Raw genomic sequence first — 56061 nt, 5'->3', positions numbered from 1 at the left:
TACACCACCTGGATTGGCCGCCAGCCTGTCGTGATAACGCGCGACAAAAGCGGCGAACTGCACGCGGTCATCAACGCCTGCGCGCACAAGGGCGCGATGCTGTGCCGTAAAAAGCACGGCAACAAAGGCACTTTCACGTGCCCTTTCCACGGCTGGAGCTTCGCCAACACCGGCAAGCTGCTAAAAGTGAAAGATGTGAAGACCACCGAATACCCGGTGCAATTCAATACCAACGGCTCGCATGACCTGAAAAAAGTCGCACGCTTCCAGAGCTATCGTGGCTTCCTGTTCGGCAGCCTCAACGCGGATGCGATTCCACTGGAGGATTACCTCGGCGAGACCAAGGTCATCATCGATCAGATCGTTGACCAGGCCCCGGACGGGCTGGAAGTGTTGCGCGGCAATTCATCGTACATCTACGACGGTAACTGGAAGATGCAGATGGAGAACGGCTGCGACGGCTACCACGTCAGCACCGTGCACTGGAACTACGCTGCGACGATGGACCGGCGCAAGGTCGAGGGCACCAAGGCCGTGGATGCGAACAGCTGGAGCAAGTCGGTAGCCGGAGTGTACGGGTTCGACCACGGCCACATCCTGCTGTGGACCAGGACGATGAACCCGGAAGTCCGGCCGGTCTATCAATACCGCGACGAAATCAAGGCACGCGTTGGCGACGTGAAGGCGGACTTCATCGTCAACCAGACTCGAAATCTTTGTCTATATCCGAACGTGTTCCTGATGGACCAGTTCAGCACCCAGATTCGCGTCGTGCGTCCAGTCAGCGTGGACAAGACCGAAGTCAGCATCTTCTGTTTCGCTCCGAAGGGCGAGAGCGCCGCCGACCGAGCTACCCGCATCCGTCAGTACGAAGACTTCTTTAACGTCTCGGGTATGGGCACCGCAGATGACCTCGAAGAGTTTCGCGCCTGCCAGGCCGGCTATGCCGGTACCACTGCGTTGTGGAACGACCTTTCGCGCGGGGCGCCGTTGTGGGTTGAAGGTCCCGACGCAAATGCGAAAAGTATGGGGCTGAAGCCGCTCATCTCAGGCGAGCGAAGCGAAGATGAAGGCCTGTTTGTGTGTCAACACGAATATTGGGTGCACCGGATGCGCGACGCACTCAGGAAGGAACACGGGGAGGCCCTGGCATGAGCTTCGATTACCAGAAAATTTGCGCCGTGCTGTTCCGCGAAGCGCGCCTGCTCGACGACCGTCAATGGGACGACTGGCTTGCCTGCTATACCGGGGACGTCACGTACTGGATGCCGGCGTGGGATGACGACGACCGGCTCACCGACGATCACGAGAGTCAGATTTCGCTGATGTATTACCCGGACCGCGGTGGCCTGGAAGACCGTGTGTTCCGCATCAAGACCGAACGCAGTAGTGCCTCGATGCCTGAACCGCGAACCAGTCACAACGTTACCAATGTGGAAGTGCTGGCCGAGCGCGAGAACGAAGCGGACGTGCGTTACAACTTCAACACGCTCAGCCACCGTTACAAAACCACTGACCAGTTTTTCGGCACGATGTTCGTCACTCTGCGCAAAGTCAACGATGAACTGTTGATTTGCTACAAGCGCATCGTGTTGAAGGACGACTACATCCGCCAGGTGCTCGACGTTTATCACGTCTGAGCGCAAACATCCGCGGAAATGAGAAGTACAGGAGGCAAGATGTCCAGCTACAACGTTGCACTGAATTTTGAAGACGGCGTGACCCGCTTCGTGACATGCAAGGCGGGCGAGAAGGTGCTCGATGCCGCCTTTCGCGCAAAAATCAACCTGCCGATGGATTGCTCCGATGGCGTGTGCGGTACCTGCAAGTGCCGAGCCGAGAGCGGAAGCTACGACCTTGGCGACGATTACATCGAAGATGCGCTGACCGAGGATGAGAAGGAAGGCGGTCTCGTACTCACCTGCCAGATGGTGCCGGAAAGCGATTGTGTCATTGCGGTGCCGGCATCTTCCACTACATGCAAGACTGAGCAAAGCAAGTTCGCCGCGACGGTATCAAAGATCGAAGCGCACAACGATGCGGCCATCGTGCTCGAACTGGACGTGGATGCGACCGCACCGGTATTCCTGCCGGGCCAGTATGTCAACATTGATGTTCCTGGCAGCGGTCAGCACCGTTCATATTCTTTTTCGTCAGCACCGGGCGAATCGAAAATCAGTTTTCTGATCAAGAAAATTTCTGGTGGCGTGATGAGCACCTGGCTCGAATCCGCGCAGGCAGGCAACAAGGTGGAGCTGACCGGACCGCTTGGCAGCTTCTATCTGCGCGCTGTTGAGCGGCCCGTGCTGTTCCTCGCTGGCGGCACAGGCCTGGCACCGTTCCTGTCGATGCTTGAAGTGCTGGCTCGTGCGAATTCGCAGCAAAAAGTTCATCTGATTTACGGCGTAACGCGAGACCTCGACCTCGTGCAGGTCGATGCAATCGAAGCCTACGTGGCGAAGTTGCCGTATTTCACTTACAGCACCGTCGTGGCCGATACGGATTCGACCCATCCTCGCAAGGGTTGGGTGACGCAGCACATGCCGGCGGAGGCCGTCAATGATGGTGACGTGGACGTGTACCTGTGCGGGCCGCCGCCGATGGTCGATGCAGTGCGTAAGCATTTCGACGACAACGGCGTGAAGCCGAACAGCTTCCACTACGAGAAGTTCACTGCTAACGCAGCACCGAGGACCGCATGAACACGCAACGATTCGCTGGCAAGGTCATGGTGGTCACCGGTGCCGCGCAGGGCATCGGTCGCGCGGTAGCGCTTCGCGCAGCCGCCGAAGGCGGCAAGGTGCTGTTCGTCGACCGCGCCGACTTCGTGTCGGAAGTCGCCGCCGAAGCGCACGGCGCGGACACAGCAGGGTTTGTCGCTGACCTCGAGACGTACGATGGCGCCGCGTCGGCGATGGCTTTCGCCGCGCGCACCTTTGGCGGCATCGACATTCTGATCAATGGCGTGGGTGGCGCGATTCGCATGCGCCCCTTCGCCGAGTTCGAGCCTGCACAGATCGATGCGGAAATCCGTCGCTCCCTGATGCCGACGCTGTACGCCTGCCATGCAGTCTTGCCATACCTGCTTGAGCGCGGAGGCGGGGCTATCGTGAATGTGTCCTCGAATGCCACTCGCGGTATCCGCCGCGTTCCGTATTCGGCGGCGAAGGGCGGTGTCAACGCGATTACGCAGTCGTTGGCGATGGAATACGCAGAGCACAACATCCGCGTGGTCGCCACCGCGCCGGGTGGGACTGATGCGCCGCCGCGACGTGTGCCGCGCAACTCTGTTGGCGACAGCGAGCAGGAAAAAGTCTGGATGGGCGAAGCGGTGAAGCAGGTCACTGAATCGACCTTCTTGAAGCGCTACGGTAGCATCGACGAGCAGGCCGCGCCGATTCTGTTTCTCGCTTCGGACGAGGCAGGTTATATCACCGGCACTGTGTTGCCAGTAGCAGGCGGGGACACGGGCTGATTCGGCATTCTCTCCAGCCAACGTCAACAGTCAGTGTGAACGGAGGACCCGCAGCGGATGAATTTACGACGTTATCCAAAACTGCGACCCGGCAGCATCGTTGGGCACCCAATGTTTGAATAACGCGACCGGTGCCCCCATCGCCTGGGGGCATGTCGACTACGACTTGAACTCTACAGTTCGCCTGGCACGCTCGTCGACGGACAGCGAGAACACGTCGGGCCGCGAGTAATGGCCCACAACGTCGAAGTCATATCGTGCGCGAACGAGCTCATCGGTGTCGATTTCAGCGACCACCAATCCGGTCTCGCCGTGGAGCGGACCTGCCAGAACTTCGCCCAATGGGCCCACGACGAGGCTGCCACCGTTGATGAGTGGCCGGTTTTCATCCCATCCCGGCACTTCTATGCCGAGTTGTGCCGGTGAAGGTTGTACCTGACATGCGCTGATAACGAAGCACCTGCCTTCGTGAGCGATATGGCGCATCGAACACTGCCAGATGTCCCGCTCGTCCACCGTTGGCGCACACCAAACCTGCACACCCTTGGCGTACATCGCCGTGCGCAGGAGCGGCATGTGATTTTCCCAGCAGATTGCCGTGCCGGCCACGCCGGCTTCGGTCTTCACGACAGGCAAGGTCGACCCGTCGCCTTGTCCCCAGATGAGTCGCTCCGTGCCCGTCGGCATCAGCTTGCGGTGTTTTGCCACCAGCCCGTCGTCAGGGTTGAAGAACAACGCCGTGCAGTAGAGGGTGTTGCCCCCTCGTTCGATAACGCCGATGACGATCGAAGCGCCGCACCTGGCCGAAAGATCGGCGAGCGCCTGGGTTTCCTCGCCCGGCACGTCAATGGCATTGTCGTAGTACCGCGCGAAAGCCTCGCGGCCTTCCGGCAACCGATAGCCAAGACGGGTGCCGAATATTTCACCCTTAGGATAGCCGCCCAACAACGCCTCAGGCATGACCACGAGCTTGGCGCCGGATGCGCGAATCTGCTCTTCGAAAGCGAGGATGTGCTGCAGGGTCTGGGCTTTTCCCGCTGCGGAGGAACCGATTTGCAGCGCGGCGACTTTTGACTTGGACATGACGTTTTCCTCGAGGAGTGTTTGTGCCTGCATCTTTACCCGGATGTAAAATCGTGTGAACGCATATCGCCACTATCTGATATGAACAAAATTGATATCGATGCTGTCGACCTGAACCTCTTCAAGGTCTTTGAAGCTTTGTTCGAAGAAGGGGGCGCAAGCCGGGCTGCCATTCGGCTCAATCTGACCCAATCTGCAGTGAGCGCGGCGCTCGGCCGGCTGCGCGAAGTGTTTTCCGACACCCTGTTTGTCCGCACCGGACGGGGCCTTGCGCCGACATCCCGCGCAAAAGAGCTGAAACCGCTGGTGAGCGAAGCGCTCGGCAAGTGCCGTCAGACCGTCGCTATCGCTTGGCCCGATGCGACCTCGTTTCACGGACGCTCGGTTTCGGTTGGGCTGTCCGATGACTTTGAGATTGCTGTGGGACGACAGTTGATTGAGCGCCTGGCGCAGAGCGCGCCGGGACTGAGGCTCATATTCCGCCAAACCCATAGTCAGATTGTCGGCGACGCGCTGGCAAATCGCGAAATGGAACTCGCATTGTTTGCGGGTGCATCGTTCGGCCGAGGGCTCAACCATCGGGTTGTGGGTGAAGGAGACTACGCATGTCTCCTGGATGAGAAGCGCCGCGCGGCGTCTACTCTGACGCTTGATGAATACGTGTCTAGAGGACACATTCTCGTCTCATCGGGCGGAGTAGTAGGGATAGTGGATGAGGGACTGTCGGCACTCGGTCAACGGCGTAACGTCATAGCCTCAACAACACATTTTGCTTCCCTGCCGCATCTGTTGAAGGGCTCCCGTGCAGTCGCGACTATTCCGAGGCATGCGGCGCTGACGATTTCCAGACTGACCGGGCTGATGCTTCTCGAGTGCCCAGTAAAACTCCCGATTTACCCCATCGTCCTTGCATGGCGGACTAGCTCAATGCGCGATTCTGCGGTGGTCAGGGTCCAGTCCGCGATTCAGGAAAGCTTTCCTCTCATCATGTGATGGCAAGACGCGGCTAGGGTGTTCGTCGGAGCCTGTGTCTATCGAGCGAGGGCGCGGCCGCGTTTGCCGGGCTGCAGGATGCCGGACCTTCCAGATTAACCGGCGATCAGAGAGCGAGCGCCAATGGTTTCTGGAAGGTGAGTTGAGCAAACCCTCGCCTGTATGCGGCGTTGACAGCATGTGAACGCGGGCGTTGATCGGGGCCGCCCGTACCATGAGAATCGATTCTCCCTATGGCCGCATGCCGTTGCGATAAACCGCGTTCAAGCGCGTCTGATGGTTCCAACGTCATAAGCGCATCCGTCGGGCTAACGTGCCTCGTGAGACGAGGCCTCCTCGGGGCTCTCATAAATATACGTGGCGACACTGCGCCGCTGCAGCGCGTCCCCCAATTTCATTCGAAGGAAGCTGCTTGTCGTGTATCGAGTCACATCCGAGTAATATCGGGCGACCAGGCCGGTCACCATTTCGGAATAGGCATCGATGACTTCGGGCGCGATCGAGAAATTGTCGTAGTTGACGATTGCGTGGGGCCGGACGGTGAGGCCGGACACCGCCCGTTCGACCTCCGCTCTGACTGCTTCAACGTCGTCAACAGTCGTGACCTTGTGGCCTTCGAAGTTGATGAACAACATGTTTTTATCGGCGTCGTAGCTGAACCGTTCACTGAGTGTCAGCCTCAGCAGCATTGCTCGCAATCCCATCGGCTTATTGTCGAAAATGCGGGCGTCCATCAATCGCGGTGGCGACTTGATGATAGGAGCGAAACCCATCTGGGAAACGATGTCTCGCTGGAGATCGACCCCCGGTGCAATCTCGACGAGTTCGAGTCCGTCGGGCGTCAGGGTAAAGACGCACCGCTCCGTAATGTAGAGCACGGGCTGCTGCCGTTCGTTGGCATAGCGACCGCCGAAGGTTCGATGTTCCACTGCGTCCACGAACTTTTGACAGAGGCCATCCTGAAGAATTTGCAGGCGCCCATCTTTGATATCCACTTCCAGCTTGCCGGCGTTGAACGTTCCGACAAACACAACCTTCTTCGCCGCCTGTGAGATGTTGATAAACCCACCCGCGCCCGCAAGCTTTGGCCCGAACTTGCTCACATTGAGATTGCCTTCCCGGTCGACCTGCGCGAGCCCGAGAAACGCAATGTCGAGACCACCGCCGTCGTAGAAGTCGAACTGGTAGGGCTGGTCGATGATGGCATCGGTATTGGTCGCGGCGCCGAAATTCAAGCCCCCGGCAGGGATACCGCCAATGACGCCCGGCTCGGTTGTCATCGTAAAGAGGTCGCAGACATTTTCTTCGTTCGCGACGCTAGCAATCCCTTCCGGCATGCCAATCCCCAGGTTGACGACGCTATTGGCCATCAGCTCGAACGAAGCGCGCCGTGCGATGACTTTCCGCTCAGTCAATGCCATGGTCGGAATCGAACTTGCCGCAATGCGAAGCTCGCTCGAAAAACCGGGGCTGTACGACTCGGCGAAGGTTTGCCAGTGGTTTTCCTGTTTTGCGACCACAACGCAATCGACCAGAATCCCAGGTATTTTGACCTGTCGTGGATTCAAGGTCCCCGACTCGGCAATGCGCTCGACCTGAACGATCACGATGCCACCAGAGTTGCGTGCGGCCATTGCAATGGCAAGGGACTCAAGAGTCAGCGCTTCCTTTTCCATCGTCACATTACCGTTTGCATCGGCAGTGGTACCGCGCACGATGGCCACGTCGACCGGAAATGTCTTGTACAGAAGGCAGTCCGCGCCGTTGACCGATATCAGGCTAACCAGGTCCTCTGTCGTGCGGGCGTTGAGCTTGCCGCCACCGTTGCGCGGGTCGACGAACGTGTCGAGTCCGACCGTGGACAAATGACCAGGCCGATGAGCTGCGATGTCGCGAAACAGCTGGGAGATGACGCCTTGGGGGAGGTTATACGCCTCGATGTGGCCATCGACGGCCAGGCGTTGAAGCCCCGGAACGAGCCCCCAGTGGCCGCCGATGACCCGCCGAACCAGACCTTGGTGGGCAAAGTGATTCAGGCCCTTGCGGGCGCCGTCGCCCTGACCGCCCGCGTAGACTAGCGTCAGATCTCGAGGCGCGTCGCTATCGCCAGCGGCTGAGTCGAGGAACAGCTGTTCAAGCGCGACGGCGATTTCTTCTGCAAAGCCAATGCCGACGAATCCGCCCGTTGCCACCGTGTTGCCCGGACGAATCAGTCTGACGGCCTGCTGGGCACTGACGATTTTGCCTCGCCCGACGCTGTTTGCAGTGGCGAGAAACGGGTGTTGAAAGCCTGCGCTCATGATGTCTCCAAACCGCACCGTGGAGCCGCGCTCCGGCGCTATGTAGTTGTTCGGACCTGCTGCAACTCGACCACGGTTTCTATGCGGCCCAATCGTAAGAGTACACGCCTCGCGCCGTCTCTTTCGAACATTGACGGAGTGTGCTGCGGGATGTACGCGTCAATCATTGCCATCAAAGTCGACGATATCAAACCTATCGTTTTTCGAGTCAGCAAAAGCGCTGGCGCAGGGCGTTACCGAAACGGTGAACGAATCCTTTCATGATTCAGGCAAACAAACCTCGTGTTCGCTCATCGTCACACGCGTATTGAATATCTAGTTTGATGTGTGAGGTCATTGTGTTGCACTTACGGCCGGCGTCGGTCTCCACCGTGCGGTTCCGCATCACGATTTAACGACAATCGCGCGATTTCCCCCGGCGCGCTGCCCAGCACAGAACGGGTGCCCGTGTTGTTCACTTTCGTGCATCCGACAGGCGCGATTGCCCTCGAACAGCGCCAATAGCAAATGCAAACTGGGTAAAAGCTCGGTTATCGGGCGTTTGCTCCGATCGGCATGCAACTTGCCTCTCAGTACCCAGTGTCATCAGTAACCCTGGTCTTCGTCGCCGATTCGACGGGTTGATGCAAACGCCTGAGCCAGGTTCGTTTTCTTTGGGGAGCTAGTACACGAGCATCCACTTTTAGCAGCCAGAAACCGCAGGAGAGCGTCATGTTTCGGTCCGCGCCAGTTGTTGCCAGCAAAACCGTCGGCGGCGAAAAGATTCACGCTGAATTCCTCAGCGATACGGGAAGACTGCGAATTATCGGCGGCGTAACGGTGCGAGCAGAATGGTTTCCGCCGCATTCCTGGTTTGCCATTGCATCCGTTGCGGGATACAGCCGATGGGGCACGCGGCCGGACGAGACCGACTTGCTGCGGCTGATCGAAAACTTCATGCGGTTGCCAGGACGGTCGGCTCTATGAACAGAGTTGTGAGCGCAACCGGCGATTGCGCCTTCCGACCGGGCTTAGGTACGGTTCTTCTGGCAGCGGCGTTGCCGCGAGATTCCGGTGTAGGAAGCAGACAAGGGGCCGCGGCCCTCGGTACCTGACGTAGCGAGTCGTTGCGAACATGTTGCCGGGCGCGCAGACCAGAAGCCTTCTGGCGCCGGCAAACTTTCAAGCATTTACTGCCCGGTTTTTTTAGCCATACTGTTGTCGTCGGGAGTCATGCCGGGCATATCCCTATGAGCGGTGTCCGCGCTTTTGCTCATGTCGCCAGGAACCCGGTTCCAGGGGCTCGAGACGGGCTCGCTGTGATACGTCATCCCTGCGGTTGCCGCACCGTGAGCGCCGCCGCTGCCATTTCCGCCGTTGCCATTCCCGCCGGCCTGCGCAAACGTCGCGGCGCACGCGCAGAGTGACGCGACGGCGACACGCGCGAACAGAACTTTCATCGTCAACGTTTCCATGGTATTTCTCCTTCGATGCAGGCGCGTTCGTCAGCCACGCCTAAGTCTTGTATGCCGCTAAAGGCTGACTGGTTGCGCAGCGGCAAATCGCAAGCAGCCACTCCAATGCAAACAGGGCAGACATTTGCTGCGTCCAGATGCGAGGCATGTGAGTGAGTCGGAGCGCGGCACCGAAAATGACAGCGTTGCGCTGAATTCGAGGCGCCTGAGCCTGAGCGCTTGTCCTGTTACTTCGGCATCAGAACCTTGTCTGCGACCATGATCGCGTTGTCTGCGATGTCTTTGCTCGGGTACATGGCCTGACCACCGACCGTGACCGCGTCGCTGGCAGCAAAGACGCCTGATGCCGCTGCAGACAGCGCGACAGCGACGAACATAGCCCTGTATTTCGCGGTGTACTCCCTCAGAGTTGCCACGCGTAATTGCGTGGGTCTGATCGCATATACGGAGAATATTCGCGACTGGATTCGAAAACCGAATGCTCACGATGACGCAGCCTTGATGCTGTCAGTAGGTCATGTCTCCGGCGTTCTCGCGTGTTTTGTGGCTGGTAGTTCAATCCATGGTTGCGACACGCTTCACATAAGCGTCAAGCTGCATGTCAATTAACGGCGTCACAGTCACCGCGACGGCTACATTACCTGACGCGGGCAATAAGCCAGCGAATGCTGCGATGCCGGTCCCGCAGACCACCGCAACACAGATAGCAGCGACGGCGAAAAGTGAAGACGCACGCGTTGGAATGGAATTAGCGAAACCCTGCAAGACGCTCATGATGGCAACCTCCCGTTGGCGCAGCCAGAGTTGCAATGACCGTGCCGACGGAGTGAATAGGTTCTGGACTGCCCTTGAGCCGGGGCGCCTGCCTTGTTGATGCCCGGCATGAGCGGACAAAAGGACGACTCGATGTTGGGTTCAGGCAAACATTTCAGCTTATATGCTGCCTTCAAAGCCAACACTTACGCGAAGCGCCGGGCTAGGAGCCTTCACAGGCCATGTGTCCGCCAGCGCTCATCGCCCAGCGATGGAATGTGCGCTTTCGCCCTGACAAGAAGCGCGGCCCGTTCAGAGTTCAAGGGTGCGTCCTCGTGCGCGTGCGCTGAAGTGCCTTGCGAGCGCGCCATTTCGTGCGACCGTTGGTCCAGACCCGCGCAGTGGCCAGGCAGCCACATGGCCACTACGCGAACCGCCGCGCGACTCCCAGTCGTATGCGTGGGTTCCCTTCGACGCAGAACACCGTCCTGCAACAATGTATTGCGAAGTTGGAACAGGTGGCATCCAGGCAAGCTTAAACACAGCACAAACCCAGGCGGGATGGGCACTTGACGCTTGACACGTCAGTCATGGAATCGCCGTCCGCCATGTGCGTTTCACTGAAACCCACTGTGACTTGCCTCTATGATGCTGCCTTCGCTATCCAACGGAAGAATTGTTGTGACACTCGATGAAATCCGCAAAAATGCCTTTGCAATGCCTGTGCACAACCCAGCCTATCCGCGTCCGCCATTTCGATTCCTCAACCGCGAATACTTCATCATTTCGTACGAGACCGACATCGATGCGGTTCGCGCGGTCGTGCCGGAGCCTTTGACGGTCGACAATGGTCTGGTCCACTACGAGTTCATCCGGATGCCAGATTCATCCGGCTTTGGCGACTACACAGAGAGTGGCCAGGTTATCTCGGTCCTGGATGAAACCGGACAGAAGGCCAGCTATACGCACGCGATGTACCTCGATGACGAAGGTCCAATCGCCGGCGGCCGCGAAATTTGGGGTTTCCCGAAAAAGCTCGCTTCACCCCGTTTATCCGTTGACGGAAAAGATACGTTGCTCGGCACACTCGACTATGGGACGCAACGGGTCGCTGCTGGCACGATGGGCTACAAGTACCGCCCGCTCGATATCGAATCTGAACGCAAGAAACTCGCGGACACACCCAATTACCTGTTGAAGGTCATCCCCCATGTGGATGGCTCGCCGCGGATTTGTGAACTCGTACGGTTCTACTTGCGCGACGTTTCTGTGCTCGGTGCATGGGAAGGCCCCGCTGCGCTCGAGCTGCACGCACATGCGTTGGCGCCAGTCGCTGATCTGCCGGTCAAAAGGGTAGTGGCCGCCAGACACGTCATTGCAAATCTCACCCTCGATGTGGGCGAAGTCGCTTACGACTACCTCGCCCCAGCGGAAGCACTGAAGCTTGCCGTGAACCAGTAATTCAGCAAGGAAGAACTCTATGTCGTTGCAAGGAAAAGTCGCGCTCGTGACGGGCGCCGCAAGCGGTATCGGTGAACAATGCGCACGCAAACTGGCTTCGGACGGCGCGGCCGTCGTCATTGCGGATCTGAATCTGGCCAACGCGCAGCAGGTCGCGGACAGTATCATCGCCGCGGGTGGGAAAGCACTTGCCGTGTCGATGGACGTCACAAGCGAAGAAGCGGTCAACGCTGGCATCGAAGAAGCAGTCGGCAAACTTGGCAGTATCGACGTGCTGGTGTCGAACGCCGGTATTCAGATTGTCAACCCGATTGAAGACTACGCATATTCCGACTGGAAGAAGATGCTCGCCATTCACCTGGACGGCGCATTTCTGACCACGAAGGCTGCTATCAGGCACATGTACGCGTCGGGAAAGGGAGGCGCCATCATCTACATGGGCTCGGTTCATTCACACGAAGCGTCGAAGCTGAAGTCGGCTTACGTGACCGCCAAACACGGTCTGCTGGGCCTTGCTCGCGTCGTCGCGAAGGAAGGTGGCTCGCGCGGCGTGAGAGCGAATGTTGTATGTCCGGGCTTCGTCCGTACTCCATTGGTTGACAGGCAGATTCCGGAGCAGGCGAAAGCGCTCGGCATTTCAGAGGCTCAGGTTGTGAAGGACGTGATGCTCAAGGAAACCGTCGACGGCGAATTTACCACCGTAGCCGACGTTGCCAACACGGTCGCGTTTCTGGCGGGGTTTGAATCGGCAGCACTGACCGGGCAATCGATTGTGGTCAGCCACGGTTGGTTCATGCAATAAGGAGCCGACAATGCGCCGCAGTCAACGCAATACATTAAAGCAACCGAATCAACTTGAGCTGCCTTCCTACGACGAAATCGGTTTGGTCTTGCAGGGCGGTGGCGCATTGGGCTCTTATCAGGCCGGCGTCTACGAGGGGCTTGCTGAAGTGGGTGTCGAACCCACCTGGATTTCGGGCATCTCGATTGGCGCCCTGAACACCGCCATCATCGCTGGCAACGCGCCAGAGGACCGGGTAGCGGCATTACGCGGCTTCTGGAACACCATCTGTCAACCGGCGGACTTGCTGGGACATGTTGGCGCTTTGGTGCCGACAGCGTTCGGGTTTCCAGACGTTGCCCGAAAGTGGTCGAGCATGTGGGCCGCCGCTCGCGCTTTGACTGAAGGTCAAAAGGGCTTTTTCGCACCGCGCTTCTCCGCACCCATCGCCGGCGTTGCAAAGAAACTGCCGAGTGAAGTGAGCTTTTACGATACGACGGCGTTGCGTGCGACGCTCCTCAAGTACGCCAATTTCGACCGTATTAACGACGGTGACGTTCGCGTCTCCGTTGGGGCGGTCAATGTTCGCACGGGCAATCTGGTGTACTTCGATAACACGCAAACGCGTCTCGAGCCAGAGCACTTTATGGCGTCTGGCGCGTTGCCGCCGGGCTTTCCCGCGGTGGAAATCGACGGAGAATATTACTGGGACGGAGGTCTGGTCTCAAATACGCCGCTTACGGAAATCGTTAGGGAATGCCAGCACAAGGATGCGCTGGTCTTCCAGGTTGACCTATGGAGCGCAGGAGGAACGCAGCCTGGCGATTTCCTCGATGTTGCCGAGAGGGCCAAGGACATTCAATACTCAAGCCGGACCCGCGCCATCACGGCCTTCGTATCGCAGAGCCAGAAGCACGCTCGCCTGATTAAGGAGCTGCTTGAACACATTCCAGAGAAAGTGCGGCGGACACACCCACTAGTCAGGCAGGCACAGAAAGTGGCAGATGGTGGTGCGGTCAATGTCGTGCACCTCATCTACAAGAACAAGTTTTTTGAAGGTCACTACAAGGACTACGAGTTCAGCAACGACACCATGGGTGAACATTGGGCGAGCGGCCTTGAGGACATTCGCCGCTCGTTCGGTAACCCGGACTGGTTCGAGATTCCAAGTCATGACCTTGGCTTTGTCACACATGACGTCCATCGTCACGAGACTGGCCCAGCTTCGGTTTCCGATACGTCCGAGTCCGTGCCAAAGACGCCAGGGCTAGTTGACGCGGTGGCGAAAGCGCCGTTAGACGCGCATTGGATAGAGTCGACAAATGAACGTCACGGGTGAGGATGCAGCCGGGTCCGAGACTCTCGACGCGCACGGAGACGCTGGCCGCGGGCGCCGTCGGGCGGGACGCAGTTGCGCAGATTCTTGCTGATACCGCGAGTGTTGCGCCGCGCGGCATCGCGCCTGGCATGCCACACGAGGTCCAGAACCAGCGAACGCCGGTCCAACTCGCCTGGACTGACGCAGCTTCGCTCGCCACTGCCAACACGCATTTCTTGTACGCTTCGACCAACTGCATATTTGCGGGCGACCGGGCATGGCAAAAATGGAAGTAACTCGAGATTGTCGTTTTGAACGGCCGAATGTCGAGGCGGTCGGCCTATGTTTACGACGCATAGCGGGCGCGTCAATGCAGCGCCTGGTCCAGCGGATATGAATTCGCAGAGTGTAGGTATCTTATGAGGTAAGTGCCATGGACCGTTCTGAATTCCTGCTGATCACGCGACAACTAGCAGCAGCGGCGCAAATTCTTGCCACGGCGGGTCCGCAGGACCGGCGGCCAGACGCGCTCCAGATGCTCGAACTCTTCCGTCGGTACGAACATCCTGATACCGCTTCGCATGTGGTTGCGCCATCCAACGACGAGCTGTTCGCGCGCACAGGCCACGCCGCCCTCACAATGGCCGGACGCAATGAGTTTGCCGCTTCGCACGCCCTACTTGAACAGGCCAGGTCTCTTCTAACCGTGGCATAAAATCAGCGGCGGCGAACTGGAAGCGGCCACCTACCCCTAGCTTGTCGCGGCAAGGCGCGGCATCCTTGGAATCGACTACTGATTGCAGCGTTTTCGACAGATTTAAAACATCATCGAATGGCACCGGGATAAGTGCGCTTCGCTGAAGGTACGGGAACTATGGAATCGCAACGAGCTGTAGCTGGAATTGACATTGGCGGAGAGCGCAAGGGACATCATCTCGTCATCCTGCGTGGCTCAGAGATTGTGTGCAACCTTGGCAAGCAGACGCCGGAATATATGCTCGAAAAGTGCCTCCAATTTGAGGTCGCTGCGGTGGGTATTGACGCGCCCTGTCTGTGGCGAGCCGGTGAGGCCGGAAGGCAAGCAGAGAAGGAGCTTGCACAGCGGCGAATCTTTTCGTTCGCCACACCGACTCGTGAACTCGCCGTGGCCAGTAAAAGCGGATTCTACGGCTGGATGTTCAACGGCGAGCGTGTCTATCAGGCGTTCGTACCACATTTCCCTCTATTTAATAACGAGGGGGAAATGGGCGACCGGGTCTGCTTTGAGACGTTTCCCCACGCCATCACCAGCGCCCTTCTTAGGACAGAAGTTGCATCTGCGAAGCAAAAGCGAACCCAGCGTCGAGAAATTCTCGAAGATGCCGGAATTGAAACAACCTCGCTGAAGTCTATTGACGAAGTGGATGCGGCAGTCTGTGCCTTGACAGCAAATTTCTTGCTCAAAGGACGAGTCGTGGCGTACGGCGATGAACTCGGTGGATTCATTGTCGTGCCTGCTCCCTCTGGCCACAGCAAAAACATCTAGGTCAGACCGTTTGCGATCGAGGTGGCACGTCTCGTGCGGCAGCACTGTCGGCGGTCTCGTGACCCCGTCGCGGGCACATAGGATTTCGCTCACGAACGACCGCAGTCTTGGCAAAGCAACGACGTTCAAGGAGGGCTGGTGTTTCTAAAGCGATTTTGGGCAGTGCTGCTGTCAATGACAGCTCTTGGTTCGACCGGTGCATGGGCGAGCGACATTCAATGCGCGACAACCCGGCAGCCAGCTGAACGCGTCATATGTGACCACGCCATTCTGGACAACCAGTACGACGATATCGTCGCCCAGCAGCAAACTTTGCTGAGTGCAGGGAAGCTATCGTCCGGGCAACTCGCCCAATGGAGGCAATCCCGGAACGCCTGCTCCGACGTCCACTGCATTGACACGGTGTTCGCGCAATGGAAAGCGATGGCCAAGTCAGCCGAAGCCAATACCGCCGCTGTACCGGCTCCGGTTATCGCCTCGGCAACGGCTTTGGCTCCTGTCGGACCTGCTTCTGATGCAGACGCTCTTGCTTCTGATGCGGGCGCTCTTCCTGCGTCGCAAGCATCGCCAACATCCGAAGCATCTCTGGTGCGTCAAGGGAGTGCGGCCGGTATCGCGCTCCCGCAACCTGTCGCGAGCCAGGCCTCTTCGCCAACTGTCGCTTCCGCTGCATCCGGCGCAAATGAATCGCACAGCGGGACCGGATTGGCCGTTGGATTGATTGGGCTCGTCGTCATCGCGATTGCGTCAGGCGCATTCGTCATTCGTCGAAAGAAGAGCGTCCGGCGCAGTTGAGAATCACACTGATGAGGAGGCCACGTGGCGTGATTTACCGTGAGCGGGCCCGCAATGCGTCCAGACGCGCGGCGCATTTTGGGTTCGAACCACCACGCTTGTAGGCCTGTGCCGCCTTGGTGCTGTCGGGGACGACGTCGCCGGGAGCACTCGTATCCCAGCGCCCCTCCCAATACAAGCCCAGGTTATACGCGGCCGACCGGTGTCCAAGCTCCAGGGCGGTGGCGTACATGTCCTTGGCCATCTCAAGGTCGGCGTTCATGCCACGACCAAGCCGCGCACTGTCGGCAATAGCCGCTGCCGCCATGCCACGCAGCGGGTCGCTCGCCGTCTCGTCCTTCAGTACGTCACCCAGAATGACGTGTCCGCCCTCGTAATCCGCGGGCCCGCCTGTCTCCGTGACAAGAGACAGTGCAAGCGCGACCCGAAGGGAGGGATGCCGGCCAGGGCCAACCCGTTCAAGCAGTCGCCGGCCGAGATAAGGCGCGCCCGACAACGGGCTTGTGAGCAGGCCATTCGCAATGGCCGCGATAGATTCAAGTGAAAGAAATCCGACCTTGTTTGCTGATACAACGTGCCGGAAGAACCTTTCCACGTCGAGTGACGGGTCGTTCTGTCGAAGTAGTGACCACTCGCGTTCAATCTGGCCCAACCAGCTGGAATCTACCGACATCAGATTTCGCGTCCTGTGGTGAGTGATGAGGACGATGATACCTCACCGCTCTTGTCGCCTGATGTCCCATGCATGGCGAGGCCGCATTCGCCGCGCCTTGAGTCGACGGCTTCCGTTAGTGCGAATAGCGATGGACCAAGCGCCTGCACGGGCACGCGGCGGAGACGGAGGAGGCGTTCATCGAGAGGTAGGTGGTAAGTTGTGTGAGCGAGAATTGAGTTTGGCTCAAAGATTATTCGATGAAAATGACGTGGTATTGGAAAGAAAAATTGTGAGTGCGCGCAACACGCGGACAAAACTTGAGCTAAACTCAGAAAACATCGAAAGCGCAGCACATGAAGGAGACACCCGAATGCCCGCAGCTTCGTCGAGTACGTCACCGCCGTCAAACGGCTACCGTTCAGTTTTCCGCGCAGGTCTTTTCGCCGGCAAGGTGGTCATCGTCACCGGCGCGGGGAGCGGGCTTGGCCGATGCACGGCTCACGAACTCGCGTCCTTAGGGGCGACCCTGGCGCTGGTCGGCCGAAGCGAAGACAAGCTGAAAACGGTGCAAGCCGAACTGGCCGAGGATCACCCGGCCTTCGCCAACGGCCATAAGCTTTACTCCTGCGACATCCGCAACGAGCAACAGGTCCGCGAAACGATCGCCTCGATCATCACGGATCTGGGCCGCGTGGACGGTCTGTTCAATTGCGCAGGCGGCCAGTTCCCAGCCAGGCTCGAAAACATATCGTTGAACGGCTGGGACGCGGTCGTGCGCAACAATCTGCACGGCACGTTTCTGATGTCCCGCGAGTGCTATACGCAATGGATGCAAATGCACGGCGGCGCGATCGTCAACATGCTGGCCGATATCTGGGGCGGCATGCCCGGCATGGGTCATTCGGGCGCGGCGCGGGCCGGCGTATGGAATTTCACCGAAACGGCCGCCTGCGAATGGGGCCATGCGGGCGTCAGAGTCAACGCGGTCGCGCCCGGCTGGATTGCGTCCGCGGGCATGGACAGCTACAACGAAGAGTATCAGGCGCTGCTGCGCACGCTGAAACACAGGGTCCCATTGCAGCGCTTCGGCACCGAATCCGAACTCGCCAGCGCGGCGGTCTTTCTGTTGTCCGAGGCGTCCGCGTTCATCAACGGCACGGTGATCCGCGTCGACGGCGGCGTGCCGAACGCGCGCCATTCGTGGCCGCTCGCTGAAGCGCAGCGTACGATCGAATATAACGGCTTCCCGCGCTATCAACCGCCGACGGGCTTGCAGGAGCAGACACGATGAATCTCGACGGCCAGACCTACGAATCGCTCGCGGCAAACTTCGCGTGGAACGTCCCGGCGCGCTACAACATCGGCGTCGACGTATGCGACAAATGGGCCGACGGTTCGGGCCGCCTCGCGCTGATCTACGAAGACGCCGAGGGCAACGCCACACGCTATACGTTCGACCAGTTGAAGGCGCTGTCCGACCGCTTCGCCAATGCGCTGCTCGCAGCGGGCGCGCAACGCGGCGACCGCATCGGCATCTTCCTCTCGCAATCGATCGAAACGGCGATCGCACATCTCGCCGCCTACAAGGCCGGCATGGTGGCCGTGCCGCTCTTCGCGCTATTCGGCGTCGACGCGATCGAACACCGGCTCGGCGATAGCGGCGCCGTGGCGCTGATTACCGATCGCGGCGGCGTGCAGAAGGTCGACGAAATCCGCGCGGCGTTGCCGGCATTGCGCAATGTCTTCAGCGTGGATATCGATCAGGACAACGGCGATCCGCAAGTACCCGTGCGTTCATTCTGGCAGTCACTGAACAGCGCAGCGGCCAGCTTTACGCCCGCCGACACCGGCGCCGACGATCCGGCGGTCATCATCTATACATCGGGCACGACCGGCAAACCGAAGGGCGCGCTGCATGGGCATCGCGTGTTGCTCGGTCATCTGCCGGGTGTCGAGATGTCGCAGCAGGGCTTTCCCGCGCACGCCACGCTGATGTGGACGCCCGCCGACTGGGCTTGGATCGGCGGCCTGTTCGACGTGCTGTTGCCTTCATGGCATCACGGCGTCGCGGTGTTGGCGCGCCGCTTTGCGAAATTCGACGGCCAGGCCGCGTTCGATCTGATGGCGCGTCACGCGGTCTCGCACACGTTTTTGCCGCCGACCGCGCTGAAGATGATGCGCGGCGTCGATCATCCCGAACGCTGGAGCCTCGCGTTGCGCTCGGTGGCAAGCGGCGGCGAATCGCTTGGCGAGGAATTGATCGGCTGGGGCCGCACGGCGCTGGGCGTGACGATCAACGAGTTCTATGGGCAAACGGAATGCAACGTCGTGGTGTCGTCGTGCGCGGCGCTGTTCGAGCCGTGCTTCGGCGCGATTGGCCGCGCGGTGCCGGGGCATCATGTCGCCATCGTCGATATGGACGGCAACGAACTGCCGCCGGGCGCAATCGGCGATATCGCGGTGGCCGCGCCCGATCCGGTCATGTTCCTCGGCTACTGGGGCAACGAGGCGGCGACCCGCGAAAAATTCCGCGGCAAGTTTCTGGTGACCGGCGACCTCGGCACGCGCGACGCGGACGGCTTCGTCCGCTTCGTCGGCCGTGGCGACGACGTGATCACGAGCGCCGGTTATCGAATCGGGCCGGCTTCGATCGAAGATTCGTTGCTGCGTCATCCCGCTGTTTCGATGGCGGCCGTGATCGGCGCGCCGGATCGCGAACGCACGGAGATCGTGATGGCGTTCGTGGTGCTGAACGCTGGCTTTGTCGGCGACGAGGCGCTCGTGCGCGAGATCCAGCAACACGTCAAGACTCGCCTCGCCGCGCATGAATATCCGCGCGAGATCCGCTTTGTCGACAGCCTGCCGTTGACGGCGACCGGCAAGGTGATCCGCAAAGCCTTGCGCGAGGGGCTCGGAGAAAACCGGGATAGTCCCACAGCAAAACGATGAGCGCCGGCCCACGCCCACCCTCGACTCGCAATGGCAGGGCGCTCCGGACGCCGGGCGCGCAACCGGGCGCGGCCTCGCTCGACGACACCGACCGCAAGCTGCTCGCGCTGCTTGCCGAAGACGCCACGCGGACTTACGCCGAACTTGGCAAACTGCTGTTTCTGTCGGCGCCCGCAGTCCACGAACGCGCCCGGCGCTTGAAGAAGGAAGGCGTGATCAAGGCCACCGTCGCCGCGCTCGACGCCGCGAGGCTCAACCGCCCGTTGCTCGCGTTCGTGCATGTCGATACGACGAGCTGGGCGGTGACGCGGCAACTGCTGGCACTGCAGGAGCTATCGGACGTCGAGGAGATTCACACCGTGACAGGCGAGAGCGCAATGCTGCTCAAAGTCCGTACGCGCGACACGCAATCGCTCGAACAACTGCTCGCGCGCATTCATGCGATCGAAGGCTTTACCGGCACGCGCAGTTATATTGCGCTGAACACCTATCTGGAGCGCGGTCCGAGTCCTGAACTCTGAGCCTTGAGCCTGAGCGAGGCGCTGCGTGTCACGCATGCAGTGAGAGACCTTTTACGGCTTTATCGACCGCCTTCTTCGGCCCGCGCACGGCAATGCCGACGAGGTCGGGGGCATCGGCGGGTTCGGCGCGGAACACCTCGCGGTTCGCCTGATCGTGGCCAGTCGCAAACATCGCGCGCACATACACGGCGCGCGTCAATTCGCGTTCGATGCCCTGGCGATACGCGCGCAGCAGACCCGCGTTGTCCGCCTGATACACCATCATCGGCTGGCCGAGCAGACGCGCGTGCCGGCGGCCCGCCGCGTCCTCGTACGGCTCGCCCATTGCCTCCGGTGCGGCGCCGGCGATTCCCGTCGCGAGAAACGCGGTCACATTGAGCTTTTGCCAGACAGCGAGATCGTCCAGCACGATGATCGCGACTTTCGTATCGAATTCCATAACGCACTACGCTCCACAGCATTCAGTTAGACACCACAACCGAATCTTATGGAAACTCGAGGCGCGTGTGCATGGCCACGAGGCAAAAACGAATGGGCTTCAGCGGATACGCGTTGGCACAACGTCGACGTCGGGTTTTGCCTAATGCCATTCGGCGCATGCTCGCTTGAACCGCTGCGCGTGCTGCAATGCAACCTGACGCGGCGTCATGTCCATCGCTGTTTGCGCCGTTGACGCGCGAACAAAAGCCCCGCAATCGACGCTCCCGCAACATAGGGCAAGTCCCTGGCGCGATTTAGCCGTGCATTACCACTCGCGTGGGCGGCCTCCTAAACTTGATTCAAACAGGAGGGGACACCGATGGCCAAACTCATTCACACGATGATCCGTGTGCACGATCTGCCGCGCTCGCTGCAGTTCTATCAAAAAGCTTTCAATTTCGACGTATCGCACCGGCTCGACTTTCCGGATTTCGCGCTCGTCTATTTGCGCAATGCGGAAGCCGACGCCGAGATAGAACTCACCTGGAACAAAGGCCGCGAGGAACCGTATTCGCATGGCGACGGCTATGGCCACGTCGCGTTTGTTGTCGACGATGCGAAAAGCGAACGGCAGCGTCTGCTCGATCTCGGCATGGCGCCCAACGATCTGCGCGAGTTTCACAACGACAACGGCGAGCTGTTGGCACGCTACTTTTTTATTCAGGACCCTGACGGCTACAAGATCGAAGTGTTGGAACGCTACGGCCACTATCAATAGTAAAAGCAACCCAGGCGGCCGCCGCGCGTAGTTGCAGTACCCCACAGCAACGATGCATGGGACCGGAGTAAGCGCTAAAGCGCCAATTCTGGTCGCCCAAGGAGACAGACATGAAGACAACGGTCATTCCGATCGTCGCGTCGGATCACGCACGCCATGCGCATGAGCATGAGCATCCCCATGAACATTCCCATGAACATCGCGCGGCGAAGGCGGCCGCGGCCGCATTGCGGATTCCGCTCACGCGGCGCGAACTATTGCGAGGCACGGGTGTGCTGATGGGCACGCTGGCGTTCTCGTCGGTGTTGTCGACGCTCGCGCCGAGCCGCGCCTGGGCGCTCGAACTGCAAGGGCTGGACACGCACCAGGGCGAAGTGATTCTGGCCTTCACGCGGCAGCTCTATCCGCACGCCACGCTCGACAACGCGGTCTATGCATTGGTGGTCAAGGATCTCGACGCGAAAGCGAAAGCCGATCCGGCGCTGCGTCAGCAACTCGCGGACGGCGTCAAGCAACTCGACGCGCAAGCCGGCTCCGACTGGCTCAAGCGTACGCCTTCCGATCAGGCGAAAGACGTCGCGTCGCTCGCGGGCACGCCCTTCTTCAACACGATACGCAGCACCGCGGTGGTTTCGCTATACGCCAACACCATGGCGTATGCGCACTTCGGCTACGGCGCTTCGGAAGGCGACGGCGGCTATTTGACCAAGGGCTTCAACAGTCTCTCGTGGCTGCCCAATCCACCGGCCGCCGCCAGCGGCCCGATCCCGACGGATAGCTAATCGCCATGACGGCTGCTAGTGCATGGGACCAGAGTAAGGCGCTAAAGCGCCAACTCTGCTCGACACCGGAGACAAGACATGACTCAGGACAACAACAAGGTGCGTTTTTCGCACAACGACGACAAGGTCGTCGTCATCATCGGTTCGGGCGCGGGCGGCGGCACGCTTGCCAACGAACTGGCGCAGAAGGGCATCAACGTCGTCGTGCTGGAAGCGGGCAAGCTGCATACGCAGGCCGATTTCACGACTGACGAATGGGGCTCGTTCCAGATGCTGTCATGGCTCGACAAACGCACCACGTCGGGCACCTGGCGCATCGCCAAGGACTTTCCGAATCTGCCCGCGTGGATCTGCAAGACGGTGGGTGGCACGACCACGCACTGGGCCGGCGCGAGTCTGCGTATCCAGCCGTACGAGTTCAAGGCGAAGACGACCTACGGCGATATCAAGGACGCCAATCTGCTCGACTGGCCGCTCACGCGCGACGAACTCGATCCGTACTACGACCGCGCTTCGCAGAAAATGGGCGTGACGCGCACCAACGGTTTGCCGGGCCTGCCCGGCAACAACAACTTCAAGGTGATGTCGGCCGGCGCGATGAAGGTCGGCTACAAGGAATGCAATACCGGTCATATGGCGATCAATAGCGTGGTGCGCGACGACCGCGCGCATTGCTTCCAGCGCGGCTTCTGTTTCCAGGGCTGCCGCACGGGCGCCAAGTGGTCGACGCTCTACACCGAATTGCCGCGCGCCCAGGCGACCCGCCATATGGAATTGCGCACGCAGGCCCACGTGGTGCGCATTGAAACCGATGCGCGCGGCAAGGCCAAGGAGGTGCTCTACTACGATGGCAACGGCAAATTGCAGCGGCAAAAGGCGCGCATCGTCGCGGTGGCGGGCAATGCGATCGAGACACCGCGGCTTCTGTTGAACTCACACTCGAGCAAATTCCCACAGGGGCTCGCGAACGGCTCGGGGCAGGTGGGCCGCAACTACATGCGTCACACCACGGGCTCGGTGTATGCGGTGTTCAACGACAAGGTGGATATGTTCAAGGGCACCACGATGGCCGGCATCATCGAAGACGAAGCGGTGTTCAATCCGCAGCGCGGCTTCGCGGGCGGCTACCACATGGAGACCGTTTCGCTCGGCCTGCCGTTTTACGCGGCCTTTCTCGATCCGGGCGCATGGGGGCCGACATTTGCCCAGGCGATGGATCAGTACGCGTACACCGCGGGCATGTGGATCGTCGGCGAGGATATGCCGCGCGAGAGCAATCGTGTGACCTTGAATACGGACGTGAAGGATCAATACGGCCAGCCGGTCGCCAACGTGCATTTCGACGATCATCCGAACGACGAAGCGATGCGCGAACACGCGTACAAGCAGGGCACCGCGGTGTACGAAGCGGCGGGCGCGAAGACGGTGTATCGCGTGCCGCCGTATCCGTCTACGCACAACCTCGGCACCGCCCGCATGAGCGCGCGCGCTGAAGACGGCGTATGCAACAGCTTCGGCCAGACGCATGAGGTGTCGAACCTGTTCATTTCGGATGGCAGTCAGTTCACCACCGGCGCGGCGGAAAATCCGACCTTGACGATCGTCACGCTGGCGATCCGGCAGGCCGATCACATCGCGGGGCAGATGAACAAACGCGCGGTATAAAGCAGCTCGACGGGGCGGGAGCGGCGTTCGGGTTCGATGCGATTGTCGAGCGGCGGATGCCGGCGTATGTTGACGAAGGCGGGCGGTGCGCCGTGGCTGCACGAAAAGCGCCACGGCGCGCGCGCCTGGAAACAGGGAGTTAACGTTATGTGTGGGATATACATCAACGCCGATCCGATCCTGTATGAATCGCGCACGCGCTCGTTGCGCATTCATGGCGTGATCACTACGGTCCGTCTGGAGAATCTGTTCTGGGACGTGCTGCACGAAATCGCCGCGCGCGAGAGCATGACGACCAGCCAGTTCGCCGTGAAGCTCTACGACGAACTGATCGCGCTGCGCGGCGAGATGCCGACCAACTTCGCATCGTTTTTGCGGGTGTGCTGTTTGCGCTATCTGTCGATGCGCACCGAGAAGGGCGCCAGTGCACCCGATGCGGTGCCCGAGCCGGCCACCGTGGCGAACGAAACGAGGCCGCGGATTCTGAAGACGGTTTGATGCGGGAGGGCAACGCGAAGCCGCAGCAGCACCGCCTCTTAATGTTGGGTCCAGGCGCGGATTATAGGAAACACCCACGAGGCGAACAAGAAATTCGCGAGCACGATGCATGTCGCGGCGGATACGCAGCAGGCGTGCGCCTGCGCGCGTGCTAGGATATCCAGCTCATCACGCATAAAGCTGGAGACCTGGATGCGTCCGGAGAGTGCCGCCCGTTTCGATGAAGAGTTCGCGCCTCGCATCGCCGAGGCTATTGCCGCCTGTTTCGCGACTACCGTGCATACCGAAGTGCTGCCGTACGGCGGCCACGGGCGTCCCACACGCGTGAGGATTCATGCAGTGCCCATCGAAGACATGGGACAGTACCCGTATCCGTTGAATCTGTATCTGACCTGGGACAGCGACGAGATCGAAAGACTGATGGGCGCGGAAGGGCCGTCGCGTTTCGCCGGCTACCTGGCCGCGTTGCCGCGCAAGCTCGCAGCCTGGGATCATGCGCGCGAACTGGATTTTCTCTCGCATACGCAGGCCGATCCTCTGGTTCTGATCGGCGGACTCGACTTCGAGTCGTAAGCGGCGCATTGCGCGCCGCTTCGTCCTCACACGACAACAGGCGCCGCGCGGCGCCGATCCCTCAAGCCGCGGCGCCCAGCCTGAAGAAACTCACGCTTTGCACCAGCCCCGATGCCTTGCTTTGCACCGCATCGGCCGCGGCGGCCGCCTGCTCGACGAGCGCCGCGTTGCTTTGCGTCACCTGATCCATCTGCGTGACGGCATCGTTCACTTCCGTGATGCCTGCTGCCTGATCGACGCTCGCCGTCGCGATCGATTCGACGATACGCGTCACGCTGCCGGCGCTTTCCACTACGCCGTCCATCGTATTGCTCGCGTGATTGATCAATTGCGTGCCGGCGTCGATCGTGGCGACCGACTCACGAATCAACGCCTTGATCTCGTGCGCGGCATCGGCGGAACGTTGCGCGAGACTGCGCACCTCGCTCGCCACCACCGCGAAGCCGCGCCCTTGCGTGCCGGCACGCGCCGCTTCGACCGCGGCGTTGAGCGCAAGGATATTGGTCTGCGCCGCGATCGCTTCCACCACCGCGATGATATCGACGATGCGCTTGGACGCCGCGTCGATCTGGCCCATCGTGCGCACCGCGTCGCTCATGACGGCGCCGCCTTCGCGCGCGGCTTGCGCGGCGGTTTGCGCAAGCGTCGTGGCTTCGCGTGCATTCGCGGCGTTGCGCTGAACGGAGACGGTAAAGTGCTGCATCGACGCGGCGGTTTCTTCGAGCGACGCCGCCTGTTGTTCGGTGCGTGCGGACAGGTCGAGGTTGCCCGCGGCGATCTCCTGCGTGGCCGACGAAATCGTAGTCGCGCCTTCACGAATCTCGCTGACGATATGCCGCAAGCGCTGGTTCATGTCGTTGAGCGCGATGAGCAACTGGCCGGTTTCGTCGCGGCTTACCACCGCCACGTCCGCGCGCAGATCGCCTGCCGCGACCGCTTGCGCGATGCCCACGGCCTGCCTGACCGGCAGCGTGATGCTGCGGCTGAGAAACCAGACCGCGAATGCGCCGACGCCGAGCGAACCGATCACGACCGACAGCAACAGCACCGTGGCGATCGTATAGGAGCGCTCCGCCGCTGCGCTCGTGCGCACATTGGAGTCTTGCGCCTGTTGCATCACCGCAGCGACGATGTCGTCGATCGCGGCGGTCGGCGCGCGGTCGATGCCCTTCACGAGACCGTCGACCACGTGCGCGGTATTCGGATCGGCGGCGTCGTAACGCTTGAGCGCGTCGAGGTAACTGTCCTGCAACGAGGCATGCGTGGCGAGCGCCTTGTCGACACCGTCCACGTTCGCACCCAACGCACTCAATTGCTCCTTCAGACGCAGCAGGGCGGCGTGCGTCGTGCCGCTTTCCTTGCTGAAGGCATCACGGTATTTGGCGAACGCGGCCGGATCGGCGCCGCGTAGCAACAGGTCCTTCCATTCCTGCACCTGCTTCTTGAATTCGACCTGGGCGACGCGCGCCGTGTCGGCGGCTTGCGCATATTGACTGAGCGATTGCACCGACTGGATTTGCAGCGCATGCGTTTTCGACAACGCGTGCCAGCCTTCCAGACCCACGATCATCGTCGCGGCTAACAACACCGCGCCGAGCAACGCCAATTTAACGGCGATCTTCAGATTTCTATAGAACGTCACTGCGATGCCCCACGTCTAGCGTTTAATCGAGTTTGAATTGCGTCACCGCGCTCGCGAGGCTCACCGCCTGGCTTTGCAGCGCGGCGGCGGCCGCTGTGGATTCCTCGACCAGCGCGGCGTTCTGTTGAACCATCTCGTCGAGCTGGCTGACCGCGCGGTTCACTTCCTGAATGCCGCGCGTCTGCTCGTTGGCGGCCTGGGTGATTTCGGAAATGATGGTCGTCACGTTGGCTACGTTGCTGACGATCTCCGTCATCGTCTGACCGGCCTGGCGCACCTGGCCCGAACCCGACGTGACGCTGGCCATGGTCGATTCGATCAACGCCTTGATTTCCTTCGCCGCCTGCGCGCTGCATTGCGCGAGGCTGCGCACTTCGCCGGCGACGACCGCGAAACCGCGGCCCTGTTCGCTTGTACCAGGGGCGGCCGGTCGGATCGTAGTCGGGCGGAATGCCGGTCGGGTCGGAGAACTTCGCCGTCTTGTCCGCATAGCCGACGTACACGTTCGTGAACTTGCCGGCCGCGGCGATCTGCTTCAACGCGGCGGACGGATCGCGTTGCAGCACCGCGTCCCGCAGCGAGTCGATCATCTGGCTGTTGGTGGCGACCCAGTCGCCGATACCGTCCGCGTGACCGCTTTCGACCGCGGTCAGGCTGCTGTCGATGGCATCGGCGTTGTACGAGTTGGCGACGACATAGTTGAGAACCGCGTTGGCGGCGAGCGCGACCACAACGATAGCGACGCACAGGGCGACGATGCGCGCGCGAATGGAGGTGAACATGTCGGGAGTCTTTCGGAGTGAGCGGTGAACCGGAGTCGGTGAGGCGGGGGCCTCACACGCTGTATACGGCTTGAGCAAGGGCGACTTGAGCGGCGAATGCTTTCAATTGCTCACCAACGGCGGGAGAGGCGTGCGGGACGGCGCGTCGACTGCCCGCGAAATATTTCTTGCGAGTTGGCTTTTTCAATGCGTGTGGAAACAGCGCTTCGTCGCGCGCTGGTAAGCGGCTTGCGATACGCTGTATTCATATGACAATAACGCTGATCGCTTCACATCACTGGAGAATGCAAATGATGCGGATGGTCGAGTGTCTCCGCCACGATGCGCAGCGCCTCTTCGCATTCGTCGCGCGTTTTCGACCCGCCGAGACAGACGCGCATGGCGTTGGGCGGATTGCCGTCGGTGGAAAACGCGGCGCCCGCCACGGCGGCGATCCCCTGATTGCGCAACTGCAACGCGAGCTCGGACGCGCTCCAGCCGCTTTCCACCGGCACCGGCAACCACAAATGAAAGCCATCCTGATGCGCTTCGTAAGGCCACGCTTCGAGCATGCGCGTGGCAATCGCCTGGCGGGCGCGCGACTCGCTGCGGATCGCGTTGAGCATGTCCGCCGCGGTGCCGTCCACGATCCACTGCGTCGCGAGCGTGACCGTGAACGGACTCGCCATCACGGTGGTGGCGCGCAACGCGCCGGCTAGCCGCTGCGTTTGTCGCGGCGTGGGCGCATGCAGATGCGCGACGCGCAAACCGGCGCCGAAGCTCTTCGACAAACCGGTGACGTAATAGGTCAGTTCGGGCGCGAAACTCGCGAGCGCATCGGGCGCGCTCTGCGGCAGCATCGCATAAGCATCGTCTTCAATGATCGGCACGCTGTAGCGCAGCGCCACGTCGGCGAGCGCCTCGCGTCGTTTGTGCGTGAGCGTTAGCGTGCTCGGATTCTGCAGCGTCGGATTGCAATAAAACGCGCTCGGCTTGTCGGTCTTGCAGAGCGCTTCGAAGGCGTGAGCGAGCGGCCCTTCATCGTCGCGCGGCAGCGCTTGCAGACGCACGCCGAGTTGCGCGGCGATCGCCTTGATGCCGGGGTAGGCGAGTGCGTCGAGACAGATCGTGCCGCCCGGCCGCGCGAGCTGCGAGACGAGTGCCACCAGCGCGCTATGGATGCCGGGGCACACCAGCACGTTCTGCGCGTCGCAATGCGGTACACGGCGCCGCAGCCATTCGGCGCCCGCGTCCTTGTCGGCCGCCGAGCCGCCGAAGTCCTGATAACGGAGCAACTGATAAGGATCGCTATCGGCCATCTGCCGCGCGGCGGATTCGCGCAGCCGCATCGCGTAGTCGGGTGGCTCGGGCGGCGTGTTCATCGACATCTCGATGCTGCTGCCGCCGGCGAGCGGCAAGGTGGCCGTGCGGCCGCGCACGAACGTGCCGCTGCCGGCGCGCGAATCGAGCAGGCCACGTTTGCGCGCTTCGGCATAGGCGCGCGCCACCGTCGTGTAGTTCAACGCGAGTTCCTCGGCGAGATCGCGCAATCCCGGCAAGCGGTCGCGCGGACGCAGCCGCCCGGTGGCGAGATCTTCTTCGATCAGATCGGGAATCGCGAGATAGGCCGGCTTGCGAATGTCGGCGAGACGTTTGATCCAGTGATGTGTCGGGCTGCTCATTGCCTTCGGGTCTCTATTCACGTTGAAAGAAGTTGATCGCATCCGCATGCGATCAATGATCGGATTGATCGACCGTGGTGAATGACTGCACCACATCGACACGTCGTCATGCGCGAATCGCACATGGCTGGTGCGATCAAGCCGCACCAACAGCGTTTGAACGGGACGTCTGGGCTATACGCAACCTTCGCGCCCAAAATTTTTTCGAGTCGCATTTCGAATCGAGACGGAATTGATTGCTGATTGATCGCATTCGCGTGGTCGATCAATGGCACGGCCGTTGCATTGGAAGAAGCGCGCACAGCTTGACCGCGCGCCCTCTTTTACTTAGCAAACCTGATCGGAGAGTGTCATGCCAGCCGTCAACAAACCGCTGCATCAGAAAGGCGATTACCTTGTCGACTACGAAGAGAAAGTCTTCGAAGACGTGAAAGCCGAACCGGGCGAGAAGGCGCTCGTCACGTTTCATACGGTCGCGTTCGAAGGCTCGATCGGTTTCGTCAATCTGTTGCAGGCAACGCGCCTGCAACGCAAGGGCTTCGAAACCTCGGTGCTGCTGTACGGGCCGGGCGTCACGCTCGGCTTGCAACGCGGCTTTCCGACGCTCGGCGACGAAGCGTTTCCCGGCCATCTGAACTTCAACAAGCAGTTGATGAAGTTCATGGAGGAGGGCGGCAAGGTTTACGCGTGCCGCTTCGCACTGCAGGCGCTGTATGGACACGGCGAAGCCTCGCTGATCGAGGGCATTCGGCCGATCAGCCCGCTCGACGTGCTCGACATCCAGTTGCTTCACCGCAAGGACAACGCGTTGATCATCCATACGTGGACGGTTTGACGAAAGACGGGTGACCACCATGTCCGAAAAATCGACCGGCAAGCGCATCGTGCGCGCCGCAGCGGTTCAGATCGCACCCGACTTCGAGCGCAGTGGCGGCACGCTCGAGAAGGTCTGCGAGGCAATCGAAAAAGCGGCGCGTGAAGGCGTGCAACTGATCGTGTTTCCCGAAACCTTTGTGCCGTACTACCCGTACTTCTCTTTCGTGCGGCCGCCCGTCGCGTCCGGCGCCGATCACATGAAGCTCTACGAAGAAGCCGTGATCGTACCGGGCCCGGTGACGCAGGCGGTGGCCGAGCTGGCGCGTTTGCATCGGATGGTGGTGGTGCTCGGCGTCAACGAGCGCGATCACGGCAGCCTCTACAACACGCAGTTGATCTTCGACGTGGATGGCCGGATCGTCCTCAAGCGCCGCAAGATCACACCGACGTTTCACGAACGGATGATCTGGGGGCAGGGCGATGCGGCAGGGCTTACGGTGGCGCACACGGCGGTGGCGCGCGTCGGCGCGCTTGCCTGCTGGGAGCATTACAACCCGCTCGCGCGTTATGCGTTGATGACGCAGCACGAAGAGATTCATTGCAGCCAGTTTCCCGGTTCGCTGGTCGGGCCGATCTTCGCCGAGCAGATCGAGGTGACGATCCGGCATCACGCGCTGGAGTCGGGTTGCTTTGTCGTGAATGCAACGGGGTGGCTCACCGAAGCGCAGATTGCGTCCGTAACGCCGGATACGAACCTGCAGAAGGCGCTGCGCGGCGGCTGCAACACCGCGATCGTGTCGCCGGAAGGCCAGCATCTCGCCGAACCGTTGCGCGAGGGCGAAGGCATGGTGATCGCCGATCTCGACATGGCGCTGATCACCAAGCGCAAACGCATGATGGATTCGGTCGGCCATTACGCGCGCCCCGAGTTGCTGAGCCTTGCGATCAACCGGCGTCCCGCGGAAATGGTCGCGGCGATGCCGGCGTGGCCGGCCGCCGCGAGCGCCGATTTCAATTCAACCGAAGGAGGATGCGATGAACGCCAGCGAGTCGCTGTCGGCGCAGAGCCGGCAATTGATGACTGAATTGCAGTCGGCCGGTTTGCGGCTCGTGTCGCCGGATGCGGGCGCGGCGAGTCGGCGCGGCGGTGCGGGTCCGTCGGACCACAAGGCGGTGACGGTGGACGGCGTGACGATCATGGTGCCCGTGCATACGAGCACCGCGTGGCACTCGCCATTTGTCGCGCAGACGCCGGATGCGAGCGGATCGAGCGCGCTGCTGCGCGGCACGATTCCGATCGCCAATATCAGCTTTCCGAAGGCGCCGCGTTTTTACGGCATGCAGACGCTCGACGGCGTGCCGTACTCGCATATCGCCGCATTGCATAGTGCCGACGTGCTCGCGACCACCGTGTTGCAAACCTGCATTCGCTACGAGAGCCGACGCAAGAGCTGCAAGTTCTGCGCGATCGGGCAGTCGCTCGCGGCGGGCCGCACGATTGCGCGCAAGACGCCTGAGCAACTCGCGGAAGTGGCGCGCGCAGCCGTGTTGCTCGACGGCGTGAAGCATATGGTGCTGACCACCGGCACACCCCCCACGCCGGATCGTGGCGCGCGGATTCTGTGCGAGAGCGCGTTCGCGATCAAGGCCGCGGTCGATCTGCCGATCCAGGCGCAATGCGAGCCACCCGACGAGGACCACTGGTTCGCGCGTATGAAAGCGAGCGGCATCGACACGCTCGGCATGCATCTCGAAGTCGTGACGCCCGCCTTGCGCGAACGCATCATGCCGGGCAAGGCGAGTGTGCCGCTGGCGCGCTACATGGAAGCGTTCAGGTCGGCAGTGGCCGTGTTCGGGCGCGGACAGGTCAGCACGTACATTCTCGCCGGACTCGGCGATAGCGCGGAAGCCATTCTGGCGATGTCGCGCGAACTGATCGATCTCGGCGTCTATCCGTTCGTCGTGCCGTTCGTGCCGATCAGCGGCACGCCACTCGAAGATCATCCGGCGCCCACGCCCGAATTCATGAAGTCGGTGTTGCAGCCGCTCGGCGGCATGCTCAATGCCGCGGCCATGCGTTCGAGCGATATCAAGGCGGGCTGCGGCAAATGCGGCGCGTGTTCGTCGCTGTCATCGTACGAGGAGTGATCATGTTCGGTGAAGCGATTGCAGGCGAGGCGCTGGACGGTGACGTCGTTTTCGCGCCGTATGTGCCGGGCGAGTTCCGGACCAAGTGGACCACATTGAATTGGGAAGCCGAAGAGGCGTTCAAATTGCGGCGCGCGGTGTTCTGCGCCGAACAGGGCATTTTCGTCGGGGATGATCGCGACGATATCGATCAGCACGCGCAGCAACTGGTAACCGTCAGTTGCCTCGGTGCCATGCCGGAGCAGGTGGTCGGCACCGTACGCATTCATCGCGATCACGACAACGTGTGGTTCGGTTCGCGCCTCGCCGTGCACGCGGCTTTTCGCCGACACGGAAAGATCGGCGCGACGCTGATTCGTCTCGCGGTCAGCAGTGCGCATGCGCTCGGCTGTGAGACGTTTCTGGCGCATGTGCAGAGCCAGAATGTGCCGCTCTTTCGGGCGATGTATTGGGACGTGCTTGCGGAGGAAACTTTGCTCGGCAGGCCGCATCATCTGATGCAGGCGCAATTGGACCGTTATCCGCCGTGTATGACGCCTTATGGCGGCTTTGTCACGCGGACACAAGCGCAAGCGCATTCGCGTCGTCTCGAGCCCGCGCGGAGTGCGGCATGACCGTCGCCGACCTCGTCGCCAGCTTGCGCGAAAGCCGCGGGTTCCGGCACAAGACCGATATCGTCGACGTGGTCGGTTCACTGGCGAAGTGTTTGCCTGGCGGCACGCGCGATCTCGCGCAAGCCGTGGCGCTCGGCGACGACTGCGCCGCGCTCGCCGATGGCGACGGCTATCTGCTCTTCGCCATCGAAGGCATGGTCAGCGATTTCGTGAGCGCCATGCCCTGGTTCGCCGGCTACAGCAGCGTGATGGTCAACGTCAGCGATATCTATGCAATGGGCGGCCGGCCGCTGGCGGTAGTGGATGCACTATGGAGTCCGGGCATCGGTGCGGCCGAGGAGGTGTTGGCGGGCATGGCGGCGGCCTCCGTCGCGTACGGCGTGCCGATTGTCGGCGGCCACACGAATACGCGCAGCGACGCGGCGCAACTGGCGGTGTCGATTGTCGGCCGCGCCAAGGCGTTGCTGTCGAGCTTCAACGCGAAACCGGGCGACAGTCTGATGATGGCAGTCGATCTACGCGGCCGTTTTGAAGAACCGTATCCATTCTGGAACGCTTCCGTGGATGCGCCGCCGGAGCGTCTGCGCGGCGATCTCGAACTGCTGCCCCAACTGGCGGAAAGCGGTCTGTGCGACGCCGCGAAAGATATCAGCATGGCGGGGACGCTCGGCACGGCGCTGATGTTGCTCGAATGTTCGAAGGTGGGAGCGCGGATCGATCTCGCGCGCATTCCCAAGCCTGACGGCGTGACGCTGGAGCGCTGGGTGACTGCGTTCCCGAGTTTTGGCTATCTGCTATCCGTGCGGCCGGAGCATGTCGATACCGTGCAGTCGCAGTTCGACGCGCGCGCTCTCTCGTGCGCAGTGATCGGTTCCGTCGATGCTACGAGCCAGGTTGTTCTGCATCAGCGTGACGATGTTGCAATGCTATGGGACTTTCAGCGCGAACCATTCATCGTCGGAAAGGGTGACGTGAAATGAGCGCGTTGCGTATCGCCTTGCTGACGCACTCGGTCAATCCGCGCGGCGGTGTCGTGCATACGCTGGAACTGGCGATGGCGTTGACGATGCTTGGGTACGACGTGACGGTGTTCGTGCCGGCCGCGCCTGGCGAGACGCTGTTTCGTCTGCCGACGTGCCGCGTGGTGTATGCGCCTATTTTTTTGACTCAGGCCGATACCGTTGCGATGGTCGAGGCGCGGATCGATGCGTTCCGGCGAGCATTGCTCGAACACGACGCAGCCGCGTTCGACGTGCTGCATGCGCAGGACAGCATCAGCGGCAATGCACTCGCCGAGTTGAAGGCGGAGGGCTTCATTCACGGCTTCATGCGTACCGTGCACCACCTGGATCATTTCGACGATCTCAAGTTAGCGGCCTGGCAACGGCGCGCGTATCAGGACGCGGATCAGGTGTTGTGCGTGAGTGACACATGGACGCGTGAAATGCGATCCGTGTATGGCATCAGCGCCATTACCGTGCCGAACGGTGTGGACGTGGAGCGTTTTTCTTGCCGGCAGGATCAACACGACGGGCAACTCAGGCAGCGCTTCGGCATCGACGGTGGACCTGTCGTGCTGGCAGTGGGCGGCATCGAAGCGCGCAAGAACACGCTGGCGTTGCTCGAAGCGTTCGCGTCCGTGCGCCGGAACGTGCCGCAAGCGCAACTCGTCATCGCGGGCGGTGCGAGCCTGCTCGACCATGACGCCTATGGCCGCCGCCTGCGGCAACGCGCGCGCGAGCTGGGCCTGTCCATCGGACAGCATGAAAGCGTCGTGATCACCGGCCCGCTCGAAGACGCTGTTATGCCCGCCTTGTTTCGATGCGCCGATGTCCTCTCAATGGTGTCGTTGCGGGAAGGTTTCGGTCTGGTCGTCCTGGAGGCACTCGCGAGCGGCACGCCGGTGGTGGTGTCGTCGATTGCGCCATTCACCGAGTATCTCGACGACACCACTTGCTACTGGGCCGATCCACTCGACGTCAATTCGATCGCCGCGGCACTGAAGCGTGCATTGAGCGGCCGTGGCATCGACTTCGAGCACGCCGTGCCTGCGTTGCTCGCGCACTTTAGCTGGGCAGCGAGCGCCCAGCATCACGTAGACGCCTACCGCCGGTTCCACGCGAAGCGCGCTCTGCTTACTCATTGATTCGAGGATTAGCGATGCCTGTCATGCACTTTCGCATTCAATGGCCCGATGGCGACGAAGCGAACTGTTATTCGCCTTCGCTCGTGATCGGCGACTTTTTCACACCGGGCAAGGCCTACGCGCTGGAAGATTTCGTCGCGCGATCGCGGCAGGCGCTGGGTATCGCGTCCGAGCGGGTGCGCGAGAAATACGGCTTTGCCTGCTCGGCGGCGATGGACCAGCTCGCGCAGATCGAGCGCGACGCGGCGCGCTTTCGCGATCGGCCGGAGGCGACCGTCAAGGTCATCGAATTCAGCTAGGCGCTTATTTTTTCAGAGGACGCATCATGTCAAATCCAGCACATCACGCGCGCGCCGCTGGCCATTACAGCGTGCTCGTCATCGGCGGCGGGCAGGCGGGTCTGTCGGTCAGTTACTACCTCAAGCAGGCCGGCATCGACCATCTGGTCGTGGAGAAGAACACCGTGACGCACACGTGGCGCGAGCAGCGCTGGGACGCATTCTGTCTCGTCACACCGAACTGGCAATGCGCGCTGCCCGGTTATCCGTATCGTGGCGACGATCCGCACGGCTTCATGAAAAAGGACGAGATCGTCGCATACCTCGACGGCTTCATTGAACACGTCGATGCGCCGCTGATGGAACGCACTGAAGTCAAACGCGTCAAGCAGCGCGACGACGGCGTCTACGCGATCACGACGACGCAGGGCGAATTCACCGCGGATCAGGTGGTGGTGGCCTCGGGCGGCTATCACACGCCGATCGTGCCGCGCCTTGCCGAGCGCTTGCCCGCGCGGATCGTGCAATTGCAGTCGTCGGCGTATCGCAACCCGCAGGCGCTGCCTGATGGCGCGGTGATGGTGGTCGGCACAGGGCAGTCCGGCGCGCAGATCGCTGAAGATTTGCATCTAGCTGGCCGCAAGGTGGTGCTGGCGGTGGGCGAGGCGCCGCGTTGCGCGCGCTTCTATCGGGGGCGCGACGTGGTCGACTGGCTCGCCGACATGCAGTACTACGACATGCCGGTCGAAAAGCATCCGTTGCGCGAGGGTGTGCGCGACAACACCAATCACTACGTGACGGGCCGCGACGGTGGCCGCGATATCGACCTGCGCAAGTTCGCCGCCGAAGGCATGGAGTTGTACGGCAGGCTCGACGATCTGCGCGACGGCCAATTCCAGTTCTCGCCCACACTCGCGGCCAATCTCGACGCGGCGGACGATACGTATAACCGGATCAACGTGAGCATCGACGGCTTCATCGAGAAGCACGGTATCGATGCGCCGGCGGGTGGCGCCTATGAACCTGTGTGGCGGCCGGCGCAAGAGCGCACTACGCTCGATGTGGAAGCGAGCGGCATTGCCGCGATCATCTGGTGTATCGGCTTTACGCCGGACTTCAGCTGGCTCGATGCCCCCGTGTTCAACGGTCGCGGTTATCCGGCGCATACGCGCGGCATTACGCCGATCGACGGCTTGTATTTCGTCGGCTTGCCGTGGCTGCATACGTGGGGCTCGGGGCGTTTCTCCGGCGTCGCACGCGATGCGGAGTTCATCGTGCACGCGATTCGCGAGAAGGCACGCGAACGCGCGTCCTTATCGGCCGCCGTCGCCGCATGACGTTGCTCTGCGCAAGTGCTAAGGATGGAGCAAGAAAAAACGGCCGCTGCAGTCTACATCGCAGCGGCCGTTGTATTTCACCGAAACGTTCGGCTAAGGCTTAACTACCCAGCGCCGGATCGCTCATGCTGCTCTTGCCGGTCTCGACGTGTCCGGCAAAACGCCGCGCGAACAGCGGATCCGTGTTGACCGTAATGGCCAGGTCGTACCAGCCGTGGGCGTTGCGCAGATCGAGGTAGAGCTGGTCAGTATCCCCGCCGCGCACCGTATGCCTGATCACGTTGTTCGGGTCGTACGCGTTGATGATCTTGAACTGGGAAGGCGCGCTGCCCACGTTTTCCAGGCGCAATTGCAGATTGCCGTTCGAGACGTCATAACCTTCTTCAACTTCAGGCCGCGCAATGTCGGAGCCGTTCCACCAGCTGCGCGAAACCGGCTTGCCCGCGAAGCGGCGCAGAAAGCCATTCGGGCCGTACACGGTGAAGTCATAGCTACCGTCGGCGTTCAACGGCAACTGATCCTGCAGCCGCTTACCGGCTTCGACCGTATAGGTGCGCGGCGCGTCGAGACTGTGAGCGGCGTAGACGAGAAACACCGCGCCGGCGCGGCCCGTGTTGACGAAACGCATCGTGAGCTGGTTCGTCGCGCCTTCGCCATGCACGCGCACGAACAGCTCGTACGGCAGGGCGCGAGCGGGGCGCACGCCGGGTTCCTGTTTCGGCACCGCCTGAACTGCCGGCGGCAGCGGCACGTAATCCGGATGGCGGTTCTGATCCGGTGGCACATAGCCGCTCGTGCCCGGCAGCGTCGGGAAGGCGTCGTTCGGATTGCTGAAGTTGAACGCCGACAGCAGGTCGCCGCACACCGCGCGGCGCCACGGCGTGATGTTCGATTCGCCGAGATTGCGCTCGTGGCCGAAACGCTTTTCGATGAAGCGGATCACCGACGTGTGGTCGAACAGTTCCGAGCACACGTAGCCGCCTTTCGACCACGGCGACACCACCAGCATCGGCACGCGCGGTCCGAGCCCGTACGGGGCGGCGGGAATCTTCGCATCGCCCGGATAGATTTCGTTGCTGGTGTCGACGGTGGACAATCCGTTCGCGCTCGACGATGGTGCGAACGGAGGCGACATGTGGTCGAAGAAGCCGTCGTTCTCGTCGTAATTGATCAGCAACACCGTCTTGCTCCACACCTCGGGATTGGACGTGAGAATCTGCAAGACCTGATCGATGTACCACGCGCCGTAATTCGTCGGCCAGTTCGGATGCTCGGAATAGGCTTCGGGCGCGACGATCCACGACACTTGCGGCAACGCGTTATTCTGCACGTCGCGCTTGAGAATATCGAAGTAGCCGTCGCCCTTCGCGGCGTTCGTGCCGGTGCGTGCGTTGTCGTAGAGCGGATTGCCGGGCTGCGCGTTGCGGTACTGATTGAAGTAGAGCAGCGAGTTGTCGCCGAAGTTGCCGATGTACGGGTTTTGCGTCCAGCCCCACGAGCCGTTCGCGTCGAGACCGATGCCGATGTCCTGATAGATCTTCCACGAGATGCCCGCGTTTTGCAGCACTTCGGGATAGGTGGACCAGCCGTAGCCGAGCTCGGAGTTGTCGATCACCGGACCGCCGCCGCCGCCGTCGTTGCCTACCCAGCCGCTCCACATGTAGTAGCGGTTCGGGTCCGTCGGTCCCATCAGCGAGCAGTGGTACGCGTCGCAGATCGTGAAGGCGTCGGCGAGCTGATAGTGAAACGGAATGTCCTCGCGTGTGAAATAGGCCATCGTCGTGGCACTCTTGGCGGGCACCCATTGATCGTAGCGGCCGCCGTTCCACGCCGCGTGCGTGCTGGTCCAGTCGTGCGCGAGATCCTGCAGGAATTGCAGACCCAGATTGGGCGCGGTGGGGCGGAACGGCAGCACGTAGCCGATATCCGCTGCGAGCGGTTGATACCACACGGGCTTGCCGTTCGGCAGATTGATCGCGCGCGTATCGCCGAAACCGCGCACGCCCTTGAGCGTGCCGAAGTAGTGGTCGAACGAACGGTTTTCCTGCATCAGCACGACGATGTGCTCGACGTCGCGGATCGTGCCGGTCTTGTTGTTGGCGGGAATGGCGAGCGCGTTGCGAATGCCCAGCGGCAGCATGCTCAACGCGGTGGCGGAACCGGCTGCATGCGCGGCGGAGCGCAGAAAATCACGGCGATTTTTTGAGGTCATGGTATTGGCTTTCGATCTTCAGGGGAGGAACGAGGCACGTGACGCGCGAGCCTCGCCCGCGCGTTGCGTGACACGCGAAACTCAGTCGACGGTGTGGATAACAGGTGCGGCGAGCGGCGTCGACGCGGCGGCGGACAATGCCGGGTCGGCGCTTGATGCAGGTAAGGCAGGGGTTTGAATCGTCAATGCGGCGGGCGCGGGTGAAGCGGAGGACGGATTTGCCGACAGCACCGCAGCGGCGTCGCTGTTTCCGGCGGGACTTTCGGTAGAACCAAGCGCGCGCGTGTCCGGGGCTTTGTCGTCATCGTTGCCGCATGCGCCGAGCAGCATGCACAGCGACACGGCGGCCAATGCGCCCGCCAAACGTTTGCGATGCAAGACAATTGACGGTTTCGACGCAACAGACATGGCAATGTCTCCGGCACGGGGAAGATGCGCCAGGGCATCGGTGTGCCCAGGTCAGCGATGCGAAAGAATAGTCGCTTACCTGTGTAACTTTTGTGAATACGTGGAAATTTGAGGAATTGTTGAGAATTGAGGAAGTCGTCAATCCAGGATCGCGACGATGGCTTCGATCGCCGCCGCGGCCGTCGGCACGGCGGGAGGTATGCGCCCTGAGTTGCTGGTGCTGGCAACCGGCGCGGGTTCGCTGATCCTCTCGCACGTGAACGACGGTGGCTTCTGGCTGGTGAAGGAGTACTTCGGCATGACGGTGCCGCAAACCTTCAAGACGTGGACCGTTTGCGAAACGATCATCTCGGTGACGGCGTTGTTGTTGACGCCGGTTTGTGGACGGTGATCTGAGCGGTTTGCGGGCTATGGCGCAGGCACGTCGTGAAGACGTGCCGCGATCAGGCGCTCAATGATCAAAACGCGTCGCTCGAGAAACGAATGCCGCAATGGCCTCATTCAACGGCTGCGGCGCGTCCCGATGCGGCGAGTGCCCGCAAGCGTCGAGTTTGACCAGTTGCGCGTGCGGCACGTGTGCGGCGATCGTATCGATCTGGGCCATCGTGCCGTAGTTGTCGTCATGGCCTTGCACGGCAAGCAACGGCTTGCGGATAGACGCCAGTTCCCCGGCAATCGACCATTGCCTGAAGGCCGGATTCAGCCAGATGTCGTTCCAGCCATAGAACGCGGAATCGACGTCCGCGTGATAGCGGCTGAGCTTGCTGCGCAGGTCGGTGGTTTCGTAGAGTTCTTTCGTCTGCGCGATACTTTCCACCGAAATATCTTCGACGAAGACATGCGGCGCAATCGCCACCGCGCCAGCCAATTCGTCGGGATGGAGCGCCGCGTACAGCAGCGTGATCGAGCCGCCGTCGCTATGGCCGATCACCCACATGCGCCGGCGTTCGCGCTTATCGATATCGAGTGCGTCGAGCAACGCGGGCAGGATATCGCGCGCTTGCGCCGTCATGAAATCGACCGGCCACTTCACCTCATGCGGACGCGGCGTGGAAAGCCCGTAACCGGGCCGCGAATAGACGAGCCCGCGCATGCCGAGCCGCTCGCACAGCGCTTGCGGCCAGTCGCGCCACATCGCGATCGAACCAAGGCCTTCATGCAGGAAGACGGCGATCGGTGCGCCGACCGCCGCTTCATTCACCCAGCGATACTCGATGCGCAACGGCCCATGCGATACGGTAGCGGGCAAGTCGGCGAAATCGCTGGCGGTCGTTGCTGCAACGTTGGCAATGGCGGGGTTCTGCATAAATCACCTTATGACTGCTCGCGCAATTTGAAGCGTTGAATTTTTCCGGTGGCCGTCTTCGGCAGATCGTCGACGAACACGATATCGCGCGGATATTTATGCGGCGCGAGACGGTCCTTCACGAAGGCCTTCAGCTCATCCGCCAGTATCTCAGACGGCGCGAACTCACGCTTCAACACGACGAACGCGCGAGTCTTGACGAGGCCGCCATGATCGACGCCGACCACCGCCGCTTCGAGCACAGCGTCGTGCTGCACCAGCACCATTTCCACTTCGACGGGCGAAACATACTGGCCGCTCACTTTGAGCATGTCGTCGCTGCGGCCCGCGTAGACATAACAGCCGTTTGTGAGCCGGCAGTACTTGTCGCCGCTGCGGATCCATTCGCCGAGAAAGGTGGCGCGCGTCTTCTCGCGGTTGTTCCAGTACATCACGGCCGCGCTCGGCCCCTTGATATACAGATCGCCGACTTCGCCGTCGGCCACGCCATGACCGGCATCGTCGCGCAACTCGACTTCGTATCCCGGCACCGGACGGCCCGTCGTGCCATATTCGACCGCGCCCGCGCGATTCGACAGGAAGATATGCAGCATTTCAGTCGAGCCGATGCCGTCGAGAATCTCGCAGCCGAAGTGCGCGGTGAAGCGCTCGCCGATTTCACGCGGCAACGCTTCGCCCGCCGAGGTGCAGATACGCATCGCGACATCGGCGCGTGCGGGCAGGTTGGGCGACACCAGCATGTTCGCGTAGAGCGTGGGCACGCCGTAAAACACTGTTGGGCGATGTTTGACGAGGCGCGTGAAAATCGCGTCGGCGGTGGGGCGCTCCGCCATCAGGATCGCCGTGGCGCCGACCGACAGCGGGAACGTCAATCCGTTGCCGAGACCGTACGCAAAGAACAGCTTGGCCGCGGAGAACACCACGTCGCTCTCGGCGATGCCGAGGATCGGCTTCGCATACAGCTCGGCGGTCCAATACAGGTTCGCATGCGTGTGGACGGTGCCCTTCGGTTTGCCGGTCGAACCCGATGAATACAGCCAGAAGGCGATGTCGTCGCAACCCGTTGCGGCGGCTTTGGCGGCGGGCGCGGCGGCGTCGATCAATTCTTCGAGCAAGGGCGCGAGGAGCGGCTCGCCTTCACACGGTTGCGAGACGATCAACTGACAACCGTCATGTTCGGCGGAATCCAACGCCTGCGTCACGTTCTGCAACAGCGCACCTGAGGCGATCACGGCGCGCGCGTGGCTATGCGTGAGCATGTACACGTAATCGGCGGGTGTGAGCAGCGTGTTCGCAACGACTGGCACGACGCCCGCGTAGAGCGCGCCGAGGAAGGCAACCGGTAGGGCGATGGTATCGAGCATCACGAGCAGCACGCGCTCTTCGGGATGTACGCCGAGGGTGCGCAGCGCGCTCGCAAAGCGCCGCGCGCGTTCTTCGAGTTCACCGTAGGTGGTGCTGCCGGCGTCGTCGATATAGGCGGTTTTGGCGGCGCGCGTTTCGTTCAGCCGAAACAGGTAGGCCGTGAAATTGAATAGCGCGGGCGGCGGTTCGACCGTCGCGGCGGGCTGATTCGCCGCCTTGTCCAACAGGGCTTCCATGTGTCTCCTCCATCGGGTGGGCGCGGTCCGGCTGTTCTGTGCTCATGAACCGCTCGATGCTTTTCAGGCTAAAGGGCGTGCTCAGTCCTTATCGCTACACTCGTGGGCTGTCAGGCCGCGGGCAAATGAGTCGCTTGCGTCAGCGCGTCGATTGCCGCGCTTGCCGCCTGGATGGCCGAGCGCCGGTGATAGAAACCCAGCGCGCGCAAGCCGCCGAGTTCTTCGCCGCCGCCCGCGCGGCCCGGGCCGCCATGCAGGGACATCGGCATCACGTTGCCGTGACCGGTTTGACTCTGCTGGACTGAGGGCGAAATGGCATGCACGCGGCCGTGCGAATCCGCGAGTTCCAGCGCGAGGCGGCCGAGATGGGCTTCGTCGTTCGAATAGATCGAGGCGACGAGCGATCCCTGGCCACGTCGCGCGAGAGCGACCGCGTGCGCTTCGGACAGTGCGTTTTCACCGGTGGCGACGCGATAGGGCGCCACGCTCGCGACCGGGCCGAACACTTCGACGTCGTGCACCAGCGTCGCGCTATCCGGATCGTTGACGACGAACAGATGCGGCGCGACGCAAGCGGCGATATTGGCGTCCGCATCGATGAGTGGCACAGCGGAGCCGTCATAGGCGAGCACCGCTTCTTCGCGCAGCGCCGCGATGCCGGCCAGCACGTTCTCGTATTGCTCACGGCTGACCAGCGAGCCCATGCGCACGGCGTCGTTGCGCGGATTGCCGACGGTGATTTTCGCGAGCTTCGCCTTGAGCGCTTCGAGCACGGCTTCAAGTGTGGCCTCGGGGACGAACGCACGACGGATCGCCGTGCATTTCTGCCCGGATTTCACGGTCATTTCCCTCACCACTTCCTTGATGAACAGGTCGAAGGCGGGCGTGTCGGGCGTGGCGTCGGCGCACAGAATCGCGCTGTTCAGGCTGTCGGCTTCGACGTTCAGACGCGCGCCGCGCTGCACAAATGCAGGGTGCGCGCGTAACGTGGCGGCGGTTTCCGCGGAGCCCGTGAACGACACCACATCGAAGGATTGAATCTGATCGAGCAGGCCCGCCGAGCTGCCGCAAATCACCGAGAGCGCGCCGGGCGGCAGAATGCCGGCGTCGACCACGTCGGCGACCATGCGCTGGGTGAGCCAAGCCGTTGCCGTGGCGGGCTTGACGATGACGGGCACGCCGGAGAGCAAGGCCGGCGCGGCTTTTTCCCACAAGCCCCACGACGGAAAGTTGAACGCGTTGATAAAGAGCGCGACGCCGCGTGTCGGCGTGAGCACATGCTGCACGCTGAACGATTGATCCTTGCTCAGCGTGACGCTGTTGCCGTCGCGCAGCGCATGCACCTCGCCGAGCGACGCGCCGAGTTTCGCGTAATACGACAGCGTGAAAATGCCGCCGTCGATATCGACCGCCGAATCGTTGCGCGTTGTGCCCGAGTTCGCGGTGGCGATCGCGTAGTAGTCGTCGCGCTTCGCTTGCAGCAGCTTGACGATATCGGCGAGACGGGCGGCGCGTTGCGCGTAGGTCAGTGAGCGCAACGCGGCGCCGCCGTCATCGCGCGCAAAGCCGAACGCGCGTGGGAGATCGAGGCCCTCGCTCGATACACGCACGAGCGCAACGCCGGTCACCGGATCGGTGAGCGTGACGCCGTCGCCGTCGCCGGCAATCCACTGGCCGGCCACATGGTTCTTCAGGAGTTCGGTCATGGCGGCGCTCACGCGGGAGTGAATTCGATGGCGCCTTGCGGCAGGAGATACAGCACCAGCGCCTGGCCACGCGCCACCGTCGGACGATGCGCGGAGCCGGGCCCGTACACGCACCAGCCGGCCGGGTGGCCGTCGAAGGTGGCGCCTTCGGTCAGCGGCATGATCAGATCGATCTCGCCGTTCGGGTGAACATGATGCGGACCGGCAATATCCTTCATATCGACGACATCGACGGAAAAGCCGTGCGTCTCGGGCAGCGCCTTGAAGATGCGGCCGTAGCGAATGCCACCGCCTTCGCGATTGCACAGCCAGCCTTCGGCGACGCCGGTTCGGCACGCCTCGGCAAGCTCGCGGAACGTGTCGCCGTCCGCCGGATAGGCGTCGTTCAGCCAGTCGGCCAGCGTGCCGTCGAGCGGCCGGCCGGTGAGTTGCCCTGTGACGCCCGCGATCAGGCGCTGGAATTCATGTGGGGACATGCGGGCCTCCAGATCAGCGCCTTCGACCGTCACACGCACGTTAATGCATGCGAGTCGTCGCGCCATCTCCGTGACGCTGCCGAAAAATCTCGACAGCGTTTGTTATTGGATCAATATTTGGCGAAAATTAACCGTTCACTCGGTGCCTGTCAAGCACTATAGTACATGTATCGCAGTTAAGAGGCAGCAAAACATGAACCAAAATTACTCTCCTGCACCGCTGGACGATTCCGCCGACGAAGACGCAGGCCGCACGGAGCGGGCGGCGGAGCGCGGCGGCGAGCGCGAGGAGCGCGATCCGTTTCTGACGGCGATGGGCGAACGTGTGCGCCTCCTGCGCGCGCGCCGCGGCATGACGCGCAAGACACTGGCAACGGAAACCGGCCTGTCGGAGCGCCATCTGGCGAATCTGGAATCGGGTGTGGGCAATGCATCGGTGCTGGTGCTGCGGCAGATCGCCGGCACCTTGAACTGTTCGCTGGCCGAGGTGATCGGCGACGAAACCACCGCTTCCGCCGAATGGCTGCTGATCCGCGAACTGCTGCAGGGACGCGATCAGGCGGCCTTGCAGCGCGCCCGCGTGGCGCTCGCCGAGATGTTCGCGCAGGCGCCGCGCGACCCGCATCGCAAGGACCGGATTGCGTTGATCGGCCTGCGCGGCGCCGGTAAATCGACGCTCGGGCGGATGCTCGCGCAGGAGCGCAAGGTGCCGTTCGTCGAACTCACGCGGGTGATCGAGCAACTGGCGGGCTGCCCGCCGTCGGAGATTCATTCGCTTTACGGCGCGGCCGCTTACCGGCGTTATGAACACCGCGCGCTCGAAGCCGTGATTCAGGAGCACGAGCGAGCGGTGATCGCGTCGCCGGGCGGGCTGGTGTCGGAGTCGGGCACCTTCAATACGTTGCTGTCGCACTGCTATACGGTGTGGCTGCAGGCCGCGCCGGAAGAGCATATGCGCCGCGTCGTCGCGCAGGGCGATCTGCGGCCGATGTCCGGCAACAAGGAGGCGATGGACGACCTGAAGCGCATCCTGGCGGGGCGCGGCGAGCTATACGGCCGCGCTGACATGACCTTCGACACCAGCGAAAAAACGTTGGCCGACGCCTACCTGCAACTGCGCGACCGCCTTGCCGCAAGGCTCGCCGCGGAATCGCCAGATGAGGCGCGCGTGAGCTGAGGTGCATTTCGGCGACCAGGGTTTACTAGCAAACATGCACTAAAGTGCTTTACATGGGTTTGTCGATGCACTATTGTTCAAAAACAGTATTTGCATCGTCCAGTCAGGAGACGCCCCATGTACACAGCAGAAACCGCCGTCGCGCCGGTCGACTACCGCACCGATCCCTCGCAATACAAGCATTGGAAGCTGAGCTTCAACGGTCCCGTTGCGACGCTCGGCATCGATATCGCCGAGGACGGCGGCATTCGTGACGGCTACAAGCTGAAGCTGAATTCGTATGACCTCGGCGTCGACATCGAATTGCACGACGCAATACAGCGCATTCGCTTCGAGCATCCGGAAGTGAAAACCGTGGTGCTGACGAGCCTGAAGGACCGCGTGTTCTGCTCGGGCGCCAACATTTTCATGCTGGGTCTTTCCACGCATGCGTGGAAGGTCAACTTCTGCAAGTTCACCAACGAGACGCGCAACGGCCTGGAAGACTCGTCGCGTCATTCAGGTCTGAAGTTTCTTGCTGCCGTGAACGGTGCGTGCGCCGGCGGGGGCTACGAACTCGCTCTCGCCTGCGATGAGATCTATCTGGTGGATGACCGTTCGTCGTCGGTGTCGCTGCCGGAAGTGCCGCTGCTCGGCGTGCTGCCCGGCACCGGCGGCCTGACGCGCGTCACGGACAAACGCAAGGTGCGGCACGATCGCGCCGACATCTTCTGCACGGTGGTCGAAGGCGTACGTGGCGAGCGCGCTAAAGCATGGCGTCTGGTGGATGAAGTCGTGAAGCCGAACCAGTTCGATCAGGCGATCCAGGCGCGCGCGCTCGAACTCGCTGAACAAAGCGATCGTCCCGCGGACGCAGAAGGCGTTGTGCTCACGCGTATCGAGCGCACCGATCGCGAAGACGGCCTCACTTATAAAACGCTCGACGTCACGATCGACCGCGCGAAGCGCATCGCGACGTTCACGGCCAAAGCGCCGCAAAGCGAACCGCCCACGAGCATCGACGCCATTGTCGCGGCCGGTGTGAACTGGTGGCCGTTGCAATTCGCCCGTGAACTCGATGACGCGATCCTGTGCATGCGCACCAACGAGCTCGCGGTCGGCACGTGGGTCTTCAAGACCGAAGGCGACGCCCGCAATCTGCTCGCCGCGGACGCCTCGCTCATGCAGCACAAAGACCACTGGTTCGTACGCGAGACCATCGGCCTGTTGCGCCGCACGCTGGCGCGCATCGACGTCTCGTCGCGTTCGCTGTTCGCGCTGATCGAGCCGGGCTCGTGCTTTGCCGGCACCTTCGCCGAACTCGCGTTCGCCGCCGATCGCACTTACATGGCGGCGCTGCCTGGCAATGAAGACGAAGAGCCGGCCATCACGCTTTCAGAAGTCAACTTCGGCCTCTATCCGATGGTTACGCATCAGTCGCGTCTCGGCCGGCGTTTCTATGAAGAAACCGAGCCGCTCGACGCCGTGCGCTCCCTGATCGGTCAGCCGATCAAGCCGGTCGAAGCCGAACGCCTCGGCCTCGTGACCGCGTCGCCCGACGACATTGACTGGGCCGACGAAATCCGTATCGCGCTCGAAGAACGCGCCGCGATGTCGCCGGATGCATTGACCGGACTCGAAGCGAATTTGCGCTTCAACGGTCCGGAAACGATGGAGACGCGCATTTTCGGACGTCTCACCGCCTGGCAAAACTGGATCTTCAACCGGCCGAACGCAGTGGGCGAGAAGGGCGCGCTCAAAGTGTACGGCAAGGGCAGCAAGGCGCAATTCGACGTCTCGCGAGTTTGATACGCGCTTGATGGGCGTCTGAACGCCATCAACGCAACGAGCGCGAAACAGGCAGCCAACCGCCCGATACGCGCCTCTCACCGTCACTGCAGTTTCTGAACCAGGAACCGACCATGTCAACGATCAACTACAGCGAAAAGATTCCGAACAACGTCAACCTCGCCGACGACCGGGCGCTGCAGCGCGCGCTCGAACAATGGCAGCCGAATTTCCTGGCGTGGTGGGGCGATATGGGCCCGGAAGGCTCGCACGGCTACGACGTGTATCTGCGCACTGCGGTGAGCGTCGACGCGGGCGGCTGGGCGCATTTCGATCACGTGAAGATGCCGGACTACCGCTGGGGCATTTTCCTGACGCCCGGCGAGCAGGACCGCAAGATCCACTTCGGCGAACACAAGGGCGAAGCGGCCTGGCAGGACGTGCCCGGCGAGCATCGCGCGAATCTGCGCCGCATCATCGTGACGCAGGGCGACACCGAACCGGCGTCGGTCGAGCAGCAGCGCCACCTCGGCTTGACAGCGCCTTCCATGTACGACTTGCGCAACCTGTTCCAGGTCAACGTGGAAGAAGGCCGCCACCTGTGGGCGATGGTGTATCTGCTGCATCGTTACTTCGGCCGCGACGGCCGTGAGGAAGCCGAAGCATTGCTCGGCCGCCGTTCAGGCGACGAAGACAACCCCCGCATTCTCGGCGCGTTCAATGAGAAAACGCCCGACTGGCTCGCGTTTTTCATGTTCACGTACTTCACCGACCGCGACGGCAAGTTCCAGTTGTCGGCGCTCGCCGAGTCGGGCTTCGATCCGCTCGCGCGCACCACGAAGTTCATGCTGACCGAAGAAGCGCATCATATGTTCGTCGGCGAATCGGGTGTGTCTCGTGTGATCCAGCGCACCGCCCAGGTGATGAACGAACTGGGCACGGACGACGTCGCGAAGACTCGCGCGGCCGGCGTGATCGATCTGCCGACCATTCAGCGCTATCTGAACTTCCATTACTCGGTCACGATCGATCTGTTCGGTGCCGATCATTCGTCCAACGCAGCCACGTTCTATAGCTCGGGCCTCAAGGGCCGTTACGAAGAAAACAAGCGCGACGACGATCATCAACTGAACGGCCAGAGCTATAAGCTGCTCGACGTGCAGGACGGCAAACTGGTCGAGCGCGAAGTGCCGATGCTCAACGCCATGAATGAAGTGCTGCGCGACGACTACATCAAGGATTCGGTGGCGGGCGTGGGGCGCTGGAACAAGGTGCTCGAAAAGGCCGGCATCGATTTCCGCATGACGGTGCCGCATAAAGCGTTCAATCGTCAGATCGGCACGTTCGCGGCTACGCGTGTGTCGCCCGACGGCCGCGTGGTCAGCGAAACCGAATGGGCCGCCAACGAAGCGAAATGGCTCGCCACGCCGGAGGACCGTGCTTACGTCGCGTCGTTGATGGGCCGCGTCACGGACGCCGGCAAGTTTGCCAACTGGATCGCGCCGCCCGCGATGGGTGTGAACCGTCAGCCGGTCGATTTCGAATACGTGCGCTTCAACTGAGCGCGCGAGCGGCGCGTGGCACGCTCGCGCCGCACATCAAGGTGGAGGAAGTCATGAACGGCCCAGTATCGATCGAAGTCCTCAGGCAGCATCTGATCGATCCGGAAATCTGCATTCGCTGCAATACGTGCGAAGAGACTTGCCCGGTCGATGCGATCACGCACGACGATAACAACTATGTGGTCAAGGCGGATATCTGCAACGGCTGCATGGCGTGCGTGCCGCCGTGTCCGACCGGCGCGATCGACAACTGGCGCACGGTGCTGAAGGCCGACGCGTATTCGATCGAAGAGCAGTTCACGTGGGACGTCCTGCCGGAACAGAACACGATGGCCGTGCCCGCCGCGGACGAATCGTCGGGCGCGGGCGCGTCCGGCGATAGGCCGGCCGAGGCGAGCGGCATCGAAGTGGATACCGTGCGCGGTTCGGTGGTGCCGCCATGGTCGGCCGCGAAGCCCTATGTGAATCTCTACACGCACAAGGAGCCGACTACCGCGACGGTGGTCGGCAACTACCGGCTCACCGATGGTTCGACCGATAGCGACATTCATCATATCGTGCTCGATTTCGGGTCGATGCCGTTTCCGGTGCTGGAAGGGCAGTCGATCGGCATTCTGCCGCCAGGCGCGAGCGTCGACGGACGCACGCATCACGCGCGTCAGTATTCGATTGCGAGCCCGCGCGATGGTGAACGGCCCGGTTATAACAACGTCTCGCTGACGGTCAAACGCGTAGCACAGCAGCATGGCGACGCGACCGACGGCGTGTGTTCGAACTACCTGTGCGATCTGAAGAAGGGCGACGTCGTCAACGTGATCGGCCCGTTCGGGAGTACGTTCCTGATGCCGAATCATCCGAACTCGCATCTGCTGATGATCTGCACCGGCACGGGTTCAGCGCCGATGCGCGCGATGACCGAGTATCGGCGGCGCAAGCGCTTAAGAGGCGCGACAGGCAAGCTGATGCTGTTCTTCGGCGCACGGACTAAAGAAGAGTTGCCGTACTTCGGGCCGCTCACGAATTTGCCGAAGGATTTCATCGATACCAATCTGGCGTTTTCGCGTACGCCGGGTCAGCCGAAGCGGTACGTTCAGGACGCCATGCGCGAGCGCGCAGTGGACGTGGCGCATATGCTCAAGGACGACAACACGCATATCTACGTGTGCGGGTTGAAGGGCATGGAAGATGGTGTGCTGCAGGCGCTCAAGGAAATCGGCGAGCAGCATCAGCTGGATTGGGAAGCGCTGTGGGTGAAGTTGAGGAAGGAGGGGAGGCTGCATCTGGAGACGTATTGACCGGACGTGGTCCGGTCGCGAATCGGCATGGCCATTGATTGCACGTGCGATGTTTCACCAGATGGTCTTGACGTGTGGATAGGCGCGGATCTTTTCGTCCTTCGTGATGAGCGGGACTGCAAACTTGCGAGCCGTCGCGACGATCATTCGGTCGGCGGGATCTTTATGGAACTCGCCTGGAAGTTCGACCGACTTCGTTGCGATTTCAACATCGACCGGCACAAAGCGTACCGATTCGATCTCGGAAACTTTGGCAAGCCAACTGCTGACATCCATTGACAGCGCGAGCCTTTCTCGCTCTACGAGCATGGCGATCTCCCACGCGGAGATGGCCGAAACGGCGATCTCGCCGTCGGTCAATTCTTGCGCGATAACCGTTTTTGCTTTCTTGCTCAAAGTCGGATCGCCTGTGGCCCACCAAACCAGAGCGTGGGTGTCCAGAACGATCACTCCGCGGCCTCCCAGTTGTCTTCTCCCACCGGCTTGGTGGGGTCATCGTAATGCAAAACTGTGCCGTGCAAGACGTCAAGCGGGCTGCGTTCGACGCCGCGGTAAGGGCGTACTTCTATTGCTGGTTTGCCATGGTCCGTAACAATCATGCTTTCCCCCGTAGCTTCCACTTGCCTGAAATATTCGAGCGCTTTGGCTTTGAATTCCGATTTCGATACCAGATTTCCCGGCATGATTGTACCTATAGTCATATGTCTATAGTCATAATTATAAGATGGAAATGGAAATATCTATAGCGGCCGATATAGACGCATCTATTTATGCGCGGGACTCTGCCGAATCCACTTTCCCCGGCGACACCGCCCCACACGCCCGAATCACCAACTGCACCACTTCCTCCGTCGTCGCATCAAACGCCTTCTGCGTCAACGCACGCTTACCTTTAAGCGCGCGAATCTGCGCATCAAAGTCGGCATAGTGCTGCGTCGTCGCCCAGATCATATACATCAGCGTTTGCGCATTCACCGGCGCGAGCAGCCCACGCGCGATCCAGTCATCGATCACCTTCACGCGGCTGTCGAGCCACGGCTTCACGCGCTCCGTGAGAATGTCCTCCATGTGCTCAGCGCCGTGAATGATCTCGCTCGCCCACACCTTCGAGCCGAGCGGACGGCGGCGCGACAATTCCATTTTCGCGCGCACGTACCCACCGATCGCTTCGACCGGATCGTCGCTGCATTCGAACGTATCCGCCGCGCGATGCCAGTCTTCGAACAGGTCTTCCAGCACGCGTCGGTACAGCGCGAGCTTTGTCGGGAAGTAGTAATGCACGTTAGCTTTCGGTAAGCCCGCACGCTCCGCGATCATCGCGGTGCTGGTGCCGTCGAGTCCGCGCTCGGCAAAAACCGCCTCGGCGCACGCCAGAAGATGGGCTTCATTCGACTCGCGAATGTGCGCCTTGCGCCGCCGCAAAGGTGCGCGGGTTTCCTCGTTTTCCGTGATGTCGGCTGCCACGTCGTCGTCTCTCATGTTCGCCTTCGGCGGCATGGGTGCCGCGTCGCGCTTCATTCTAGTCGTTTGGAACGACGCCCACACGTGCATTCGCTACACGTGGCAACCGCATGCTGCAATGCAATGGCACGCTTCTCGCTATGTTTCCCACCGCACGAAAGGTGTTGATTTGGCGAGCTTAATCGTCTACAACCTGTCCAACTGGACAGGATTGGAAGAGCGGCCGATGCCCCAGGGTTTGCCCTCCGTATAACAGGCGATCGAAGGTGTCGAGCGTGCACCGCCCCCGTGCAGACACGCCCAAAACACGCCGCCGATGCACCAGTTTCATGTCGGTTCACCGAAAGGAGCGAGACGAATGAACGCGGTATCCGAAGCGCTGAAGCACGCCGAACCCGCTACGTCGATCAAGGTCGACGGCAAGCGGTTGTGGGACAGCCTGATGACGATGGCAAAGATCGGCGCGACGCCCAAAGGCGGCGTTTGCCGCCTGGCGCTCACCGACCTCGACAAGGAAGGGCGCGACCTGATCGTTAGCTGGGCGAAGGAAGCCGGTTGCACGGTCAGTGTCGATCAGATGGGCAATGTGTTCATGCGCCGCGCCGGGCGCAATCCCGATGCGCTGCCGGTCATGACCGGTTCGCACGCCGACTCGCAGCCGACCGGCGGCCGCTTTGACGGCATCTACGGCGTGCTGGGTGGCCTCGAAGTGATCCGGAGTCTGAACGATCAAGGCATCGAGACCGAGCATCCGGTCGAAGTGGTGATCTGGACCAACGAGGAAGGCTCGCGCTTCGCGCCCGCGATGGTGGCATCGGGCGTGTTCGCCGGCGTATTTACGCTCGACTACGGCCTGTCGCGCAAGGACGTGGACGGCAAGACCATCGGCGAGGAACTCAAACGCATCGGCTACGCGGGCGATGTTCCATGCGGCGGACGGCCGTTGCACGCGGCGTTCGAATTACATATCGAACAGGGTCCGATTCTCGAGGCGGAGCAGAAAACCATCGGCGTGGTGACCGACGCGCAAGGTCAGCGCTGGTACGAAATCACGCTGACGGGACAAGAGGCGCACGCGGGTCCCACGCCCATGCCGCGTCGTCGCGATGCGTTGCTCGGCGCCGCGCGCGTGGTCGATCTGGTCAATCGCATTGGTCTGGACAACGCGCCGTTCGGCTGCGCGACGGTCGGCATGATGCAGGTCTATCCGAACTCGCGCAACGTGATTCCGGGCCGCGTATTCTTCACCGTCGATTTCCGTCATCCGGACGATGCGGTGCTCGCGAAGATGGACGCCGCGTTGCGTCAGGGCGTGGCCGACATCGCCAACGGCATCGGCTTGGAAACCGAACTCGAGCAGATCTTTTATTACGCGCCAGTCGCATTCGACGAAGCCTGCGTGAAGTCTGTGCGGGCGGCCGCCGAACGCTTCGGTTATCCGCATCGCAACATGGTGTCCGGTGCGGGACACGATGCCTGCTATCTGTCGCAAGTCGCGCCGACCTCGATGGTGTTCGTGCCTTGCGTGGACGGCATTAGTCACAACGAGATCGAGGACGCCACCTTCGAATGGATCGAGGCCGGCGCCAATGTGTTGCTGCATGCCATGCTGGAACGTGCATGCGAGCCGGTTTCATGACGCTTTAGCGGTCGCGGTCGTTTCACCCGCTTCACCGTAGTGCCCATAAAACATGCCGTCCCGGCTCCGCTTGAAGCGCGGCCGGCAGGAGCGGCTACGTCCTCACATCGAAGAAGGAACGAGTATGGCCATCAAGCAAACCGGCGACATTGCCGCTCAACGGCTATCGCCCGAGCAGCTTTCGTGCGAGTTCTCCGACATCGCGCCCTTGCTCGACGCAAGCGCGGCGGCTGCGGCGGCGAGCCGCTGCCACTACTGTTACGACGCGCCATGCGTGAACGCCTGCCCGACGCAAATCGACATCCCCAGCTTCATCCGCAAGATCGGCAACGGCAATCTGAAGGGCGCGGCCGTGGATATTCTGTCGGCCAACCCGCTGGGCGGCATGTGCTCGCGCGTGTGTCCGACAGAGATTCTTTGCGAAGGCGCTTGCGTGCGTAACCATCAGGATGCAAAGCCGGTGGCGATCGGCGCGCTGCAACGTCATGCCACGGACTGGGCGATGGCGCGCGGCGAAGTGCTTTTCAAGCGCGCGGCTGAAACCGGACGGCACGTCGCGGTGGTTGGCGCGGGTCCGGCGGGACTCGCCTGCGCGCACCGGCTCGCGCTGGCCGGCCATGACGTGACGATCTACGACGCGCATGAAAAGGCCGGTGGCCTGAACGAATACGGCATCGCCGCCTATAAAACCGTCGACGACTTTGCGCAGCGTGAAGTGGAGTGGCTATGCTCCGTTGGTGGCATCGAGATTAAACACGGCGTCGCGCTTGGACGCGATGTCGACCTCGACACGCTGCGCAAGCAACACGACGCGGTGTTCCTCGCGATCGGCCTGACGGGCGTGCGGGCGCTCGCCATGGAAGGCGAAGACCTTGGCGGCGTGATGAACGCGGTGGACTTCATCGAACAGGTGCGCAGCGCAAGCGATCTCGGCACGGTGCCGGTGGGCCGTCGCGTCGTCGTGATCGGCGGTGGCAATACGGCGGTGGACGCGGCTGTGCAAAGCCACAAGCTCGGCGCGACGTCGGTGACGATGGTGTACCGGCGCGGCGTCGAAGCAATGAGCGCCACCTGGGCCGAGCGCGACTTCGCGCAGACCAACGGTGTGACGCTCGTCACGCATGCCACGCCGATGCGTTTGATCGGTGACGGCGGGGTAGTCACGGGTGTCGAATTCGCCCGCACGTCGCGCGATGGCGGCGAGGAGCGTTTCGTGGTCGAAGCCGACATGGTGCTCAAGGCGATCGGTCAAACGCTGGTGCCGGTCGGCATCGAGCGGGAGTTGCTGACGTTGGACGGCAGCCGTATCGCGGTCGACGCGAATGGCCAGACCTCGCTGGCGGGCGTATGGGCCGGCGGCGATTGCGCGGCCACCGGCGGCATCGACCTTACGGTGCAAGCGGTGCAGGACGGCAAGGTTGCCGCAGCCGCGATCGATGCGCAGTTCGCTCGCACAGCGGCGAAAGCCGCGTAGAGCGAGTCAAGCCAAGCGAAGCAGCACCCCAGACAAAAAACAGCAGTCCCCAAGGAGCCGAACATGGCCGATCTGCGCTGTACGATTGCCGGCATCACTTCGCCGAATCCTTTCTGGCTCGCCTCCGCGCCGCCGACCGACAAAGCCTATAACGTGAACCGCGCCTTCGAGGCGGGTTGGGGCGGCGTCGTGTGGAAGACGCTCGGCCTCGACCCGCATGTGGTGAACGTCAGTTCGCGCTACGGCGCGGTGCAATGGAACGGCCAGCGTATCGCGGGCCTGAACAACATCGAACTGATCACCGACCGTCCGCTCGACGTCAATCTGCGCGAGATCGCCCAGGTCAAACGCGATTGGCCGGACCGCGCGATGATCGTCTCGCTGATGGTGCCGTGCAACGAACGCGACTGGAAGTGGATCCTGCCGCTCGTCGAAGACACCGGCGCGGATGCGGTCGAATTGAACTTCGGGTGCCCGCATGGCATGAGCGAGCGCGGTATGGGCGCGGCCGTCGGCCAGGTGCCCGAATATATCGAAATGGTCACGCGCTGGGTCAAGGAAGGCTCCAGGCTGCCATGCCTCGTCAAACTCACGCCGAACATCAGCGACATTCGCCTCGGTTCGCGCGCGGCCTACAAGGGCGGCGCGGACGGTGTGTCGCTGATCAACACGATCAACTCGATCGTGGCCGTCGATCTCGATGCGATGTCGCCGTTGCCGATGGTCGATGGCAAAGGCACGCACGGCGGCTACTGCGGCCCGGCCGTGAAGCCGATCGCGCTGAACATGGTCGCGGAAATCGCACGCGACGTGGAAACGCCGAATCTGCCGATCTCCGGCATCGGCGGGATCTCTTCATGGCGCGACGCCGCCGAATTCATGGTGCTCGGCGCGGGCAGCGTACAGGTTTGCACGGCGGCGATGCACTACGGATTCCGTATCGTTTCTGACCTCGCCGACGGCCTCTCCAACTGGATGGACGAAAAAGGCTACGCGACGCTCGACGACATCCGCGGCCGCGCCGTCCCGAACGTCACCGACTGGAAGTACCTGAACCTCAAATACGACATCAAGGCGCGCATCGATCAGGACAAGTGCATCCAGTGCGGCCTGTGCCATATCGCCTGCGAAGACACGGCTCACCAGGCGATCATGAAAGAAAAAGATGGCGTCCGGCATTTTGAAGTGATGGACTCCGAATGTGTCGGCTGCAATCTGTGCATGCACGTGTGTCCGGTCGAGCAGTGCATCACGATGGAGCGCGTGGACAATGGCGAGTACGCGAACTGGACCACGCATCCGAACAATCCGGCGCGCGTGGGCGCGGAGGGAAGCGCAACGGCGGACGCGGCCGAGACCGCCGAGGACGCCCATGCGCACGCGGCAAAAGCGGCCTGAAATACGATGTGGTTAGAAAAAACGCAGCGCTAGTACTGAACCTGTCATTCCCCAAAAAGGCCTGACGCGCCGATAGAAGCCGCGCGGGCCTCAACGATCGAGTGGAGAGCTCTAGATGAAGCAGACAGCGCAACCCGCCGACCCGCAGCTCGCGGCCGGCGTGCAGGGCAGCAGTCTTTACAACGACGATCTTGCGCCGACCGGCGTCGCGCAGCGCACCTGGAAGTGGTATCACTTCGCCGCGCTGTGGGTCGGCATGGTGATGAACATCGCGTCGTACATGCTCGCCGCCGGCTTGACGGAAGAGGGCATGTCGCCGTGGCAGGCCGTGACCACCGTGCTGCTCGGCAACCTGATCGTGCTGGTGCCGATGCTG

54 protein-coding genes and 2 pseudogenes (2 of these 56 running past the window's edge) are annotated in these 56061 nt (G+C 61.7%); 37 read left to right on the top strand and 19 right to left on the bottom strand.

Annotated features, from left to right (window positions below):
* The 4 genes in view from PQR32_RS16460 to benD are tightly spaced (at most 39 nt apart) and all read left to right on the top strand, a layout consistent with a single transcriptional unit that may run on beyond the window.
* Positions 1-1155: the 3' portion of a Rieske 2Fe-2S domain-containing protein gene (locus PQR32_RS16460; protein WP_408228625.1), read on the top strand. Its footprint begins 204 nt before the window's first position; the window shows 1155 of its 1359 coding nt (coding positions 205-1359); its start codon lies off the left edge, out of view; it ends in the stop codon at positions 1153-1155.
* The gene (benB, locus tag PQR32_RS16455; protein WP_408228622.1) at positions 1152-1640 is read left to right on the top strand and encodes a benzoate 1,2-dioxygenase small subunit; all 489 of its coding nucleotides are present in this window, start codon (positions 1152-1154) and stop codon (positions 1638-1640) included. Before PQR32_RS16460 ends, benB begins: the two co-directional genes overlap by 4 nt.
* Positions 1641-1679: 39 nt before the next feature.
* Complete coding sequence (gene benC / locus PQR32_RS16450; RefSeq protein WP_408228618.1) at positions 1680-2702, top strand: benzoate 1,2-dioxygenase electron transfer component BenC; 1023 nt, start codon at positions 1680-1682, stop codon at positions 2700-2702.
* The gene (gene benD / locus PQR32_RS16445) at positions 2699-3475 is read left to right on the top strand and encodes a benzoate diol dehydrogenase BenD (protein WP_408228615.1); all 777 of its coding nucleotides are present in this window, start codon (positions 2699-2701) and stop codon (positions 3473-3475) included. Before benC ends, benD begins: the two co-directional genes overlap by 4 nt.
* Before the next feature lie 159 nt (positions 3476-3634).
* On the opposite strand, the gene PQR32_RS16440 is transcribed toward benD, so the two are convergent.
* Positions 3635-4558 carry a carbon-nitrogen hydrolase family protein gene (locus PQR32_RS16440; RefSeq protein ID WP_408228612.1) on the bottom strand — a complete coding sequence of 308 codons (924 nt, stop codon included), beginning with the start codon at positions 4556-4558 and terminating at the stop codon, positions 3635-3637.
* Between the two features lie 81 nt (positions 4559-4639).
* Between PQR32_RS16440 and PQR32_RS16435 the strand changes: the two genes are divergently transcribed.
* Positions 4640-5551, top strand: coding sequence for a LysR family transcriptional regulator (locus PQR32_RS16435; protein WP_408228609.1), 912 nt, complete (start codon positions 4640-4642; stop codon positions 5549-5551).
* Positions 5552-5859: 308 nt separating this feature from the next.
* On the opposite strand, the gene PQR32_RS16430 is transcribed toward PQR32_RS16435, so the two are convergent.
* Positions 5860-7851, bottom strand: a complete 1992-nt coding sequence (locus tag PQR32_RS16430) for an acyl CoA:acetate/3-ketoacid CoA transferase (RefSeq protein WP_408228606.1) — start codon at positions 7849-7851, stop codon at positions 5860-5862.
* A gap of 711 nt (positions 7852-8562) precedes the next feature.
* Between PQR32_RS16430 and PQR32_RS16425 the strand changes: the two genes are divergently transcribed.
* A complete protein-coding gene (locus PQR32_RS16425) occupies positions 8563-8817 on the top strand; it encodes a hypothetical protein (RefSeq protein ID WP_408228603.1) in 255 nt (84 codons plus the stop codon).
* A 203-nt stretch (positions 8818-9020) separates the two neighbouring features.
* On the opposite strand, the gene PQR32_RS16420 is transcribed toward PQR32_RS16425, so the two are convergent.
* From PQR32_RS16420 to PQR32_RS16410, 3 genes are all read right to left on the bottom strand, one after another.
* Positions 9021-9305 (bottom strand): hypothetical protein, encoded by a 285-nt coding sequence (locus PQR32_RS16420; RefSeq protein WP_408228600.1) that lies wholly within the window; start codon positions 9303-9305, stop codon positions 9021-9023.
* Positions 9306-9532: 227 nt separating this feature from the next.
* Positions 9533-9682, bottom strand: a complete 150-nt coding sequence (locus tag PQR32_RS16415) for a hypothetical protein (RefSeq protein WP_408228598.1) — start codon at positions 9680-9682, stop codon at positions 9533-9535.
* Between the two features lie 178 nt (positions 9683-9860).
* Positions 9861-10079, bottom strand: coding sequence for a hypothetical protein (locus PQR32_RS16410; protein ID WP_408228595.1), 219 nt, complete (start codon positions 10077-10079; stop codon positions 9861-9863).
* 660 nt (positions 10080-10739) lie between these two features.
* Between PQR32_RS16410 and PQR32_RS16405 the strand changes: the two genes are divergently transcribed.
* The 6 genes from PQR32_RS16405 to PQR32_RS16380 all read left to right on the top strand — a co-directional run bounded on the left by PQR32_RS16405 (position 10740) and on the right by PQR32_RS16380 (position 15938).
* On the top strand, positions 10740-11519 hold the full coding sequence (locus PQR32_RS16405; protein ID WP_408228592.1) for an acetoacetate decarboxylase: 780 nt from the start codon (positions 10740-10742) through the stop codon (positions 11517-11519).
* A 19-nt stretch (positions 11520-11538) separates the two neighbouring features.
* Positions 11539-12321 carry a 3-hydroxybutyrate dehydrogenase gene (locus PQR32_RS16400; RefSeq protein WP_408228589.1) on the top strand — a complete coding sequence of 261 codons (783 nt, stop codon included), beginning with the start codon at positions 11539-11541 and terminating at the stop codon, positions 12319-12321.
* 10 nt (positions 12322-12331) lie between these two features.
* The gene (locus PQR32_RS16395; RefSeq protein ID WP_408228586.1) at positions 12332-13639 is read left to right on the top strand and encodes a DUF3734 domain-containing protein; all 1308 of its coding nucleotides are present in this window, start codon (positions 12332-12334) and stop codon (positions 13637-13639) included.
* Between the two features lie 412 nt (positions 13640-14051).
* Complete coding sequence (locus PQR32_RS16390) at positions 14052-14333, top strand: hypothetical protein (RefSeq protein ID WP_408228583.1); 282 nt, start codon at positions 14052-14054, stop codon at positions 14331-14333.
* Positions 14334-14492: 159 nt separating this feature from the next.
* Positions 14493-15143, top strand: coding sequence for a DUF429 domain-containing protein (locus PQR32_RS16385; protein WP_408228580.1), 651 nt, complete (start codon positions 14493-14495; stop codon positions 15141-15143).
* 174 nt (positions 15144-15317) lie between these two features.
* Positions 15318-15938: a hypothetical protein gene (locus tag PQR32_RS16380; protein ID WP_408228578.1), complete on the top strand. Its 621-nt coding sequence runs from the start codon at positions 15318-15320 to the stop codon at positions 15936-15938.
* 34 nt (positions 15939-15972) lie between these two features.
* Here the strand turns inward: PQR32_RS16380 and PQR32_RS16375 are convergent, their stop codons facing one another.
* Positions 15973-16611, bottom strand: a complete 639-nt coding sequence (locus PQR32_RS16375; protein ID WP_408228576.1) for an SEL1-like repeat protein — start codon at positions 16609-16611, stop codon at positions 15973-15975.
* 352 nt (positions 16612-16963) lie between these two features.
* Here PQR32_RS16375 and PQR32_RS16370 point away from each other — a divergent pair, with 352 nt between their 5' ends.
* From PQR32_RS16370 to PQR32_RS16360, 3 genes are read left to right on the top strand one after another with little or no spacing between them, the layout of a single operon-like run.
* Positions 16964-17884 carry an SDR family oxidoreductase gene (locus PQR32_RS16370; RefSeq protein WP_408228573.1) on the top strand — a complete coding sequence of 307 codons (921 nt, stop codon included), beginning with the start codon at positions 16964-16966 and terminating at the stop codon, positions 17882-17884.
* Positions 17881-19542 (top strand): acyl-CoA synthetase, encoded by a 1662-nt coding sequence (locus PQR32_RS16365; RefSeq protein WP_408228570.1) that lies wholly within the window; start codon positions 17881-17883, stop codon positions 19540-19542. Before PQR32_RS16370 ends, PQR32_RS16365 begins: the two co-directional genes overlap by 4 nt.
* Positions 19539-20063, top strand: a complete 525-nt coding sequence (locus tag PQR32_RS16360; RefSeq protein WP_408228567.1) for an Lrp/AsnC family transcriptional regulator — start codon at positions 19539-19541, stop codon at positions 20061-20063. Before PQR32_RS16365 ends, PQR32_RS16360 begins: the two co-directional genes overlap by 4 nt.
* 28 nt (positions 20064-20091) lie before the next feature.
* Here PQR32_RS16360 and PQR32_RS16355 read toward each other — a convergent pair whose 3' ends face one another.
* Entirely contained in the window at positions 20092-20502 is a 411-nt protein-coding gene (locus tag PQR32_RS16355; RefSeq protein WP_408228564.1) for a DUF2000 family protein, read from the bottom strand.
* 360 nt (positions 20503-20862) lie between these two features.
* Between PQR32_RS16355 and PQR32_RS16350 the strand changes: the two genes are divergently transcribed.
* From PQR32_RS16350 to PQR32_RS16330, 5 genes are all read left to right on the top strand, one after another.
* Entirely contained in the window at positions 20863-21261 is a 399-nt protein-coding gene (locus PQR32_RS16350) for a VOC family protein (protein WP_408228561.1), read from the top strand.
* 110 nt (positions 21262-21371) lie between these two features.
* Positions 21372-22043, top strand: a complete 672-nt coding sequence (locus PQR32_RS16345) for a tat (twin-arginine translocation) pathway signal sequence (protein WP_408228558.1) — start codon at positions 21372-21374, stop codon at positions 22041-22043.
* Between the two features lie 78 nt (positions 22044-22121).
* A complete protein-coding gene (locus PQR32_RS16340) occupies positions 22122-23708 on the top strand; it encodes a GMC family oxidoreductase (protein ID WP_408228555.1) in 1587 nt (528 codons plus the stop codon).
* 147 nt (positions 23709-23855) lie between these two features.
* A complete protein-coding gene (locus tag PQR32_RS16335; protein ID WP_408228552.1) occupies positions 23856-24206 on the top strand; it encodes a ribbon-helix-helix domain-containing protein in 351 nt (116 codons plus the stop codon).
* Positions 24207-24398: 192 nt separating this feature from the next.
* On the top strand, positions 24399-24779 hold the full coding sequence (locus PQR32_RS16330) for a DUF5594 family protein (protein ID WP_408228549.1): 381 nt from the start codon (positions 24399-24401) through the stop codon (positions 24777-24779).
* Positions 24780-24840: 61 nt separating this feature from the next.
* Here PQR32_RS16330 and PQR32_RS16325 read toward each other — a convergent pair whose 3' ends face one another.
* From PQR32_RS16325 to PQR32_RS16310, 3 genes and pseudogenes are all read right to left on the bottom strand, one after another.
* A complete protein-coding gene (locus tag PQR32_RS16325) occupies positions 24841-26421 on the bottom strand; it encodes a methyl-accepting chemotaxis protein (protein WP_408228546.1) in 1581 nt (526 codons plus the stop codon).
* Positions 26422-26443: 22 nt separating this feature from the next.
* Positions 26444-27203, bottom strand: a pseudogene (locus PQR32_RS42270) (methyl-accepting chemotaxis protein).
* Positions 27204-27472: 269 nt separating this feature from the next.
* Positions 27473-28864 (bottom strand): aminotransferase-like domain-containing protein, encoded by a 1392-nt coding sequence (locus PQR32_RS16310; protein ID WP_408228543.1) that lies wholly within the window; start codon positions 28862-28864, stop codon positions 27473-27475.
* Between the two features lie 352 nt (positions 28865-29216).
* Between PQR32_RS16310 and PQR32_RS16305 the strand changes: the two genes are divergently transcribed.
* From PQR32_RS16305 to PQR32_RS16270, 8 genes are read left to right on the top strand one after another with little or no spacing between them, the layout of a single operon-like run.
* Positions 29217-29699, top strand: a complete 483-nt coding sequence (locus PQR32_RS16305; RefSeq protein WP_054040483.1) for an MSMEG_0572/Sll0783 family nitrogen starvation response protein — start codon at positions 29217-29219, stop codon at positions 29697-29699.
* A gap of 19 nt (positions 29700-29718) precedes the next feature.
* Positions 29719-30765: a Nit6803 family nitrilase gene (locus PQR32_RS16300; RefSeq protein ID WP_408228540.1), complete on the top strand. Its 1047-nt coding sequence runs from the start codon at positions 29719-29721 to the stop codon at positions 30763-30765.
* Positions 30716-31828, top strand: coding sequence for an MSMEG_0568 family radical SAM protein (locus PQR32_RS16295; protein WP_408228537.1), 1113 nt, complete (start codon positions 30716-30718; stop codon positions 31826-31828). Before PQR32_RS16300 ends, PQR32_RS16295 begins: the two co-directional genes overlap by 50 nt.
* Before the next feature lie 2 nt (positions 31829-31830).
* Positions 31831-32442, top strand: a complete 612-nt coding sequence (locus PQR32_RS16290; protein ID WP_408228534.1) for an MSMEG_0567/Sll0786 family nitrogen starvation N-acetyltransferase — start codon at positions 31831-31833, stop codon at positions 32440-32442.
* A complete protein-coding gene (locus PQR32_RS16285) occupies positions 32439-33422 on the top strand; it encodes a sll0787 family AIR synthase-like protein (RefSeq protein ID WP_408228531.1) in 984 nt (327 codons plus the stop codon). Before PQR32_RS16290 ends, PQR32_RS16285 begins: the two co-directional genes overlap by 4 nt.
* Positions 33419-34588 carry an MSMEG_0565 family glycosyltransferase gene (locus PQR32_RS16280; protein ID WP_408228528.1) on the top strand — a complete coding sequence of 390 codons (1170 nt, stop codon included), beginning with the start codon at positions 33419-33421 and terminating at the stop codon, positions 34586-34588. The genes PQR32_RS16285 and PQR32_RS16280 overlap by 4 nt, the downstream gene beginning before the upstream one ends.
* A gap of 14 nt (positions 34589-34602) precedes the next feature.
* Positions 34603-34887, top strand: a complete 285-nt coding sequence (locus PQR32_RS16275) for an MSMEG_0570 family nitrogen starvation response protein (RefSeq protein WP_408228525.1) — start codon at positions 34603-34605, stop codon at positions 34885-34887.
* 26 nt (positions 34888-34913) lie between these two features.
* Positions 34914-36203 carry an MSMEG_0569 family flavin-dependent oxidoreductase gene (locus PQR32_RS16270; RefSeq protein WP_408228522.1) on the top strand — a complete coding sequence of 430 codons (1290 nt, stop codon included), beginning with the start codon at positions 34914-34916 and terminating at the stop codon, positions 36201-36203.
* 100 nt (positions 36204-36303) lie between these two features.
* Here the strand turns inward: PQR32_RS16270 and PQR32_RS16265 are convergent, their stop codons facing one another.
* Together PQR32_RS16265 and PQR32_RS16260 are read right to left on the bottom strand one after the other, a co-directional pair.
* Positions 36304-38415, bottom strand: a complete 2112-nt coding sequence (locus PQR32_RS16265; RefSeq protein ID WP_408228519.1) for a phosphocholine-specific phospholipase C — start codon at positions 38413-38415, stop codon at positions 36304-36306.
* 81 nt (positions 38416-38496) lie between these two features.
* Positions 38497-38823 carry a hypothetical protein gene (locus PQR32_RS16260; protein ID WP_408228516.1) on the bottom strand — a complete coding sequence of 109 codons (327 nt, stop codon included), beginning with the start codon at positions 38821-38823 and terminating at the stop codon, positions 38497-38499.
* Positions 38824-38995: 172 nt separating this feature from the next.
* Here PQR32_RS16260 and PQR32_RS16255 point away from each other — a divergent pair.
* Positions 38996-39219, top strand: a pseudogene (locus PQR32_RS16255) (GntT/GntP/DsdX family permease); the annotation flags it as partial.
* Positions 39220-39274: 55 nt separating this feature from the next.
* Here PQR32_RS16255 and PQR32_RS16250 read toward each other — a convergent pair.
* The 4 genes from PQR32_RS16250 to PQR32_RS16235 form a co-directional block, all read right to left on the bottom strand.
* On the bottom strand, positions 39275-40129 hold the full coding sequence (locus PQR32_RS16250) for an alpha/beta fold hydrolase (RefSeq protein WP_408228513.1): 855 nt from the start codon (positions 40127-40129) through the stop codon (positions 39275-39277).
* 8 nt (positions 40130-40137) lie between these two features.
* Positions 40138-41730, bottom strand: a complete 1593-nt coding sequence (locus PQR32_RS16245) for a benzoate-CoA ligase family protein (protein WP_408228510.1) — start codon at positions 41728-41730, stop codon at positions 40138-40140.
* 110 nt (positions 41731-41840) lie between these two features.
* A complete protein-coding gene (locus PQR32_RS16240) occupies positions 41841-43436 on the bottom strand; it encodes a 3,4-dehydroadipyl-CoA semialdehyde dehydrogenase (protein WP_408228508.1) in 1596 nt (531 codons plus the stop codon).
* An 8-nt stretch (positions 43437-43444) separates the two neighbouring features.
* A complete protein-coding gene (locus PQR32_RS16235) occupies positions 43445-43912 on the bottom strand; it encodes a DUF4863 family protein (RefSeq protein ID WP_408228505.1) in 468 nt (155 codons plus the stop codon).
* 193 nt (positions 43913-44105) lie between these two features.
* Here PQR32_RS16235 and PQR32_RS16230 point away from each other — a divergent pair, with 193 nt between their 5' ends.
* From PQR32_RS16230 to boxA, 4 genes are all read left to right on the top strand, one after another.
* The gene (locus PQR32_RS16230; protein ID WP_408228502.1) at positions 44106-45089 is read left to right on the top strand and encodes a helix-turn-helix transcriptional regulator; all 984 of its coding nucleotides are present in this window, start codon (positions 44106-44108) and stop codon (positions 45087-45089) included.
* 117 nt (positions 45090-45206) lie between these two features.
* Positions 45207-46877 (top strand): 2,3-epoxybenzoyl-CoA dihydrolase, encoded by a 1671-nt coding sequence (gene boxC / locus PQR32_RS16225; RefSeq protein ID WP_408228499.1) that lies wholly within the window; start codon positions 45207-45209, stop codon positions 46875-46877.
* A gap of 113 nt (positions 46878-46990) precedes the next feature.
* Positions 46991-48418 (top strand): benzoyl-CoA 2,3-epoxidase subunit BoxB, encoded by a 1428-nt coding sequence (gene boxB, locus PQR32_RS16220; RefSeq protein ID WP_408228496.1) that lies wholly within the window; start codon positions 46991-46993, stop codon positions 48416-48418.
* A 53-nt stretch (positions 48419-48471) separates the two neighbouring features.
* Positions 48472-49713 carry a benzoyl-CoA 2,3-epoxidase subunit BoxA gene (gene boxA, locus PQR32_RS16215; RefSeq protein ID WP_408228493.1) on the top strand — a complete coding sequence of 414 codons (1242 nt, stop codon included), beginning with the start codon at positions 48472-48474 and terminating at the stop codon, positions 49711-49713.
* Positions 49714-49767: 54 nt separating this feature from the next.
* On the opposite strand, the gene PQR32_RS16210 is transcribed toward boxA, so the two are convergent.
* From PQR32_RS16210 to PQR32_RS16200, 3 genes are all read right to left on the bottom strand, one after another.
* Positions 49768-50163 carry a type II toxin-antitoxin system VapC family toxin gene (locus PQR32_RS16210; protein WP_408228490.1) on the bottom strand — a complete coding sequence of 132 codons (396 nt, stop codon included), beginning with the start codon at positions 50161-50163 and terminating at the stop codon, positions 49768-49770.
* Complete coding sequence (locus PQR32_RS16205) at positions 50160-50396, bottom strand: type II toxin-antitoxin system Phd/YefM family antitoxin (protein WP_408228487.1); 237 nt, start codon at positions 50394-50396, stop codon at positions 50160-50162. Before PQR32_RS16205 ends, PQR32_RS16210 begins: the two co-directional genes overlap by 4 nt.
* Positions 50397-50481: 85 nt before the next feature.
* Positions 50482-51231: a TetR/AcrR family transcriptional regulator gene (locus PQR32_RS16200; RefSeq protein ID WP_408228484.1), complete on the bottom strand. Its 750-nt coding sequence runs from the start codon at positions 51229-51231 to the stop codon at positions 50482-50484.
* 301 nt (positions 51232-51532) lie between these two features.
* On the opposite strand from PQR32_RS16200, the gene PQR32_RS16195 reads away from it, so the two are divergent.
* From PQR32_RS16195 to PQR32_RS16180, 4 genes are all read left to right on the top strand, one after another.
* A complete protein-coding gene (locus PQR32_RS16195) occupies positions 51533-52813 on the top strand; it encodes a Zn-dependent hydrolase (RefSeq protein ID WP_408228481.1) in 1281 nt (426 codons plus the stop codon).
* 124 nt (positions 52814-52937) lie between these two features.
* The gene (locus tag PQR32_RS16190) at positions 52938-54287 is read left to right on the top strand and encodes an NAD(P)-dependent oxidoreductase (RefSeq protein ID WP_408228478.1); all 1350 of its coding nucleotides are present in this window, start codon (positions 52938-52940) and stop codon (positions 54285-54287) included.
* A 63-nt stretch (positions 54288-54350) separates the two neighbouring features.
* Positions 54351-55685, top strand: coding sequence for an NAD-dependent dihydropyrimidine dehydrogenase subunit PreA (gene preA, locus PQR32_RS16185; RefSeq protein ID WP_408228475.1), 1335 nt, complete (start codon positions 54351-54353; stop codon positions 55683-55685).
* A 115-nt stretch (positions 55686-55800) separates the two neighbouring features.
* Positions 55801-56061 carry the 5' end (the start) of an NCS1 family nucleobase:cation symporter-1 gene (locus PQR32_RS16180; protein ID WP_408228472.1) on the top strand. Its footprint extends 1251 nt past the window's final position, so the window shows 261 of its 1512 coding nt (coding positions 1-261); its start codon is at positions 55801-55803; its stop codon lies beyond the right edge, outside the window.

The sequence above is a fragment of the Paraburkholderia dipogonis genome (genome assembly GCF_046027395.1).
GTDB lineage: Bacteria > Pseudomonadota > Gammaproteobacteria > Burkholderiales > Burkholderiaceae > Paraburkholderia > Paraburkholderia dipogonis_A.
Note: the sequence above shows the minus strand (reverse complement) of the source record. Positions and strands in the feature narration are given on the sequence as shown.

Excerpts from the sequence above, each read along its gene's own strand:
- PQR32_RS16380 (WP_408228578.1), top strand. The coding sequence starts at position 15,318 with ATGACAGCTCTTGGTTCGACCGGTGCATGGGCGAGCGACATTCAATGC.
- PQR32_RS16415 (WP_408228598.1), bottom strand. The coding sequence starts at position 9,682 with ATGTTCGTCGCTGTCGCGCTGTCTGCAGCGGCATCAGGCGTCTTTGCT.
- preA (WP_408228475.1), top strand. The coding sequence starts at position 54,351 with ATGGCCGATCTGCGCTGTACGATTGCCGGCATCACTTCGCCGAATCCT.
- PQR32_RS16430 (WP_408228606.1), bottom strand. The coding sequence starts at position 7,851 with ATGAGCGCAGGCTTTCAACACCCGTTTCTCGCCACTGCAAACAGCGTC.
- PQR32_RS16330 (WP_408228549.1), top strand. The coding sequence starts at position 24,399 with ATGCGTCCGGAGAGTGCCGCCCGTTTCGATGAAGAGTTCGCGCCTCGC.
- PQR32_RS16355 (WP_408228564.1), bottom strand. The coding sequence starts at position 20,502 with ATGGAATTCGATACGAAAGTCGCGATCATCGTGCTGGACGATCTCGCT.
- PQR32_RS16410 (WP_408228595.1), bottom strand. The coding sequence starts at position 10,079 with ATGAGCGTCTTGCAGGGTTTCGCTAATTCCATTCCAACGCGTGCGTCT.
- PQR32_RS16280 (WP_408228528.1), top strand. The coding sequence starts at position 33,419 with ATGAGCGCGTTGCGTATCGCCTTGCTGACGCACTCGGTCAATCCGCGC.
- PQR32_RS16235 (WP_408228505.1), bottom strand. The coding sequence starts at position 43,912 with ATGTCCCCACATGAATTCCAGCGCCTGATCGCGGGCGTCACAGGGCAA.
- PQR32_RS16245 (WP_408228510.1), bottom strand. The coding sequence starts at position 41,730 with ATGGAAGCCCTGTTGGACAAGGCGGCGAATCAGCCCGCCGCGACGGTC.
- PQR32_RS16270 (WP_408228522.1), top strand. The coding sequence starts at position 34,914 with ATGTCAAATCCAGCACATCACGCGCGCGCCGCTGGCCATTACAGCGTG.
- PQR32_RS16195 (WP_408228481.1), top strand. The coding sequence starts at position 51,533 with ATGAACGCGGTATCCGAAGCGCTGAAGCACGCCGAACCCGCTACGTCG.
- PQR32_RS16390 (WP_408228583.1), top strand. The coding sequence starts at position 14,052 with ATGGACCGTTCTGAATTCCTGCTGATCACGCGACAACTAGCAGCAGCG.
- PQR32_RS16340 (WP_408228555.1), top strand. The coding sequence starts at position 22,122 with ATGACTCAGGACAACAACAAGGTGCGTTTTTCGCACAACGACGACAAG.
- PQR32_RS16260 (WP_408228516.1), bottom strand. The coding sequence starts at position 38,823 with ATGTCTGTTGCGTCGAAACCGTCAATTGTCTTGCATCGCAAACGTTTG.
- PQR32_RS16285 (WP_408228531.1), top strand. The coding sequence starts at position 32,439 with ATGACCGTCGCCGACCTCGTCGCCAGCTTGCGCGAAAGCCGCGGGTTC.
- boxA (WP_408228493.1), top strand. The coding sequence starts at position 48,472 with ATGAACGGCCCAGTATCGATCGAAGTCCTCAGGCAGCATCTGATCGAT.
- PQR32_RS16345 (WP_408228558.1), top strand. The coding sequence starts at position 21,372 with ATGAAGACAACGGTCATTCCGATCGTCGCGTCGGATCACGCACGCCAT.
- PQR32_RS16295 (WP_408228537.1), top strand. The coding sequence starts at position 30,716 with ATGAACGCCAGCGAGTCGCTGTCGGCGCAGAGCCGGCAATTGATGACT.
- PQR32_RS16370 (WP_408228573.1), top strand. The coding sequence starts at position 16,964 with ATGCCCGCAGCTTCGTCGAGTACGTCACCGCCGTCAAACGGCTACCGT.
- PQR32_RS16440 (WP_408228612.1), bottom strand. The coding sequence starts at position 4,558 with ATGTCCAAGTCAAAAGTCGCCGCGCTGCAAATCGGTTCCTCCGCAGCG.
- PQR32_RS16385 (WP_408228580.1), top strand. The coding sequence starts at position 14,493 with ATGGAATCGCAACGAGCTGTAGCTGGAATTGACATTGGCGGAGAGCGC.
- PQR32_RS16420 (WP_408228600.1), bottom strand. The coding sequence starts at position 9,305 with ATGGAAACGTTGACGATGAAAGTTCTGTTCGCGCGTGTCGCCGTCGCG.
- benD (WP_408228615.1), top strand. The coding sequence starts at position 2,699 with ATGAACACGCAACGATTCGCTGGCAAGGTCATGGTGGTCACCGGTGCC.
- PQR32_RS16365 (WP_408228570.1), top strand. The coding sequence starts at position 17,881 with ATGAATCTCGACGGCCAGACCTACGAATCGCTCGCGGCAAACTTCGCG.
- PQR32_RS16290 (WP_408228534.1), top strand. The coding sequence starts at position 31,831 with ATGTTCGGTGAAGCGATTGCAGGCGAGGCGCTGGACGGTGACGTCGTT.
- PQR32_RS16200 (WP_408228484.1), bottom strand. The coding sequence starts at position 51,231 with ATGAAGCGCGACGCGGCACCCATGCCGCCGAAGGCGAACATGAGAGAC.
- PQR32_RS16190 (WP_408228478.1), top strand. The coding sequence starts at position 52,938 with ATGGCCATCAAGCAAACCGGCGACATTGCCGCTCAACGGCTATCGCCC.
- benB (WP_408228622.1), top strand. The coding sequence starts at position 1,152 with ATGAGCTTCGATTACCAGAAAATTTGCGCCGTGCTGTTCCGCGAAGCG.
- boxB (WP_408228496.1), top strand. The coding sequence starts at position 46,991 with ATGTCAACGATCAACTACAGCGAAAAGATTCCGAACAACGTCAACCTC.
- PQR32_RS16275 (WP_408228525.1), top strand. The coding sequence starts at position 34,603 with ATGCCTGTCATGCACTTTCGCATTCAATGGCCCGATGGCGACGAAGCG.
- PQR32_RS16435 (WP_408228609.1), top strand. The coding sequence starts at position 4,640 with ATGAACAAAATTGATATCGATGCTGTCGACCTGAACCTCTTCAAGGTC.
- PQR32_RS16400 (WP_408228589.1), top strand. The coding sequence starts at position 11,539 with ATGTCGTTGCAAGGAAAAGTCGCGCTCGTGACGGGCGCCGCAAGCGGT.
- PQR32_RS16240 (WP_408228508.1), bottom strand. The coding sequence starts at position 43,436 with ATGACCGAACTCCTGAAGAACCATGTGGCCGGCCAGTGGATTGCCGGC.
- PQR32_RS16375 (WP_408228576.1), bottom strand. The coding sequence starts at position 16,611 with ATGTCGGTAGATTCCAGCTGGTTGGGCCAGATTGAACGCGAGTGGTCA.
- PQR32_RS16335 (WP_408228552.1), top strand. The coding sequence starts at position 23,856 with ATGTGTGGGATATACATCAACGCCGATCCGATCCTGTATGAATCGCGC.
- PQR32_RS16300 (WP_408228540.1), top strand. The coding sequence starts at position 29,719 with ATGTCCGAAAAATCGACCGGCAAGCGCATCGTGCGCGCCGCAGCGGTT.
- PQR32_RS16425 (WP_408228603.1), top strand. The coding sequence starts at position 8,563 with ATGTTTCGGTCCGCGCCAGTTGTTGCCAGCAAAACCGTCGGCGGCGAA.
- boxC (WP_408228499.1), top strand. The coding sequence starts at position 45,207 with ATGTACACAGCAGAAACCGCCGTCGCGCCGGTCGACTACCGCACCGAT.
- PQR32_RS16360 (WP_408228567.1), top strand. The coding sequence starts at position 19,539 with ATGAGCGCCGGCCCACGCCCACCCTCGACTCGCAATGGCAGGGCGCTC.
- PQR32_RS16205 (WP_408228487.1), bottom strand. The coding sequence starts at position 50,396 with ATGCCGGGAAATCTGGTATCGAAATCGGAATTCAAAGCCAAAGCGCTC.
- PQR32_RS16250 (WP_408228513.1), bottom strand. The coding sequence starts at position 40,129 with ATGCAGAACCCCGCCATTGCCAACGTTGCAGCAACGACCGCCAGCGAT.
- PQR32_RS16305 (WP_054040483.1), top strand. The coding sequence starts at position 29,217 with ATGCCAGCCGTCAACAAACCGCTGCATCAGAAAGGCGATTACCTTGTC.
- PQR32_RS16230 (WP_408228502.1), top strand. The coding sequence starts at position 44,106 with ATGAACCAAAATTACTCTCCTGCACCGCTGGACGATTCCGCCGACGAA.
- PQR32_RS16310 (WP_408228543.1), bottom strand. The coding sequence starts at position 28,864 with ATGAGCAGCCCGACACATCACTGGATCAAACGTCTCGCCGACATTCGC.
- PQR32_RS16395 (WP_408228586.1), top strand. The coding sequence starts at position 12,332 with ATGCGCCGCAGTCAACGCAATACATTAAAGCAACCGAATCAACTTGAG.
- PQR32_RS16265 (WP_408228519.1), bottom strand. The coding sequence starts at position 38,415 with ATGACCTCAAAAAATCGCCGTGATTTTCTGCGCTCCGCCGCGCATGCA.
- benC (WP_408228618.1), top strand. The coding sequence starts at position 1,680 with ATGTCCAGCTACAACGTTGCACTGAATTTTGAAGACGGCGTGACCCGC.
- PQR32_RS16350 (WP_408228561.1), top strand. The coding sequence starts at position 20,863 with ATGGCCAAACTCATTCACACGATGATCCGTGTGCACGATCTGCCGCGC.